Origin of the sequence: Dickeya sp. MK7, assembly GCF_000406305.1 — a bacterium.
GTDB classification, from domain to species: Bacteria; Pseudomonadota; Gammaproteobacteria; order Enterobacterales; family Enterobacteriaceae; genus Dickeya; species Dickeya fangzhongdai.
Genome location: NZ_CM001984.1, coordinates 1,196,921 through 1,254,591, shown reverse-complemented (window position 1 = coordinate 1,254,591; position 57,671 = coordinate 1,196,921). Strand labels below are relative to the sequence as shown.

Below are 57,671 nucleotides of genomic sequence, written 5' to 3'. Positions count from 1 at the left end.
GCTGCGCAAAACCGATAACCCGCCAGAGCAGCAGAAAACGGTTCAGGCGCTGATCGCCGAAACCAGCGGCGCCATCCGTCTGATGGAAAACATCGCCCTGCAGGCGCGACTGGAAACGGTGGAATGGCATCTGGTCCATGACTCGTTTTCACCGCTGACGCTGATTGACGATTTGATGCTGGAATTGCTGCCGCGTATCCAGCAAAAAGGGTTGAAGCTGTTCAATCATTACAAGCTCGACCCGCGCCAGACCTATCTGGGCGACAGCGAATTGCTGAAGAAAACCTTGTCGCTGCTGCTGGACTACTCCATCACCAATACCGACTACGGCAAGATCACCCTGTCCTGCGAGCCTTCGGCGCATACCCCCGAGCAGTTGCTGATCCGCATTAGCGATACCGGCACCGATATTTCCGGTATGGAGCGGGACAATCTGGTGCATCCGTTCGCTACCACGCCGCTATCCGATCGCTTCCGGCACAATTCCGGATTAACCCTATTTCTATGCAATCAACTCTGCAACAAACTAGGGGGTCAACTGCAAATCAACAGTCGACCAGGACTCGGCACCCAGTACGTGCTGACCTTGAAAATGCAGCCGGACCCGCTGCCTGCGGAAGAAGATGAGAAATTATTGGACGACATCACGCTACTCCTGAACATTACCTCGGATGAGGTACGTACCATTGTTAGCCGTATGGTGAGCAACTGGGGCGCGGATGTCGTGGTATATGACGAACGACTGGTGAGTCAGGATGCGGAAATCACGATTACCGACGATCCCAGCCGGATGGCCGACGATACCTTGCTGGTGACCAGCGACGATACGCTGCTGGTGCCGCTGGGGCATCGCCGCCTGCGTACCAACTACAATGTCAGCCAGTTACTGCTGGAAGGTCTGCTGAAACTGATCGAACAGCAACTGGATACTTCTCCGGACGATCCCCTGCCTGAAGAGCAGGACGATATCGGCTTCTATGTCCGTCAGTTACGCAACAGTGACTACTATTCCTTGTTTGTTGATACAGTACCGGAGGATTTAAAGAGACTATATACTGAGACCCAAGATGGCGATTTTTTGTCACTTGCGCAAACAGCACACCGCCTGAAAGGTGTCTTTGCCATGCTGAATCTTCATCCCGGCAAGCAGTTATGTGAAGCGCTGGAAAAGCTTATTACCACCCAGGATCGCGCGCAGATAGAAGCCAACCTTCAGCAGATCGAAGGTTTTGTCACAGCATTGCTGCAGCCCGGTGGCCAACAATATGAGTAAAAAACAATGAGCAATCTAAACGTAATTATTGCAGACGATCATCCTATTGTTTTGTTTGGCATTAAAAAGTCGCTGGAACAAATCGAATGGGTTAACGTCGTGGGTGAATTCGAAGACTCGACAGCCCTGATTAACAATCTTCCCAAACTTGACGCCAATGTTCTGATCACCGATCTATCCATGCCGGGGGATAAATACGGCGACGGCATTACCCTGATCAAATACATCAAGCGCCATTTCCCGCACCTGTCGATCATTGTACTGACCATGAACAATAATCCGGCCATTCTCAGCGCAGTGCTGGAGCTGGATATTGAAGGGATTGTCCTGAAACAGGGCGCGCCAACCGACCTGCCCAAAGCGCTGGCCGCGTTGCAGAAAGGCAAAAAATTCACGCCGGAAAGCGTCAGCAAGGTGCTGGAAAAAATCAGCGCCAGCGGTTACGGCGACAAGCGCTTGTCCCCCAAAGAAAGCGAGGTTTTACGCCTGTTTGCCGAAGGGTTCCTGGTTACTGAAATCGCCAGAAAACTCAATCGCAGCATCAAAACCATCAGCAGTCAGAAGAAATCGGCCATGACCAAACTGGGTGTGGACAACGATATCGCCCTGCTGAACTACCTCTCCTCGGTCGGCGTGTCGCCGTCTGACAAAGAGTGATTCACCTACCGGCGAGCGGGTGACCTGCTCGCCGGCCTTCCCCCAAGCCGGCCTGAGTTACGACTGAACCGGCTTGTTCTGCCTGACCAGATTACTGTAATACGACAGCGACTGCTGCAACGTATCCAGCGTCACCGGTTTAGACAGACAATTATCCATACCGGCCTGCAGACAGCGCTGCCGTTCTTCCGCCAGCGCATTGGCGGTGACGCCGATTACCGGCAACGTCTGCCCCATTTCCCGCAGCCGCTGGGTAAAACGGTAACCGTCCATATTCGGCATGTTGACGTCGGTAAGGATAATATCCACCGGATTCTTCGCCAGCACATCCAGCGCGTCCAGCCCGTCATTGGCCGTAATGACCTGATACCCCAGCGAACCGAGTTGATCGGCCAGCAAACGGCGGTTAATCGGATGGTCATCCACCACCAAAAGGCGAATATCGCTGTTTTCGGTACGATTGTAACTGACGGACGGCAGGGACAGCGCCGCCGCGGACAATTCATCCTCACCCCGATAAATACGTTGCAGCAACACCGGCAATTCGTGCAGCGCGGCCGTACTGTACAGCCAGTACCCCGCCCGAACCTCCTGTGCGGCGCCAGCCTGCATACCGCTAATCTCCACGCAGGCGTGCGCATTTGGCAGCGTATCCGGCACATGATCACAAATCATCACGTCATCTTTACCGACGAGCTGCCCTTCTTCGTACCGCTGCGCATCCAGACCGCAGGCATTCAGCAAGCCCAGCAGATAGCGCTCCATCAGCGCATTACGAATCTGTAACCAGCAGGTTTTCCCCTGTAAATCTGGCACCTGCAACGTCTGCGGGTAGTGAGCGCGGTAAAGCGGAATGCGAATGCCGAACTCACTGCCAAGCCCCGGTTCGGATTCAATGGTGATGTCCCCATCCATCAGGCTAACCAGCTTTTCACAAATCGCCAGCCCCAGCCCGGTACCCTGAAAGTGGCGTTGAACCCCGGTCCCGGCCTGAAAGAAGGGGTCAAATAATTTCATCACCGCACGGGTATCGATACCGACGCCGGTATCCCGTACCTTGAACACCAGGTAACCGTCATCGCAACACGCCACCTGGAACACAATACAGCCGGTGTCGGTAAACTTGATGGCGTTACTGAGCAAGTTGCTCAACACCTGCTGCAACCGCACCGCATCCCCCATCAACCGCAAGGGTACGTTAGGATCGATATAGCAATACAGCACCAGCCGTTTTTTCACCACCAGCGGCAGATAATTACTCACGATATGGTTTATCACCTCACGCGGCGCAAACTCGCTGGGCTCGATCTTCAGCTGTTCCGACTCGATCTTGGAGAAATCAAGAATATCGCTGATGATCTTCAGCAGCAGCGCCGAGGAGTTTTGCATCGCCGTCACCAGCCGGTTGGCATCCGATGGCAGCGATTTCGTTTGCAGCAAATCCAGATTACCGATGATGCCATACAGCGGCGTGCGTAATTCATGGCTGACGGTCGCCAGGAACATCGACTTGGACTGGCTGGCCTGCTCGGCGGCGTTGGCCATCTCCTGCAACGACTCTTCCATGCGCACACGGGCGCTGACGTCGAGCAGCACGCAGATGGCCACGTTTTCGTTACGGTAGCGCGAGTGCACAAAACTGATTTGCAGATGGTGATTGCGCCCGGTCACCACATCCAGCGATTTGGATTGCTGCTCGCAGATGATGCGCACAATGCGCACCCGGTCTTCATACGTCAGCAGGCTGAGGTAATTATGCGCCAGTTCGTTGCTGATAATATTGGTGCCGTCGCTGATCCTCAGAATGCAGATGCCTACCGGCGCCGACGCCACGATCTTGCGGTTAAACTGTTCGTTCTCTTCCAACTGAAACGCGTTGCGCTCCGCCGGCCGAAAAATTTTGCGCTCAAACAGTCTGGTCAATAAAAACAGACAGATAGCCGATGCCAGATTCAACAACGCAATATTGATGATCAGCGTATTGAGAGACATCAGAATCACTTCCAGCGGCAGCGAATACACCACGGTCATCGACGTAGGCGGCAGCGCCTTCTTCATCAACAAGGCGCCGTAGCCATCGCTGTAGCCAAAGTAGTTGTTCGAGTCCGGGTAATGGCTAAGGCTATTGCCGGACTGGCTGTCGGTAAACTGCAGCAGAACCCGGTCATTCTGATCCAGTAATCTGACGCTGAACGGCAGGTCGCCATTCAACATGAAATCATCCAGCCGAATACTCTGTTCGATCCCCATCATGGTCACCAGATGGTTATCCACATACACCGGCGTCAGCGCGTACAGATACCCCGCATCCGGCGTCGGGCCGGGCGTCACCCAAAACAGGCTCTCCTCGCGGCGATTCCCCGCCCGATTGGATTTCTGATTCTGCAACCGTTCCTGCACGCTCTTCATCAGGCTATCGCTATCCAGCGACTGATTGCGAATGCCAAAATCGACAATGCACTGCTGACTGCTGTCGACAAAAAAGATGCGGTTAAGGTCATAAACCGACGAGAAATCATCATGCCACTGTTCAAAAAAGCTAGTCAGCGACTGCAATTGAGCGGGGTTCTTCTCATACTGTTCGCCACAGTCAAAGGTGGACGACAGCGGATAAATAGAGAACGGCGTCTTTTTGGCGGCACCGCCGCGTTCCCGTGGCGCGACAGGCGCACCGAATCGGTTAGCGGCAATGTACCGCAGCTCGCGCGCCACATCGGTGGTATGGCGAATATATCCCAGCGATTGTTCGAAATTGAGGGAGAAAATCTGTCGCAGATGCGATTCCCGTTGATTCAGTTCCTTATTCACGTAAAAAACCGAAATCAGTGCGCCCAGAATCCACAGCGTGGTCGCCAGCGCCCGGAACATATACCGGGAGACTTTAAGGGTGGTCTGAAAAGAAGCGATAACTTTCAAAGGCATACCGTAAAGGTTGTCAGCACGGGAAAATCAGGTCGGGATCAGTCGATACAGTACCGATCCTGCATAAAAAAAGCCAGCGCGTCGGGCGCTGGCTCTGGAAGGTCATCATCGGCGGATGAAGGGGTTATTCATCGTCTGCCGGCGTATCGTCATCGTTCTCCGGTTCATCGATGTCCTCTTCCGGCAGTTCGCCGTCAACCGGCACCACGCTGTCGAGTTCATCGTCTTCCACCGGCTCAGCCACACGCTGCAGGCCAACCACTCGCTCGTCCTCAGCGGTACGAATCAGCGTCACGCCCTGAGTATTACGACCAACGATGCTGACCTCGGATACACGAGTACGCACCAGCGTACCGGCATCGGTGATCATCATGATCTGATCGGCGGAATCGACCTGCACCGCGCCGACCACCTTACCGTTGCGCTCGCTCACCTTGATGGAGATAACGCCTTTGGTGGCACGGGATTTCACCGGATACTCGGTGACGGCGGTACGCTTGCCGAAGCCATTCTGCGTCACAGTCAGAATATCGCCTTCGCCGCGCGGCACAATCAGCGACACCACCAGATCGTCGTCCTGCAGGTTGATGCCGCGCACCCCGGTAGCGGTACGTCCCATAGTACGTACAGCCGATTCGGAGAAACGCACCACCTTGCCTTCGGCGGAGAACAGCATCACTTCATTGCTGCCGTCGGTCAGGTCGACGCCAATCAGCTCGTCGCCGTCGTTAAGATTAACGGCGATGATACCGGCGCTGCGCGGACGGCTAAACTCAGTCAGCGCGGTCTTCTTCACCGTACCGCTGGCCGTGGCCATGAACACGTTCATGCCCTCTTCGTACTCGCGCACCGGCAGAATGGCGGTAATGCGTTCATCCTGCTCCAACGGCAGCAGGTTGATGATCGGACGACCGCGGGCGCCGCGGCTCGCTTCCGGCAACTGATACACTTTCAGCCAGTAGAGACGGCCACGGCTGGAGAAGCACAGGATGGTGTCGTGGGTATTCGCCACCAGCAGCCGATCAATAAAGTCCTCTTCCTTGATGCGGGCGGCGGATTTGCCTTTGCCGCCACGACGCTGAGCTTCATAGTCGCTCAGCGGCTGATACTTGACGTAACCCTGATGCGACAAGGTCACCACCACGTTCTCTTCGGAAATCAGATCTTCGATATTGATGTCGGCGCTGTTATGGGTGATCTCGGTACGACGCGCGTCGTTGTACTGCTCGCGGATCGCCTCCAGCTCTTCGCGGATCACTTCCATCAGACGTTCAGGACTGCGCAGGATGAACAGCAGTTCGGCGATCTGCTCCAGCAGTTCCTTGTATTCATCCAGCAGTTTTTCATGTTCCAGACCGGTCAGTTTCTGCAGACGCAGATCCAGAATCGCCTGCGCCTGCTGTTCGGTCAGGTGATATTTACCCTCGTGGATGCCGAACTCCGGCTCCAGCCATTCCGGACGCGCAGCGTCATCGCCGGCGCGCTCCAGCATGGCGGCCACGCTGCCCAGCGCCCACGCCTGCGCCACCAGCGCGTTTTTGGCTTCGGCCGGGGTAGAAGCATGGCGGATCAGCTCGATGATCGGGTCGATATTAGCCAGCGCAATCGCCAGACCTTCCAGGATATGGGCGCGTTCGCGCGCTTTGCGCAGTTCGAAAATGGTACGACGCGTCACCACTTCGCGGCGGTGACGGACAAATGCCGCCAGAATTTCCTTGAGGGTCATCAGCTTCGGCTGGCCCTGATGCAGCGCCACCATGTTGATGCCGAACGACACCTGCATCTGAGTCTGGGAGTACAGATGGTTGAGCACCACCTCGCCTACGGCATCGCGCTTGATTTCAATCACGATGCGCATGCCGTCCTTGTCGGACTCGTCACGCAGCGCGCTGATGCCTTCAATGCGCTTCTCTTTTACCAGCTCGGCGATCTTTTCAATCAGTCGCGCCTTGTTCACCTGATAAGGGATTTCATGCACGATGATGGTTTCACGGCCGGATTTGGCGTCCGCCTCCACTTCGGCGCGGGCGCGGATATACACTTTGCCGCGGCCGGTGCGGTAGGCTTCTTCAATGCCGCGCTTGCCGTTGATGATGGCGGCGGTCGGGAAGTCCGGCCCCGGAATATGGGTCATCAGCCCTTCGACGCTGATGTTTTCATCATCGATATAGGCCAGACAGCCGTTAATCACTTCCGTCAGGTTATGGGGCGGAATGTTGGTCGCCATCCCCACCGCGATCCCGGAAGAACCGTTGACCAGCAGGTTGGGGATACGGGTGGGCATCACGTCCGGGATCTGCTCTGTGCCGTCGTAGTTAGGCACAAAATCCACCGTCTCTTTATCCAGATCGGAAAGCAGTTCGTGGGCGATTTTCGACATGCGCACTTCGGTATAACGCATCGCCGCGGCGGAGTCGCCGTCGATGGAACCGAAGTTGCCCTGGCCGTCCACCAGCATGTACCGCAGCGAGAACGGCTGAGCCATACGCACGATAGTGTCGTAAACCGCGCTATCACCATGCGGGTGATATTTACCGATAACGTCCCCGACCACACGGGCCGATTTTTTATAAGGCTTGTTCCAGTCGTTACCCAGCACACTCATCGCGTACAGCACGCGGCGGTGTACCGGCTTAAGACCATCGCGAACGTCCGGTAACGCACGCCCGACGATGACGGACATGGCGTAATCCAGATATGAACTTTTCAGCTCTTCCTCGATGTTGACCGGTGTAATTTCTCTGGCTAGGTCGCTCATGGAGCCGCTATCCCTCTATTCACATCTACCCGATTTTAAAAGGTGGAAAATCATATCATAAACCGGGGTTTCAGGGGAAACTTCGCGCCGGTTTCCTGACGTTTCTTTCATGAGGCGTCTCGCATTTTGTTACTGCAATGTTACCGCCATCACAAGGTACGGAAACCACGACGCTATCGTTAGCGACTACAACAACCGCCTTCCGCTCGTTATACTCGCCCCAGTCAATATTGATGAAAGGTGATCACTCTGCATGAACACAGACGCCATGAACACAGACACCATGAATACAGACGCCACAAATGCAGGCGCCGCTAATCCTGATGCGCTGAAAACATCCGCACCGACCCAGAACGTCGACCACGATGAAATCGCCAAATTTGAAGCCGTCGCCTCGCGCTGGTGGGATCTGGAAGGCGAATTCAAACCGTTGCACCGCATCAACCCGCTGCGTCTGAATTACATTCTTGAACGCGCCGGCGGCATTTTCGGCAAGCAGGTGCTGGATGTCGGCTGCGGCGGCGGCATTCTGGCCGAAAGCATGGCGCGGGAAGGCGCGCGCGTCACCGGGCTGGATATGGGCGGCGAACCATTACAGGTAGCCCGGCTGCACGCGCTGGAAAGCGGTGTTCAGGTCAGTTACGTGCAGGAGACGGTGGAAGCCCACGCAGACGCCCATGCCGGCGCTTACGACGTGGTGACCTGCATGGAGATGCTGGAACATGTGCCGGACCCGCGCTCAGTGGTGCTGGCCTGCGCCCGGCTGGTCAAACCCGGCGGCCATGTCTTTTTCTCCACCATTAACCGCAACGCCAAAGCCTGGCTGATGCTGATTGTCGGCGCCGAGTACCTGACCAACATGGTGCCGCGCGGCACGCACGACATCAAAAAGTTCATCCGCCCGGCGGAACTGCTGGACTGGGTGGATCAGACGCCGCTGCGTGAACGCCATATGCTCGGCCTGCACTATAACCCGCTGCTGGACAGCTTCCGACTCGGCGCGAATGTCGACGTCAACTATATGATCCACACCACACGATGACCCACACCACAAGATGATCCATACCACACGCCTTGGCTGAATCTGTCAGGCGCAGGTCGGAACATTCCGGTTTCCCAATACCCCGGCCGGTGGATAAAACCACCGGCTTTTTTATCGCCAGAGAATAAGTTTTCAGGCATAAACCACGCCGTATCCGCTCCCTGACGACATATCAATCTCAGATAATTCTTAATTACTTGTCTGAAACACGGTTTTGATCAGGCAGATAGTTTTGCCACCGGATAAGAAACCGGCGGTTGATCAATTTTTTATTTTTTCTCCCCTCGCGGTTGACAAAAAAGGAAGCCGCGCAGTGGCTGGGATTTAGCGCGCTTGTAACATTTATTCCCTATGTTATCCACAAGAGGAAGCCGTTTTGCTCACTTGCAATGCGGAAATTTTCACATTATCTTGTTATCAAAAACCGCCCCACCCCCTATATATAGTGTTTACTTCTGACAGAAAACACTATTTTTTTATTTGCGTTTTTTGTAAATAAAAAGGCGGGTGAGCCAAGCAAAACAAAATACGTGTCAAAAAAACAGGTGCTACGCCACATGAACCAGAGTCTACTTGTTACCAAACGCGATGGCAGTAAAGAACGCATCAACCTGGACAAAATCCACCGGGTAATCACCTGGGCAGCAGAAGGGTTACACAATGTCTCGGTTTCTCAGGTAGAACTACGTTCCCACATCCAGTTCTACGACGGCATCAAGACCGCCGATATCCACGAAACCATCATCAAGGCCGCCGCCGACCTGATCTCCCGCGAAAGCCCGGACTACCAGTATCTGGCCGCGCGTCTGGCCATCTTCCATCTGCGCAAAAAAGCCTACGGCCAGTTTGAACCGCCGAAGTTGTACGACCACGTAGTGAAAATGGTCGAAATGGGAAAATACGATCGCCATTTGCTGGAAGACTACACGGAAGACGAATTTGCTCAGATGGACGCTTTCATCGATCACTGGCGTGACATGAATTTCTCCTACGCGGCGGTAAAACAGCTGGAAGGGAAATATCTGGTACAAAACCGCGTGACCGGTGACATCTACGAAAGCGCCCAGTTCCTGTATATTCTGGTCGCCGCCTGCCTGTTCTCCGGCTACCCGCGCGAAACCCGTCTGGACTATGTAAAACGCTTCTATGACGCGGTATCGACGTTCAAAATTTCGCTGCCGACGCCGATCATGTCCGGCGTGCGCACCCCGACCCGCCAGTTCAGCTCCTGCGTGCTGATCGAGTGCGGCGACAGCCTGGATTCCATCAACGCCACCTCCAGCGCGATCGTGAAATACGTCTCCCAGCGTGCTGGCATCGGCATCAACGCCGGCCGTATTCGAGCGCTGGGCAGCCCGATCCGCGGCGGTGAAGCGTTCCACACCGGCTGTATTCCGTTCTACAAACATTTCCAGACCGCGGTGAAATCCTGCTCGCAGGGCGGGGTGCGCGGCGGTGCGGCCACACTGTTCTACCCGCTGTGGCATCTGGAAGTGGAAAGCCTGCTGGTGCTGAAAAACAACCGCGGCGTAGAAGGCAACCGCGTGCGTCACCTCGACTACGGCGTGCAGCTCAACAAGCTGATGTACCAGCGTCTGGTCAAAGGCGAAGACATCACGCTGTTCAGCCCGTCCGACGTGCCGGGGTTGTACGACGCCTTCTTCAACAATCAGGATGAATTCGAGCGCCTGTACGTGAAATACGAGCAGGACGACAGCATTCGCAAGAAGCAGCTCAAGGCGGCGGAACTGTTCTCGCTGATGATGCAGGAACGCGCCTCCACCGGCCGTATCTATATTCAGAACGTCGACCACTGCAACACGCACAGCCCGTTTGATCCGCAGGTCGCGCCGGTGCGCCAGTCCAACCTGTGTCTGGAAATCGCGCTGCCGACCAAACCGTTGGAAGATGTCAACGATGAAAGCGGCGAAATCGCGCTCTGTACGTTGTCGGCTTTCAACCTGGGCGCCATCAGTTCGCTGCACGAGCTGGAAGAACTGGCGACATTGGCGGTACGCGCGCTGGATGCCCTGCTCGACTATCAGGACTACCCGATTCCAGCCGCCAAACGCGGCGCGATGGGCCGTCGCACGCTGGGCATCGGCGTGATCAACTTCGCCTACTATCTGGCGAAACACGGCGTACGCTACTCCGACGGCAGCGCCAACAACCTGACGCACCGCACCTTCGAAGCGATTCAGTACTACCTGCTGAAAGCCTCGAACCAGCTGGCGCGCGAACAAGGCGCCTGCCCGTGGTTTAACGAAACCACGTATTCGCAGGGCATTTTGCCGATCGACAGCTACAAGCGCGATCTGGACAGTATTTGCAGCGAACCACTGCATCATGACTGGGAAACGCTGCGCAAAGACATCCAGACCTATGGCCTGCGCAACTCCACGCTGTCGGCGCTGATGCCGTCTGAAACCTCGTCGCAGATTTCCAATGCCACCAACGGCATTGAGCCGCCGCGCGGCCATATCAGCGTCAAAGCGTCGAAAGACGGTATCCTGCGTCAGGTCGTGCCGGAGTACGAAACGCTGAAAGACGCCTACGAGCTGCTGTGGGACATGCCGTCCAACGACGGTTATCTGCAGCTGGTGGGTCTGATGCAGAAATTCGTCGATCAGGCGATTTCCTCCAACACCAACTACGATCCGGCGCGTTTCCCGTCAGGAAAAGTGCCGATGACCCAGTTGCTGAAAGATCTGCTCACGGCGTATAAGTTCGGGTTGAAAACCCTCTATTACCAAAACACCCGCGACGGCGCCGAAGACGCTCAGGATGACCTGCTCGACACCGCGCCGCAGGATGACGGCTGCGAAAGCGGCGCGTGCAAGATCTAAGTACGACGCCGGGGAAATCCGCGACAGCGGGTTTCCCCGGCATGACGATATTCCTAATCCTGTCGCCGCTGCCCTGCCGATAGCGCCTGGCGCAGCGACGACGCAACCCGCTCGGGTTGCCAAAAGTTTAACAGCGCCGCCTTACGGGTCGCGCTGTTGGCTTGTTTGGAGAAATCATGGCCTATACCACTTTTTCACAGAATAAAAACGATCAACTGCTGGAACCGATGTTTTTCGGCCAGCCGGTTAACGTGGCGCGTTACGATCAGCAAAAATATGAAATTTTCGAAAAGCTGATCGAAAAACAGCTTTCGTTCTTCTGGCGCCCGGAAGAGGTGGACGTCTCCCGCGATCGTATCGACTATCAGGCGCTGCCGGAGCACGAAAAACACATTTTTATCAGCAATCTGAAATACCAGACGCTGCTGGACTCCATTCAGGGACGCAGCCCGAACGTGGCGTTGCTGCCGCTCATCTCCATCCCGGAGCTGGAAACCTGGGTGGAAACCTGGGCGTTCTCGGAAACTATCCACTCCCGTTCCTATACCCACATTATCCGCAACATCGTCAACGATCCGTCGATTGTGTTTGACGACATCGTTACCAATGAGGAAATCCTCAAACGGGCGAAGGACATTTCCGGGTTCTACGATGAGCTGATTGAACTGACCAGCTACTACCATTTGCTGGGAGAAGGCACCCATCAGGTCAACGGCAAAACCGTGGACGTCAACGTGTATGAGTTGAAGAAAAAACTCTACCTGTGCCTGATGAGCGTCAACGCGCTGGAAGCCATCCGTTTCTACGTCAGCTTCGCCTGCTCCTTCGCCTTCGCCGAACGCGAGCTGATGGAAGGCAACGCCAAGATCATCAAGCTGATCGCTCGTGACGAAGCGCTGCACCTCACCGGCACCCAGCATATGCTTAACCTGATGCGCGCCGGCCAGGACGACCCGGAAATGGCGCAAATCGCCGAAGAGTGTCAGCAGGCATGTTACGACCTGTTCGTACTGGCCGCTCAGCAAGAAAAAGAGTGGGCGGAATACCTGTTCCGCGACGGCTCGATGATTGGCCTGAACAAGGACATCCTGTGCCAGTATGTGGAGTACATCACCAATATCCGTATGCAGGCGGTTGGCCTGCCGCTGCCGTTTGAAACCCGCACCAACCCGATTCCCTGGATTAACGCCTGGCTGGTATCGGACAACGTGCAGGTGGCGCCGCAGGAAGTGGAAGTCAGCTCCTATCTGGTCGGCCAGATTGACTCGGAAATCAACACCGACGACCTCAGCGACTTCCAGCTGTAACCACGATGACCGCCTCCACCGTGACGCTGCGCCTCTCCGGGGCGCAGTTGCTCTGCTCCGATGAACACACCTCCTTACTGGAAGTGCTCGAATCCCAGCGGGTGCCGGTCGAATATCAGTGTCGTTCCGGCTATTGCGGCGCCTGCCGGTTGCGGCTGACCAAAGGCAAGGTCGCCTACCGGGAAACGCCGCTGGCCTGCCTGCAACGGGGCGAAATCCTGCCCTGCTGCTGTATGCCGCTGGACGATATCGAACTGGATATGTAACCGTACGTCATACCATTGCAGCCCGCTTTTCGTGCGGGTTCGCATAATCCCTTGTTCGCCCGCAACTTTGCTACGCCGGTTACGTCATCCTGCGTTACACTCTCCACAGGAAAAAACCACGGAGAGCAACGCACATGCTGACATTTATCCCGGTTCTGATTGTCGTCGCGCTGGTCCTTGTCTGGTCCGGCATCAAAATCGTGCCTCAGGGTTACCAGTGGACGGTGGAACGTTTTGGCCGCTATACCCGCACTCTGATGCCCGGCCTGAATCTGGTGGTGCCGTTCATGGACCGCATTGGCCGTAAGATCAACATGATGGAACAAGTGCTGGAAATTCCCTCGCAGGAAATCATCTCCAAGGACAACGCCAACGTCACCATTGATGCGGTTTGCTTTATCCAGGTGGTGGACGCTCCACGCGCCGCCTATGAGGTTAGCAATCTCGAACTGGCCATCATCAACCTGACCATGACCAACATTCGTACCGTACTCGGTTCGATGGAACTGGACGAAATGTTGTCCCAACGCGACAGCATCAACACCCGGCTGCTGCATATCGTGGATGAAGCCACCAACCCGTGGGGCATCAAGGTCACCCGTATTGAAATCCGCGACGTGCGCCCCCCCGCCGAACTGATCGCCTCAATGAACGCCCAGATGAAAGCGGAACGTACCAAGCGCGCGGATATTCTGGAAGCGGAAGGAGTCAGGCAGGCGGCCATTCTGAAAGCCGAAGGGGAAAAACAGGCGCAGATTCTCAAGGCCGAAGGGGAACGGCAATCCGCCTTCCTTGAAGCCGAAGCCCGCGAACGCGCCGCCGAGGCCGAGGCCCGCGCCACCCAGATGGTGTCCGAAGCGATTGCCGCCGGCAACATTCAGGCTATCAACTACTTTGTGGCGCAGAAATACACCGACGCGCTGCAAACCATTGGCAGCGCCAACAACAGCAAAGTCATCATGATGCCGCTGGACGCCAGCAACCTGATGGGCACCATCGGCGGCATCAGCGAACTGATTAAAGAAAGCCAGGCGGACCGGAGAAAATAATCATGATGGCGCTGCTGGTGCTGGAAAATGCCCACTGGTTCTGGCTGTCGCTCGGTGGGCTGCTGCTGGCGGCTGAAATGCTGGGCGCCGGCGGTTATCTTTTGTGGAGCGGCATCGCCGCGCTGCTTACCGGGATTCTCGCCTGGTTGCTGCCGCTGGACTGGACATGGCAATGCATCGCCTTCGCCGTGCTGACGGTGGCGGCGGCGCTGCTGTGGTGGCAATGGCTACGTCGGCGCATCGAAAAGCAACCGCCTCCGGTGCTCAACCAACGCGGCCAACAACTGATTGGCCTGCATACTACGCTGACCGAACCGCTGGTTAACGGCTTCGGTCGGGTAAGCATCGGCGACAGCAGTTGGCGGGTACAGGCGGAACAGGATTTGCCCGTCGGTACCGTGGTGGAGATTATCGCCGTGGAAGGCATTACGCTGCGAGTGCGGCCGCATACCTGATACGTCGCAAAGCGCATTCCGTCGAGACGGCGACGTTGCCGCTATCCGATGACATAACCGCTAATAACGACTAATGCTTGCCATGCTCTCCTGACGATGCATGGCAGCAGCCCGCCAGTTGAGTAATGATCGGGCATTCGGCGCTGCTGTCGCCGGGGCAGGACTCCGCCAGCGTCAGCAAACGCAGACGCATCGCCTTGAGTTCTTCGATCTGCTGTTCAATATCGTCCACTTTCTGCAATGTGCGCGCCTTAACGTCGGCGCTGTGCCGCAGCGGGTCATTGAACAACGTCACCAGTTCGCGGCACTCCTCCAGCGTGAACCCCACCTGACGCGCCTGACGCAACAAGGTCAGCTCCTCAATATGGTGGAGATCATAACTGCGGTAACCATTTTCACATCGCAGTGGCGCCGTCATCAGCCCCTTTTCTTCATAGAAACGGATGGTCTTGCTGGTCAGCCCGGTTTTTTTCGCCACATCGCTGATATTCATGATTCCCCCTTGACCCTTCCCTTACTGGAAGGTTTACGCTTCAGGTAGTGCTTAGAACTAATCAAAATCACGCTTGCGGTCAATGCCTTTGACGTTCGGCTGTGATCACTGAGGAATATTATTATGTCGCAAACCATACTGCTTTCATTGCAGGGATTATCCTGCGAACACTGTGTCGGAAGAGTAAAAAAAGCCCTGGAATCCCGCCCGGACGTGGAACAGGCCGATGTATCGCTAAAATACGCCAACGTCACTGGTGAAGCCGATAGCCAGTCGCTGGTAGCGACAATCGAAGCCGCGGGTTACGAAGCCAGCCCGGCGACCACGCCAACTGTCACCTTGCAGCTCTCCGGTCTCAACTGTCAGCATTGCGTCGCGTCAACCCGCAAAGCGCTGGAAGCGGTGCCGGGCGTAGCGGCGACGGACGTTACCCTGCAACAGGCGGCGGTTTATGGCGATGCCGAACCGCAGGCGCTGGTACAGGCGATAGAACAAGCCGGTTTTCATGCAACGCTGGCGCAGGAGAAACCCCTCCCAAAATCTGAGCCGCTGACACCCCACGCCTCCTCGCCGGACAGGCTGTCAGCGGCTTTCGACTCGGTTCCGGCAAACACCGTTCGTGATGACAACGTCGCCCATGATGGCAACCGTGTTCATAACGACGACGATATTCATGACAACAACAGTATTCATGACAACAACAGTATTCATGATAACGACAGCGTCCAGTTGCTGTTGAGCGGCATGAGCTGCGCCAGTTGCGTCAGCCGGGTACAGCAGGCGCTGCAAAGCGTCCCCGGCGTCACGCAGGCGCGCGTCAATCTGGCTGAGCGCAGCGCGCTGGTCAGCGGCAACACGCCGCATCAGGCGCTGATCGATGCCGTACAGAATGCGGGCTACGGCGCGGAAATCATTCTTGATGAAGCCGAGCGGCGCGCCCGGCAGGAGCAAACGTCTCGTCAGGCCATCCGGCGTTTTCGCTGGCAGGCTGCACTGGGGCTGGCGCTCGGTATCCCGCTGATGGTCTGGGGCATGATCGGCGATAACATGATGCTTACCGACGACAACCGCTCCGGGTGGCTGCTGGTCGGCGGGCTGACGCTGGCGGTCATGATCGTCGCCGGTGGGCATTTCTATCGCAATGCCTGGCGTAGCCTGATGAACGGCAGCGCGACTATGGATACGCTGGTGGCGCTCGGCACCGGCGCAGCCTGGCTTTACTCCATTACCGTCAACCTGTGGCCGACGTGGTTCCCGATGGAAGCGCGTCATCTTTATTACGAAGCCAGCGCCATGATTATCGGCCTGATCAATCTCGGCCACGCGCTGGAACAACGCGCCCGTCAGCGCTCTTCTCAGGCGCTGGAGCGTTTGCTGGATTTGACGCCGCCGACTGCGCGGCTGGTAACACCGCAAGGCGACCGCGTCATCCCACTGGCAGAGGTACAAACCGGTATGACGCTGCGCCTGACCACCGGCGACCGTATTCCGGTAGACGGCCTGCTGGAACACGGGGAACTGTGGATTGACGAAGCCATGCTCACCGGCGAGCCGATCCCGCAACAGAAAGCGGCCGGCGACAAGGTGCACGCCGGAACTCAGGTGCAGGACGGCAGCGCCACGTTGCGTGCAGGCGCGATCGGCAACCAGACCACGCTGGCGCGCATCATTCATCTGGTGCGTCAGGCGCAGAGCAGCAAACCGGCGATAGGCCAGTTGGCCGACCGGATTTCCGCCGTCTTTGTACCGGTCGTGGTGGCGATAGCGCTGCTGAGCGGCGCCATCTGGTACGTTGTCGGCCCGGCGCCCCATATCGTGTACACGCTGGTGATTGTCACCACGGTGCTGATCATCGCCTGCCCTTGTGCGCTGGGGCTGGCGACGCCGATGTCGATTATCTCCGGCGTCGGACGAGCCGCGGAACTGGGCGTACTGGTGCGGGACGCCGATGCGCTGCAGCAGGCCAGCCAGCTTGACGTGCTGGTGTTCGACAAAACCGGCACGCTGACGGAAGGCAAACCGCGCGTGGTGGCGATCCATACCTTTGGCGATATCAGCGAATCGCAGGCGCTGCGCTGGGCTGCGTCGCTGGAACAGGGAGCCAGTCACCCGCTGGCGCAGGCGATTGTTCTGCGGGCTGATGGCGTAGAACGGGGCGACGTCACGCAATTCCGCACTCTGCCCGGCCTGGGCGTCAGCGGTCAGGTCGACGGCGTGCCGCTGTTGCTCGGCAATCCGGCCTTGCTGGCGCAGAGCCAGATTCCGCTGGCTAACGGCGAGAACTCGCCGCGCGACTGGCTGGAGAAACAGTCGGCGCTCGGCATGACGCCGGTACTGTTGGTGGCGAACGGTCAGGTGGCGGCGCTGTTTTCAGTGCAGGACACTCTGCGTCAGGACAGCGTCAGCGCATTACAACGGCTGCATCGCCAGGGCTACCAGTTGGTAATGCTGACCGGCGATAATCCGGCGACGGCTCAGGCCATCGCCCTCGAAGCCGGCATCGACCAGGTCATCGCCGGGGTACTGCCGGACGGCAAAGCGGACGCCATTCGCCATCTGCAATCGCTGGGAAAACGGGTTGCCATGATTGGCGATGGCATCAACGACGCGCCGGCGCTGGCGCAGGCCGACGTGGGGATCGCCATGGGCGGCGGCAGCGATATCGCGGTGGAAACCGCCGCCATGACGCTGATGCGCCACAGTTTGCACGGCGTCGCCGATGCGCTGGCGCTTTCCCGGGCCACGTTGGGCAACATGAAGCAGAACCTGTTGGGGGCCTTTGTCTACAACACGCTCGGCATTCCGATTGCCGCCGGCGTGCTCTACCCGTTGACCGGAACCCTGCTAAGCCCGGTGGTGGCGGGAGCGGCCATGGCGCTCTCATCCATTACCGTGGTGAGCAACGCCAACCGGCTGCTGCGTTTCACCCCCGCCGACGCACCAGCCAGACGCGACTGAGTCGAGCTGTCGACCACGGCGCGCTGTTCTCTCCCGAACATCGCGCCGCTTTCCACCATATGCGTCCCGTAGCGCGCAGCGAACGCATGCCGAATTAGCGATACAACTTGCCGGCTGAACCGTTTAGCATAGAGACCTGACGACGCGAAAGCGCACGTCCTGCAACAGCGCGACGCCTGATTGCAGGATAACGTTCTGAGTCGCCACTACCGGAGACGTCGATATGAAACGGCTGATACGCCAGATTGCAACGTTCCTCGGCCTTCTCTCGCCCGCGGGTTACCGTTACCCGGCGTTGGACGTCGAGATCGTCAACCAACGCCAGTTCCATTTGGTGGGCAGTATTCACATGGGCACAGTGGATATGTTTCCTCTGCCGTCTGAATTGCTGGCACGGCTGGAGCAGGCGACGGCGCTGATCGTAGAGGCCGACATTTCCGGCAGCGATTCGCCGTTTGATCCGGTGGGCACCGAACCGCCGCTGGCGGAGCGCCTGGATAGCGCCACGCTGCAGCGTTTGCAACGGTTATGCCGTGAATTGTCGTTCAACTACGACAGCCTCGACCGGGTACCGGCCTGGCAGGCGGCGCTGATGTTACAGGCGCGTCAGGCCATGATGCTGGGCCTGCGTCCGGATTACGGTATTGATTACCAGTTGATTAACGCCGCCCGGGACAAAGGGGTGAAGATCATCGAGCTGGAAGGCCAGCAGGCGCAGATCGACATGCTGCTGCAACTGCCGCAGGGCGGCCTGCCGTTGCTGGAAGACACCCTGACCCACTGGCATACCAATGCGCGTCTGTTACAAACGATGGTCAGTTGGTGGCTCAGCCATAAACCGACCTGGGCGGATAACGTGCCGCCCACTTTCAGCAACGAAATCACGGAAATGCTGATGAATCACCGGAATCAGCGCTGGCAACAGCAACTGGCCGCGCTGCCGCAGGGGAATTATGTGGTGTCTGTCGGCGCACTGCATTTATACGGTGAAAACAACCTGCCCGACTTGTTACAAGCCTATACGGCTACCTTTTGAAGCAAGGACAGTACATTATGACGCCCGCAGTAAAACTGCTTGAGAAGCAAAAAGTCGCTTTTACGCTTCACAGCTACCATCACGACGCTGATGAAACCAACTTCGGCGAAGAAGCCGCCCGCAAACTGGGGCTGGATAAACAACAGGTTTACAAAACCCTGCTGGTGTCGCTCAACGGCGATGCCAAACAGCTGGCGGTAGCGGTCACCCCGGTCGCCAGTCAGTTGGATCTGAAAAAAGTGGCCAAGGCGCTGGCCGCCAAAAAAGCCGATATGGCGGATCCGCAAATCGCCCAGCGAGTAACGGGCTATCTGGTGGGCGGCATCAGCCCGCTGGGGCAGAAGAAACTGCTGCCCACCGTGATCGACGACGGGGCGCAGCAATTCGATACTATTTTTATCTCCGGCGGCAAGCGGGGATTGGACCTCGAACTGGCGGCCGCCGACCTGGCCCGGTTGCTAAAAGCGCAGTTTGCCGATATCGCCAAGCGTGATTGACCGTAAAAATGAAGACGGCGGCAGAGGGTTCCACGGCCAGTGTTGCCCTCTGCCGCCGCTTCATAACCGTCCTTCCCTGGGGAGTGCGATCGCTTCCCGGCGCGTTACCGGGTGACGTTCGCCCCTTTATCCAGCAGCAGCGCATCCCCTTGTTTTACGTTCAGGGTCAACCCTTTGGTGGCCAGTTCCGCGTTGCGCACCCGCAGCCCTTTTTCAGCGTCAATCCGCACCTGTTCAAAATGGAAACCGCTCAACGGCGCTTCCGGTACGCCGATAATGTACCCGGCGGCCTTGCTACGGCCGGTTGATTCCAGATCGACGATAGTGACCTGGCTGAAATGCGGCGTTTTCACCTTGTCGAACGGCTGGGCCGGCTCGGTATCCGGCGGATAAATCTGTTCGCCCAGCGTAAACCCGCCCGCCTGCAGCAATTTATCCACCTCGGCCTGTACGATAGGCGCCGCCTGATAGTAACCGGAGAACACCAGCGGTACTTCGACATCCATCATCCGGGTATGACGGTAGGTGACGTTCTTCACCTCACCGCCTTTGCCGCGCAGCGACTTGATGCGAATGCCGTACATCGAACCTTCAAAGCGGTTATTTTCCACCAGCACATTGTTGACGCCGCCGGAGGTTTCGCTACCGATAGAAATGCCGCGTCCCTGCTTTAACACGTTGTTGGCAATATAAATATTGTCTACCACGCCATTCGGGAAACGGCTGTCCGGTTTTTCCGCCTTGATGGCGATATGGTCATCGTTACAGTCGATGACGTTGTTGGTGATGCGGATATTCTGGCTATCGATCGGGTCGATGGCGTCCGTGTTGGGCGCATGCCAGGGCGCAATAATGTTGGTGCCGTTCACCGTGACATCATGGGCATAGCGCATCACCACATGGAAGCTGGGAGAGTTGGTCAGGGTCACGCCGTCAATCAGTACCTGACTGGAACGGGTCACGTAAATCAGTCGTGGACGGTCGGTGCCGCCTTTCTTGCCGGTGGCGCGAATCGCCGCGCGCCAGCGTTCCCACCACACCGCACCTTGTCCATCAATGGTGCCTTCGCCGGTAATGGCGACGTTCTGCGCATCGGCAATACTGATAAACGGCAGCCAGCCATTTTCCGCTTCGGCGTAGCGGGTGCTATCGGTGGCGCGGTAGGCATTTTCTCCGGTCGATGCCACCAGCGTGGCGTTCTTTTCCAGATGCAGGCGGACATTGCTTTTCAGGAACAGCGGCTCCACCAGATAGTTGCCCGCCGGCACCAGCACGGTGCCGCCGCCGGCGGCGGCGCATTCATCAATCGCCTTCTGAAAAGATTCCGTATTCAGCGCAATCTGCAAGCGATGCCCCTCGGCACCATAGCGGGTCACGTTACAGACCCGGTCCGGAAACGCTACCTTTTCAGCCGCCTGAGCCGCCACGCTTGCCAGTGCGCAGGACGCCAGCAGCGAAAACGCCACACCTTTATGCATAATCACCCCATAAGTAAAACAACGTTTCATTTATAGGAAATGTATCATCGTTAGCTTCCCAAAACGGTTGTGGCGATCACGATTTGGTTTGCGAAACAAGGTTTTGGGGATCTGCCCAGTTTTATTGGCAAATAATCGGGGAATTGAACAACAGAGTAAAAGCGGCGCTGAATCAGATTGAGAACGTCACGTATGGGGCTCTTTGTATTATTGAGCGCGGCATCAGGAAATGGCGGCCTCTGAGCTATCCAGAACACCGCACCCCATCCGCCGCCTGTTTTATTAAATTTACCCGCTACCCCGTATGACCAATCCTCAAGGTGTCGCGGCTATGGTCAGAGCCGTCAGTATTAAAATAAGCGACAGACTCTTTCAACCGCTGCGTCTGTAGTTCCAGTTCATTTGCCGCGGCTACCGCCTGTTTAACCAGGGCTGTATTCTGCTGGGTGATCGAATCAATCTGAACAATCGACTCATTGATATAGCTAATGCCTTTTCCTTGCTCGCTCGTCGCCGTAGAGATTTCCACCATGATATCAGCGACATGCTGCACGGCACTGACCACCTCTTTGATGCTGCCGTCAGCCACTTTGATTTTCGCCGAGCCGCTACTGACGCGGGAAACCGATTCTTCTATCAGGCTTTTTATCTCTCTGGCCGCCTCTGCACTACGCAGGGCAAGGCTGCGCACCTCGCCAGCCACGACGGCGAAACCGCGCCCCTGTTCACCGGCACGCGCGGCTTCCACCGCCGCGTTCAGGGCAAGAATATTGGTTTGAAAGGCAATATTATTCACCACCTCGGTGATGTTGGCGATTTTGTCGGAGCTTTCAGAAATACCATTCATCGTGTCGTTAACTTCCTGCATCACCGCACCTCCCCGGGAGGCTATCTCAAGTGCGGAATGCGCCAGCTGACGGGCCTGCTCGGTATTGTCAGCATTCTGTTTAACGGTGGAGGTAATTTCCTCCATGCTCGCCGATGTTTTCTCCAGAGAAGTAGCCTGCCGTTCCGTGTGTGACGACAACTCCACGTTACCGGCAATAATTTCACCGGTACTGGCATTGATAGCCTCTGCTCCGGAACGGATATCTTCGATAACGTTGATTAGCTGTTCCCGCATCAAGCCCATCTCATGCAGCAGGCTGATTTTGTCGCCAGGTAATGTAGTGACCGGATAAGATAAATTACCTGCTGCAATGCGTGCGGCCACTTCTGCGGCGTAAGTGGGTTCGCCGCCAAGAATGCGCAAGATGCTACGGTTTATATAGTAAGCAAAAAATAAAAGCACAGCGCTGATTAATACAAAGACAATCACATTCTGATATAAAGAATAAATAAACGCCTCATCAATATCATCGACATAAAGACCGGTGGTAATTATCCAGTCCCAGGGGGCGTAGGGTGAATTATAGGCCACTTTAGGTTGTGCAACGGTGGAGCCGGGGCGAGGAAAAGCGTAAGCAGTATAAGCAGACTGGTTGTCTCTTGTTACCGTAACCATCTCTCTGAAAAGGTAGACGCCATTCGCGTCTTTAAAATCTTCGCCCTGCCCAATGAGTTTTTCATTTATTGGGTGCATTAAGACCCGGGCCTGGGAATTGAGTATTGTGAAATATCCTGAATCACCATAGCGCAGGTCTTTTATGGCTTTCATTGCGCGCTGCTGTGCTTCACTCTGAGTAATCAATCCATTGCTGGCTTGTTCGGCATTGGTTTTTACTACCCCCAACGCCAGTTGCGTAACATGCATTAGCTCACTTTTTCTTAGCGATAACTGATCCTGTTTGATTTTTACCGAACCATAAAGTAGCGTTCCTGCCAGACACAGCAAACTAATAATAAGCGGAAACCAAAGCCTCCTGGCGAGGGATATCTTCATCGGTTGATCACCTTTCATGAGATTATGTTATCAATTTTTTATGCCATACCCACCGCTTATGACACTATTTCGAATAAAATCAGCAATGCATTACTTTTTAAATAGCAGAAAATACAAATCTTCCTTATATGCTTTTTAAGCATAAAAAAGATTATCCATTAATAAATCTGGTTTACTCTCTACCCATGTAAACCAAGTCCGGCATAGTACAGTGAAGAAAAGACGCATCCTCCTTAGAGCCTATCCCAATAGGTGTCATTGACGCAGCCAGTTTGGACTCGGACAGCGCGAAGACAATATGCAACGCATATTGAACGGACAACGTCATTGTCCGGCCCAACGGGCGAGCGCAGCGAGTAAACCGGAGTACGTGAGGATTTCGCGCACTGCTCAGGTCCAAAATGGCAAGTAAAATAGCCCTATTGGGATAGGCTATTAGCCATCATGCGCCAACAATATCACAGGGTTAAAGCCGTACTCTCACAGAATGTTATAAAACTGATGCCGACGTCACTGATTTGTAAAAAAACAGGTCAATGCGCTGTGCGCCGTCAATATCAGCAGGTCTTTTCTTCGTTAATAGCGAAAATCTATCGGCTGATTTAAGCATATTTATGAATATTGTTTTTTGGATAAAACCATTCAAAAAGTAGGATTATTTGATTCTCATTACCTCCCGGAAAATAGACATGTCCAAACTTGAGATTCAGGCAACCAGCGCTTCATTTACGCCAGCTCGCGTTCTCCGGACCGAGTCAGAAAACGACGCCTTCGGAATTGAGCTTAAAAAAGCACAGGCAGAGGAACACATCCCTTCCAGGGGTGAAACTAAGCTCAGGGCACAATCACAGCCGTCCGCTGCGGCACAGGAACTCATGGAGTGGCTTGCGATGTCCCCGGAAGAAAGGTTGTTTTTTTCCGTACTGTCCTCAATGGGAATATCCAAAGAACAGTATGAAGCTATGCCTCCGGAGCAACAGATGGAGCTAGACCGCAAGGTACAGGAGCGCATAAAAGAAATGGCAAAAGAAGGCTGTTCTCCATCAGCGCTCCAGGCATGATTTCCTGGCCCATCCTGAAGCGGCGGTATCCACTCTCAATAGCAGAATGGAAACCCGTGATGATGCGCTTCATGCACAGGGCCTGACGCACAATTTGAAAACCAATGCCTCGCGAAGAGCGGTGTTCATGCCTGCGGGTAAGATAGCAACGTGGCGACACCCCGTGTTCGATGGCGGAAACGGCGATATAGCGCCCACACCAGAAAATACCAATAGAGCGCTATTTGCAGACTAATATAACTCGTCATCTACCGGTATATCGGTGTGCCGAGTAGGAAAACGATAAGTCCGAGTCGATAATTAAAACTAAAGCTATTAATTAAATTACCTGGGAGCGAATTAGTTTGCTTTTTGTATCAGCAACGTCGCCTGACCAATATTATCATTACAATTATCGTCGCTGATATAGGCTATAAACGGTGAGCCAGATGAATCCACAACAATCGGATTGCTGGTAACAGAGACGCCCCAACGAGCGTTTTTAAATCCACCTTGCACCATGACTGCATCAATAATACAGCTATTACCAGAAGAGCGATTACAATTCATACTATTAGACACAAGAGATAAAACATATCTCCCTGGCTCTAAAGAAAACTTAGCTGACGTACCTGCCAGGGTATCAAGAGCAGGCGCTGTCAGACAATTCCGTTGAGGATCAATAGTTATGCTTGTCGCCGCTTCACTGACAAAAGGAAGACATGCCAGCATGAATATGCCAATAGAGGTATTGCGCATGATTAAATCTCCTGAAAATTTTTGATAAATTAATGCAATTCCATTTCATTGAAAAAAACAATTTACTTTATAAAAACTCACCCATAACGGTGGTATTTCATACTAATCCATGCAATCAAAAAATGTCAATATTCAGCATCTTGCTTAACCACATTAAAAAACAGGCCGACAGATTCCAATTATTTAAACCGGCACCGGAAGATTACTCTAAATTAAGTACCCTTAGCCCATGTTGTCTTTTATCAAACAATATTCCCTTCGGAATTCAGCTACAAAATAGTTATTATTCACGAATCACAACACCATCGGATAATATCGTCAATTAATAATTACCACGCAATGTTTCTGGATGACCATTATTCTTTACGAAACGCCGTCTGATAAAGTGGCTGTAATATCGTTGATGTTCTATTACGTGAACAAGAGTGAAGTATTCATGTACAAGGCTATATCGCAAAAGTTTTTTAGCCGAGAAAAAAGCGGTTCCCACTCTCAAAAAACAGAGCAGAAACCGCCATATGCATCAATTATTTATAAACAATCTCGCCTTTCGGCTCGTAATCTGCCGCCTGCAATGGAGAGTGTTTTTCGACGTACTGACGCAACACTTCCGCGTCCACAAAGCCGGTATTGACGTAGCTCGGCAGGTCGCTCAGTTTCGGGTAACCGTCACCGCCGGTGGCGTTAAAGCTCAGGGTGGAAATGCGGTAGATCTTGTCCGCCTGCAGCGGTTCGCCCTTGATCTTCACGTTCTTCACGCCGGTGCCGTCCGCTTCCAGGCTGACATTCAGGAACTGAGCATACGCGCCGGAATCCACCTTCTTATTGGCGACCACCGCCAGGTATTTTTCCACCTCGCTGCCTTTCAGGTCGGCATATACCAGCGTGTTGCCGAACGGTTGTACCTTGAGCAGGGTCTTGTAGGTGATGTCGCCGGATTCAATCGAATCCCGCACGCCGCCGCCGCTCATGACCCCGAAATCCGCTTTGGCCCGCTCCAGTTGGGCAGACAACAGCACCCGCGACAGGTTGGTTTGCACGAAACGAACCTTGTTGCGGTCGCCTTCCAGTCGACCATTCACGCTGCCCACTTTCACATCCAGCTGCGCTTTGCCCTTCTCCTGGAACGGCGTCAGCAGTTTCATCATGTCCGGGTTCTGGCTGATTTCCTGGGTGTAGTACACGCGCTCGCTGCTGCCGTCGGCCTTCTCGACTTTCTTCTTCAGGTTGACTGGAATCAACTGGTAGTGAGCCAGCTTCAGCTCGCCGTTGCGGAAAGTAAAATCGGCGCGGCCCACGTACTTGCCCCACTCATGCGCCTGCACAATCCAGGTGCCGTTCTGGCGATCCGGCGCGCAGGGGGTGCCGGGCACATAATCCACCTGTTTTTTATTCTCGCTGGCCATGCACACCGGGTCCTGCGAATGGCCGCCGACGATCATGTCGAGATATCCCGCAGGCAGGCTGCGCGCCATTTCTACATCGCCCGGCGCGTTAGAGCCGTGATCGCCGTTATCGTAGTGCCCCATGTGGGTAGCGGCGATGATGACATCCGGCTTCTCTTTTTTGCGCAGTTGTTCCACGACCTTTTTCGCTTCATCGGCCGGTTTGCGAAACTCGATGTCGTGGAAATACTCCGGATTGCCGATTTTGGCGGTGTCGTCAGTCGTCAGGCCGATAACGGCAATCTTGATTCCCTGACGGTCAAACAGCGAGTAAGGCTTGAACAACCGCTTTTTGGTGCTTTTCTGGTAGATGTTGGCGGAAAGCAGCGGGAAATGCGCCCATTTTTCCTGCTGGCGCAATACCGTGAGCGGGTTGTCGAATTCATGGTTACCGATAGCCATCGCGTCATAACCCACCAGGTTCATGCCGCGGAAGTCCGGCTCGGCGTCCTGCAGGTCGGATTCCGGCACCCCGGTGTTGATATCGCCGCCCGACAGCAGCAGTACGCTGCCCCCTTTGCCCGCCACTTCCTGACGAATCTGGTCCACCAGCGTTTTCTGCGCCGCCAGACCGTATTCGCCGTAGTCGTTATGCCAGAAATGACCGTGGTGGTCATTGGTGTGCAAAATCGTGATGTTGTAGGTTTTATCTTTTTCCCATGCCAGTGCATAAGGCGACGACAGCGCCAGCGTTACCGCCATCAGGCATCCCAGATTTTTGACAGAAAAATGCATAACCGCTCCCCGTAATAAAAATTCCTTATAGAATTGTTACATTAAACCTGTTGTGACGCGCACAAATTAACACAAATCAGCGCAGGATGGTTGACGTTATGATGAACCTGAGATGCCTCGCGTTATCGCAGAACAGCCATACTATTATTCTGATAATCCGTAACTTGAATCATGGCAGAAATACCGGTGGATGCGGCCGGCGGGATTTCTCCGCAAACAGAGATTGAATTAGCCCTATATATCAACGATAAAAGCAATAATTTAACTGAAAATATGTGTTACACTATTTAAATAGATGAAAAACACCATTTTATGTCTCACTCTGCCCGTCTTCCTGACGGTTTTCCCCCTCTGACGTTGAATAGTGCCATCGGTATACGGATAGGGAACGGTTTGGGCCGGCAGGGTACATAAGCATTCAGGAGCCGCAACCTACTGACGGCTCAGGAATATCCGCTCATTCTCGTTACGCATGGCAAAGGAGTCGGAATGCATGATAATACCACCCCCTTAATCTCCACGATGGCCGTCGGTCTGGTGCTGGCTTTTCTGCTCGGCATCCTGGCCAACCGACTGCGTATTTCCCCGCTGGTCGGGTATCTGGTCGCCGGCGTGTTGGTCGGTCCTTTTACGCCGGGTTTTGTCGCCGATACCCAACTGGCGCCGGAAATTGCCGAACTGGGCGTGATTTTGCTGATGTTCGGCGTTGGGCTGCATTTTTCGCTACGGGATTTGATGGCGGTAAAGTCGATCGCCATTCCCGGCGCGGTGGCGCAAATCATGATGGCGACCCTGCTCGGCGCTGGATTGTCGGCGCTGCTGGGATGGAGCCTGCCGGAGGGGTTGGTATTTGGTTTGTGTCTGTCCACCGCCAGTACCGTGGTGCTGCTGCGCGCGCTGGAAGAACGCCAGTTGATCGACAGTCAACGCGGGCAAATTGCCATTGGCTGGTTGATTGTCGAAGATCTGGCGATGGTGCTGACGCTGGTGCTGCTGCCGGCCTTCGCCGACATGCTGAAAACCGATACCACCAATACCAGTAAGCTGCTGCAGGACCTGGCGATTACGCTGGGCAAAGTAGTGGCGTTCATTACGCTGATGGTGGTGGTGGGCCGACGCGTGGTGCCGTGGGTGCTGGCGAAAAGCGCCAGTACCGGTTCACGCGAGCTGTTTACGCTGTCGGTGCTGGCAATGGCGCTCGGCATCGCGTTCGGCGCGGTCAAACTGTTTGACGTCTCGTTTGCGCTGGGGGCGTTTTTCGCCGGCATGGTGCTGAACGAGTCGGAGCTAAGCCAGCGCGCCGCGCACGACACCCTGCCGCTGCGCGATGCATTCGCGGTGCTGTTCTTCGTTTCCGTCGGCATGCTGTTCGACCCGATGATCCTGGTGAGCGAACCGCTGGCGGTGCTGAGCACACTGCTGATTATCGTGGTTGGCAAGTCGATGGCCGCCTTTGTGCTGGTGCACATGTTCGGGCATTCCAAACGCACGGCGCTGACTATTTCCGTCAGTCTGGCGCAGATTGGCGAGTTCGCCTTTATTCTGGCCGGTCTTGGCATTTCGCTTGGCATGTTGTCGGAAAACGGCCGCAATCTGGTGCTGGCCGGCGCAATTTTGTCGATCATGCTCAACCCGCTGCTGTTCGCCCTGCTGGAACGCTATCTGGCCAAGCACGAAACCATTGAAGAGCAGATCGTCGAAGAAGCAATCGAAGAGGAAAAACAGATCCCGGTTGACCTGTGCAATCATGCGTTGCTGGTGGGTTATGGGCGTGTAGGCAGTCTGATCGGCGCCCGGTTGTATCAGGCTGGCGTACCGATGGTGGTGATTGAAACCTCGCGTGCGCGCGTCGATGCGCTGCGGGAACAAGGCATCAAAACGGTGCTGGGCAACGCCACGCGGCCCGATATCATGGACATCGCCCGTCTTGACTGCGCCAGTTGGCTGTTGCTGACCATCCCCAACGGCTACGAAGCCGGGGAAATTGTGGCGGCGGCGAGAGCGCGTCGCCCGGACCTGAAAATCATCGCCCGGGCTCACTATGACGATGAAGTCGCTTACATCACCGATCACGGCGCCGATCACGTGGTCATGGGCGAACGGGAAATCGCCGAAACCATGATCACCATGCTGAACGTCGACGAGATCGTCGCCGCCAAAGCGTGCCCGCTCTAAACCGTCCCCCGTCAGGCGCCGTTGGCGCCTGACGTCACGTCGCGTACCGCCATCGATGAGCGCCTTACGCCGGCGCGTTCACCAACTGCGCCAGCAACGCAATGTGCTGCGGGTCGTCGTTCAGCGCCGGGATATAATGGAAAGACTCCCCGCCGGCATGCAGGAAAATCTCCCGATTCTGTTCTTTGATCTCTTCCAGCGTTTCCAGGCAGTCGGCGGCAAAACCGGGGCAGATGACCTGAACCCGCTTCACCCCCTGCTTCGGCAGCGCCTGCATGGTTTCATCGGTGTAGGGCGTCAGCCAGACTTCACGGCCGAAACGAGACTGGAAGGTCATCATCACCTGTTCCGCCGGCAAGCCGAGCGCGTCAGTCAACGCCTGAGCCGTCGCGGCGCAGCGTTCAGGATAATCATCGCCTTCATCAGCATAGCGCTGCGGAATGCCGTGGAATGAAATAACCAGCTTATCCGGCACGCCATGCTCCGCAAATGACTGTTCGACGCGGTGCTTCAGCGCCGCGATATACGCCGGATGATCGGCATAATCACGGATAAAACGAATGCCCGGCACCTGACGCCGGGTACTCAGCAACTTCGCCAGACCATCCCACACGGCGGCGGTGGTGGAGCAGGAATACTGCGGGTACATCGGCAACACCGTCACTTCGGTGACGCCCTGCGCCAGCAGCGCATCCAGCGCGGACTGCAAACTCGGCGAACCATAGCTCATGCCCAACTCCACCGGCATATCCGGCAAACTCGCCGCCAGCGCCTGCTGCTGCCGGCGGCTGTAAACCAGCAGCGGCGATCCCGCCTCCATCCACACCGACTGGTAGAGCTTCGCCACCCGCGGTGAACGGGTCGGCAGAATAATGCCGCGCAGGATGGCGCACCACAGCAGCCGGTTCAGATCCACGACGCGTTTATCACTCAGGAATTCGGCCAGATAACGTTTTACCGCCTGCGGCGTCGGTGCATCCGGCGTGCCCAGATTCACCATCAACACACCGCGTTTTTCTTTTTTCATCAACGTTTTCCTCTGCTGCCGCTTCGGCATCATCGTTTGGACGGGAACGGAGTGTCATTGTAGCGGAAACGCCGCTGTGAAAAACCGGCTGGCAGCGTGGTTAACGCCGATACCAGCAATTGTCGGGAGCAATATAAAGAGAAGAAAACAGCGGGAGAATGCGGGAAGAAGCGCCATCAGCCATGATGGCGCATCCGAAAGACGGAATCAGCCGAGGATACGGGCCAGCTCTGCGCTGACTTCGCTGACCTGGCGGGTGCCGTCAATCTTGTGGTAACGGGTGTGGTTAGCCGCGGCTTCCTGCTGATAGTAATTCACCAGCGGCGCGGTCTGCTGATGGTATTCCACCAGACGTTTGCGTACGGTGTCTTCCTGATCATCTTTACGGATGGTCAGCTCTTCACCCGTTACGTCATCTTTGCCTTCCACTTTAGGCGGATTGAACTTCACGTGATACACACGACCGGAAGCCGCATGCACGCGACGGCCGATAATGCGCTCGACGATCAGCTCGTCAGGCACGTCGAACTCAATCACATGATCGACATTAATGCCGGCTTCTTTCATCGCGTCAGCCTGAGGAATGGTACGCGGGAAACCATCCAGCAGGAAACCATTGCGGCAGTCATCTTGTGCGATGCGCTCTTTGACCAGGGCAATCACCAGTTCGTCTGTCACCAGTTTACCCGCATCCATGATTTCTTTTGCCTGCTTGCCCAGTTCACTACCGGCCTTTACCGCCGCACGCAGCATATCGCCGGTGGAAATTTGCGGAATGCCATACTTCTCCATAATGAACTGAGCCTGAGTACCTTTGCCTGCGCCCGGAGCGCCCAGCAGAATAATACGCATTGCGTAATTCCCCTTGCTATGTAGTTTTTTTAAAAAAAATTTGAAAAACGCTAAACCATACCATTCCGGAAGAGCTTCCTCAAGGAACGGGCTCGGTTCAGCGGGCGCGGTACTACTGAAATCTGTGATGGCGTATGACTTTTCAGCCGACTCTGAGAGTGTAGACGACGAATTGGCAACCTGGGAGTTACCAACCGTTAACATTAGGGCAAATATATGCAGAAGCGGTATAAAAAACGCCCCGGCAAGCCGGAGCGTTCAGTCTCATCATGATAAGCAGAATCAGGCAGTCAGCAGTTGGTTCATTCGACGGATAAACTGGTTAGGATCTTCCAGCGTACCGCGCTCGGCAAACAGCGCCTGATCCAACAGCAGCTCTACCCACTCGCCGAACTGCGCGTCATCCTGCGTATCGGCGGCGCGTTTTACCAGCGCATGTTCCGGGTTCAGTTCGAAAATGTACTTCACTTCCGGCGCCTGCTGGCCCGCAGCGGCAAACAACTTCGCCATCTGGGTGCTCATATCGTTGGCGTCAGTGGTGACAATCGCCGGCGTGTCGGTCAGGCGGTGCGTCAGGCGCACCTCTTTCACGCGCTCGCCCAGCAGCGTCTTGACGCGATCGACAAACGGCTCCAGCGCCTTCTCCGCTTCTTTCTGCGACTCGTCAGCCTCATCCGCCAGTTTGTCCAGCGACTCGTCGGCCTTGCTGACCGACTGGAAGGACTTACCGTCGAACTCGGTCAGGTAGCTCATCATCCATTCGTCGATGCGATCGGAGAGCAGCAGCACTTCGATGCCTTTCTTGCGGAACAGCTCCAGATGCGGGCTGCTCTTGGCGGCGGCGTAGCTGTCGGCGGTGATGTAATAGATCTTGTCCTGACCTTCCACCATGCGGCCGATGTAGTCATCCAGCGACACGCTCTGCTCATCGCTGTCGTTATGGGTGGTGGCGAAACGCAGCAATTTGGCGATGGTTTCACGGTTGCCGCTATCTTCCGCCGGCCCTTCCTTCAGCACCAGGCCGAACTGGCGCCAGAAAGTCTGGTATTTTTCGCTATCGTCTTTAGCCAGTTTTTCCAGCATCTGCAGCACGCGTTTGGTCAACGCGGTACGCAGGCTCTGCGTGACACGGTTGTCCTGCAGAATTTCACGGGAGACGTTGAGCGGCAGGTCGTTGGAGTCGATCAGACCGCGGACAAAACGCAGGTAGGTCGGCATGAACTGTTCGGCATCGTCCATAATGAACACGCGCTGCACGTACAGTTTCAGACCATGTTTGTGATCGCGGTTCCACATGTCCCACGGCGCCTGGGAAGGAATGTACAGCAGGCTGGTGTATTCCTGCTTCCCTTCCACCCGGTTGTGGCTCCAGCTCAGTGGGTCGGTAAAGTCATGGGCGATGTGCTTGTAAAACTCGTGGTACTCGTCGTCGCTGATCTCAGACTTGCTGCGGGTCCACAGCGCCTGGGCTTTGTTGATCTTCTCCCAGGTGACGGTCTCTTCCCCGCCCTCTTCCTCGCTTTCAGTACGGGATTCGATTTCCACCGGCAACGCGATGTGATCGGAATACTTGCTGATCACCGAGCGCACGCGCCAGTTGTCGAGGAACTCATCCTCACCTTCGCGCAGGTGCAGGGTGATTTCGGTGCCGCGTTCCGCTCTGGCGATATCGGCGATGGTGTATTCGCCTTCACCGGCGGATTCCCAGAACACGCCCTGATCGGCGCTGGCGCCCGCCACACGGGTTTTCACCGTCACCTTATCGGCAACGATAAACGCGGAATAGAAACCGACCCCGAACTGGCCGATCAACTGGCTGTCTTTCGCCTGATCGGAACCGAGAGACTCCAGAAATGCCTTGGTGCCGGATTTGGCAATGGTACCCAGGTTGTCAATCACGTCATCGCGGCTCATGCCGATGCCGTTATCGCTAATGGTCAGGGTCCGCTGTTCTTTATTGATCGATACCCGAACGCGCAACTCGCCGTCGCCTTCATACAGATCCGGCGTCGACAGCGCGCGAAAGCGCAATTTATCCGCCGCATCGGATGCGTTGGAGATCAATTCGCGCAGGAACACTTCTTTATTGGAATACAGCGAATGGATCATCAGGTGCAGCAGTTGCTTCACTTCGGACTGGAAGCCGCGGGTCTCTTGGCCTTTCATACTCATTATTACTTCCCTCAATACGTATTTATTCAGGCTGATTCAACGGAGGATAAGCAACAGATGGGGATAACCCGATAGGGTTTCAAGGGGGGAACTGTAATTGACCACACCGGCTATTTGTCTACAGCGACAATTTGTCTACACCGACACGTTGACCGCACCAACAATTTGACGACATAAGCAATTTGCCGACATAAACAATTTGGCGACATAAACAATGTCAGCGAGATGTCGGCCGCCGACAGGCGGCCGCAGAAATCAGAACCGGATGGGGTGTCGCCCGGCCAGCGAGTGAGACAGCGTGGTGCCGTCCACCATTTCCAGCTCGCCGCCCACCGGCACGCCGTGAGCGATACGGCTGGCCATTACCCCATGTTCGGCGCACAGCTCGGCGATGTAATTGGCCGTTGCATCGCCTTCCACCGTCGGGTTGGTCGCCAGAATCACTTCACTGATGGTTTCCGTCGCCAGACGCTCTTCCAGTCGATCCAGCCCGATATCGCCGGGACCGATGCCGTCCAGCGGCGACAGGTGGCCCATCAGCACAAAATAACGGCCGGCGAACTGCCCGGTCTGCTCGATGGCATGAATATCCGCCGGGCTCTCCACCACACAAATCTGGCCGTTCTGCTGACGACGCGGATTGGCGCAGATGGTGCAGACCTCCTGCTCGGTAAAGGTCCGGCAATCGGCGCAGTGGCCGATCTCCGACATCGCGCGGGTGAGCGCCTGCGCCAGACGCATACCGCCGCTGCGATCGCGCTGCAACAGATGAAACGCCATACGCTGCGCCGATTTTGGCCCCACGCCGGGTAAACAGCGCAGCGCCTCCATCAGCGATTCAAGAAGCGGGCTGGTTTGCATCAGAACGGCATCTTGAAGCCGGGCGGCAGCGGAATACCGCTGGAAACCGACGCCATTTTTTCCTGCTGGACTTCGGCGATACGACGCGCCGCATCATTGAAGGCCGCCGCAATCAGGTCTTCCAGCATCTCTTTGTCGTCTTCCATCAGACTGGGGTCGATTTCAACACGACGGCAGTTGTGGGCGCCATTAATGGTCACCTTCACCAGCCCGGCGCCCGATTCCCCGGTCACTTCCAGGTTGGCGATCTCTTCCTGCGCCTTCTGCATTTTTTCCTGCATCTGCTGAGCTTGCTTCATCAGATTGCCTAAACCGCCTTTACCAAACATATCGTTCTCTCTACCACTTCGGGCTGCCGGCAGGCAGCGGGTTAAACGGGGCGGATACTCTCTTCGTCCAGTTCCGCATCAAAGAAACGCCGTAGCGTTTGAATATTATTATCAGCCATGATGGACTGGCGCGCCTGCGCCAGCTTCTCTTCATAAATGGCCTGACGCCACTCCAGCGGCGTACGGACCGCGGGCGTATCGTCTTCGGTGACAGTCAGGCTGATCGGACGCCCGTAGTGCGTCGCCAGCGCTTCCGACAGCGCTTTCTGCGCCGCCGCCGAATTCAGATGACGCTGGGAAGAGCGCAAGTGCAGGTGAATCGCGCCCTCCTCCGGCATCTCTTTAAACGCATTAAGCGCCAACTGTTGTACCAGCTTAGGCAACGTCAGACGATCGATTTCCGCCGCCCAGGCATCGCGTTCGATGGCTTCCACCGCCAGCCTTGCGGCCAGCTCCGGCGTCTTTTCATATTCCAGCGCCGAGCGTAGCGCCTTGGGCGTGGTCACCGGCGCCGTTTCAACCGGCTCGGCTTTCTTCTGCGCCCGCCAGCGATAAGCCTCCTGCTTTTTCTGCTCTTCCTGCGCCACGGCTTTGGCCGCCATTTGCTGCTGACCACGCTCGGTCACCGAAGCCAGCCGCTCCAGCGCCGAGTTTACCGGCCGCGTTTTTCCTGACGCCGCCGGTTCAGTCTTTTTTGTCGGGGTATTTCCCTGTCGGCTCAGCAACTGGCTGCGCGCCTGCAACAACTGTGCGGTCGCATCCGGCAAATTGCTGTCCGGAGTTGGTGGTGCCGCAGGTTCGCTACCCGCAGCAGGAGCTGGTCTGGCCGCCGGTGCATCGCCGGATGCGGCAGGCACCGCGCTGGATCTAACCGATGGCGGCACACGCGCCGGTTCGATGGGTAACGGCGCACTCGCCGCAGGCGTCGCGGATGGCGCGCTGACCGGTACCGGTTCGGCGATCGTCTGGCTGGGATGAAACGCCAGCGCCCGCAACAGGGTCATTTCCACGCCCATGCGGCGATCCGGCGCGTACGGCAATTCCTTGCGCCCCACCAGCAGCGTCTGATAGTAGAGCTGCACCTCGGCAGGCGGGATCACCCGCGCCAGTTCACGCAACCGGGGCGCGACCTGATTGTATTCTTCACCCAATGCGGAAGGCAGCAACTGCAGCATAGCAATCCGGTGCAGCAGCGTCAGGGTTTCCACCAGCAGCGCTTCCCAATCGACGCCGCGCGACGCCGCCTGCCCCATCAGCGCCATGACACCGGCGCCATCGCCTTTCACCAGCGCTTCAATCAACGCCAGCGGCTGCTCATCATCCAGCGTGCCCAGCATCTGGCTGACGGCGGCGGCGGTGACCTGCCCTTGCCCCATGGCGATAGCCTGATCGGTCAGGCTCAGCGCATCGCGCAGGCTGCCATCGGCGGCGCGGGCCAGCAATTGCAGCGCGCGCGGTTCCGAGGCCAGTTGTTCCTGCTCCAGCACCTGGTGCAAATGCTGACGAATCTGCTCGGCATCAAGCGCTTTGAGATGAAACTGCAAGCAGCGGGACAGAATCGTCACCGGCAATTTTTGCGGATCGGTGGTCGCCAGCAGGAATTTCACATGCGGCGGCGGCTCTTCCAGCGTTTTCAGCAACGCGTTGAAGCTGTGGCGGGAGAGCATGTGCACTTCGTCGATCAGGTAGACCTTGAAGCGGCCGCGGGCCGGAGCGTATTGCACGTTATCCAGCAGGTCGCGGGTATCTTCCACTTTGGTGCGGGATGCCGCGTCAATCTCGATCAGGTCGACGAATCGTCCCTGTTCGATTTCCCGGCAGGTATCGCACTGGCCGCAGGGCGTAGCCGTGATCCCGGTTTCGCAATTCAGCCCTTTCGCCAGTAAACGGGCGATAGTCGTCTTGCCTACGCCCCGGGTACCGGAAAACAGGTAAGCATGATGGATACGGCCTAACGAAAGACCATTGGCTAACGCCGTCAGGACATGTTCCTGTCCTACCACGTCAGCAAAGGTTTGGGGACGCCACTTACGGGCAAGAACCTGATAGCTCATCAATACCGCAGCAGTTGAGTTATTGAGGAGGTGATGCTAACACAGTCTCGCCGCCATCGGCGAGACTGCCGTCATCAATGGCCGGGGAAATCGACCAGGCTGTAGCAGGCGATGCCCATGCTTTCGAGGCGCTGCTGTCCACCCAGGTCAAAGAGATTGATGATGAAAGCGGCGTCGGCAACCTGGCCGCCGAGACGACGAATCAGTTTAACGGTCGCTTCGATCGTACCGCCGGTCGCCAGCAGATCGTCCACCACCAGCACCTTGTCGCTGGCGGTAATGGAATCGGCGTGAATCTCCAGCGTATCGCTGCCGTATTCCAGTTCATAGCTTTCGCTCAGCGTCGCGCGCGGCAATTTACCCGGCTTGCGCACCGGAACGAATCCGACGCCCAACGCCAGCGCCACCGGCGCGCCAAACAGGAAACCACGCGCTTCGGTACCGACCACTTTGGTAATGCCGGCGTCCTGATAGCGTTTAACCAGCATGTCGATGCTCGCCGAATAGGCCTGCGGATTCTCCAGCAGGCTGGTCACATCACGAAACAGTATGCCCGGCTTGGGGTAATCCGGAATACTCTTGATACTGTTTTTAATCAATTCTGGCTGCTGAGTTGCGGTCATAATGTTGTGCCTGATAAAACCTTATATTCACTGAACACCGCCACGGCCCTTCGTCATGCCGCCCGCAGGCGTTGGCGATAAAAAATACGGTGGCGGCTCGCGCACGAAAACGCTCAAATCTAGTCAAACTGACCGGCAAATGCAACCGGCCCGCGCAGATCCGCCTGTTTTTATCGCAGGCTATTGCTTCGGATCAATAACCGGTAAACGCAGCATAAAGGTTAGCAACGCGACCAGAATCACCAGCAGCAGGCCCCTGACCCAGTTAATATCCACCAGCCACAATGACAAGGCAAAAGTCGCGATAATCACCAGCACCGCCTTGGTTTTGACGCCCGGCGGCAGCGCGCGATGCTGCTGCCAGTGGCGCAAATAGCCGCCGAACCAGGAGCGGTACAGCAGCCAATAGTGGAAGCGCGGCGAGGAGCGGGCAAAACACCAGGCGGCCAACAGCAGAAACGGCGTGGTCGGCAACAACGGCAACACTACGCCCAACGCCGCCAGCACTACCGCCAGCCATCCCACGGTTATCAGCACCACTCGATACATCTTGCCTCCATTGCATTTCCACACGAACGTTCATTTCCAGATAGGTCACCCGGGCCGCAGCAGACCCGATCGCAATCCGCAGGAATCGTTGTATCATACCGCCACGTTAACTCAATCCGTCCGCCGTAATGTTTGATCATTCCATTCTCGACCCCATTCATGCCTTCCTGACCGCCGCTACGCCAGATGAGTGGATCGACGAAGCGCGCAAACCGGAAAATCTGCCGGTATTGCTGCGCGATCATCTGTTATGCGAACTGAAAGCCGCCCAGAGCGCGCTGTTTCTGATCCGTCGTTACGCGGTGGATCAGGAGAGCCGGCATCAATTGCAGGACTGGATTGCCCCGTACGAGCATTTCGCTTTCCGACAAGTGGGCGACATGCAGATGCTGACAGCAGGCGGGCAAATTACCCGTCAGATTACCGCCCGCGCCGGCTGCCACTATAGTCAGGACATGATCGATAAAATGGTGATGTTGATCCGCGAAGAACTGCACCATTTCTATCAGGTGCTGGAAGTCATGGCGCAAAAGGGCATTCCTTACCAGAACGTGCCCGCCAGCCGCTACGCCCGCGGCATGACGCAACACATGAAATCTCATGAGCCGGATGCGCTGGTGGACAAACTGATTATCGGCGCCTTTATCGAAGCGCGCTCCTGCGAGCGCTTCGCCAGACTGGCGCCGCATCTGGAAGAAGACCTGCGCAAATTCTACATTTCATTGCTGCGTTCCGAGGCCCGCCACTATCAGGATTATCTGGCGCTGGCGGAACAGATCGCCGGTAAGGATATTACCGCGCGCGTCGCCTTTTTTGCGCAAACAGAAGCACAGCTGATCACCAGCCCGGACAACGATTTCAAATTCCACAGCGGCAAACCGGCGTTCAGCACCCACTGAACCGGCCCGTGATTCCACATACCGCGGCTTACGGATGCCGCGGTCGACCGACGGAGGAAACGCCATGGAAACACAGGCACTGCTGGCCGTGCTGGCGCGCCAGATTGATACGCTGGCGCGGGATGTCGAGCCGATTGCCGCGCGACAGGCGCCCCGGTCGCGTTTTGATCGCCAGTTATTCAGTTGTTACGGCACCCGGCTGGGCGATTATCTCGACGAGATCCGCCATAACTACCAACATCTGCAGCAATATGTACAGGAACAGCGCCTGGATCGGGTGGCGTTCATGGCGGAAAAACTGCTGACGCAAATGACGGCGCTGCAACGGGAACTGGCAACCCAACCGCTGCGGGAGCAGGAGCCCGCGACGCCGGCGCCGCAGGACCGGTACCAGAAACTGGCGGAATATCAGGGCTATGAACGTCGACTGCTGGCGATGATTCAGGATCGGGAAAGCTTGCTGGCGACCCAGAGCCAACTCAGCGAGCAGCAACGCCTGCAACGCGAGCTGGCGGCGCTGGAAGGCCGACTGGCCCGTTGCCGTCAGGCGCTGTCGCGGCTGGAGCGTCAGATTGAACGCCAGGAGCAGGGGTTTTGACCTTTCGTGATCTTCGTTCACTATTCTCTGCTATGTTTTAGAAAAAACAGAACAGGATCGGAGTGAGGTAGAAAAATCATGTCGCTGGAAAATGAAACGCCAGAAGTCAAACTGGCGGTCGATCTCATTATGCTGTTGGAAGACAACCAAATAGCGCCGAAGGTAGTGCTGGCGGCGCTGGAAATCGTACGTCGGGACTACCAGTTGAAGGCCGACGCCCCACCCCACCAGACGCCCGCCTGACGCCGGAGCAGGCGTTCCCGCTCCGACGCATATTCCCGACAACGTTATTTAGCGGGTTTCCATCGCATCCTGCGGCGGTGTTAGTACGCGGGACACTTCCTGTATCTCGTTGCCCTGTGCGTTATGCAGGTGTACTTCCAACTGGTTGAAGGCGATGTCGATATTATTTTCGCGGCACAGACGATCGATGGTGCGGTTCAGTTCATCGACGGTGTAGCTGCGATCCCGCAGTTCCCGCACGTACAAACGCAGTTCATGATCCAGCGAGCTTGGGCCGAACGACAGGAAAAACACCTGCGGTTCCGGGTCGGTCATCACGCGTGGATTATCGCGCGCCGCCTGCAGCAGCACCTCTTTCACCTTGTCCAGATCGGAACCGTAGGCGACGCCGATACGAATCAGTACACGCGTGATGGTGTCCGACAGCGACCAGTTGATCAGACGTTCGGTAACAAACGCCTTGTTGGGAATGATGACTTCCTTGCGGTCAAAATCGGTAATCGTAGTGGCGCGGATACGGATCTTGCTGACCGAACCGGAGAACGTGCCGATGGTGATGGTGTCGCCAATACGCACCGGCCGTTCGAACAGGATAATCAGGCCGGACACGAAGTTGGCGAAAATCTCCTGCAAACCAAAGCCCAACCCCACCGATAACGCCGCCACCAGCCACTGCAACTTGTCCCAGGAAACCCCGAGCGAGCTCAGCGACGTGACCGCACCGACGGCGGTAATCAGATAGGTCAGCACGGTGGTAATGGCGTAAGACGTGCCTTGCCGCAGTTGCAGGCGCGACAGCACCAGCACTTCCAGCAGACCTGGCAGGTTGCGGGTCATCACATAGGCCACGCCGCCAATCACCATCGCCACCAGCAGGTTGCCTAGCGTAACCGGCTGCAATACGGCGCCGCTGGCATTCGTGGTGCTGTAATGCCACAGCGTGATGCTGTCCAGATAAGAGAACACGGTCACCAGATCGGCCCAGATCCAGTAAAACGCGCCGGAGAACGCCAGGAACAGCACCATGGTGGTCAGGCGCAAAGATTGCTGGCTGATCTGCTCCAGCGCCAGCGGCGCTTCCGGCACCGGCTCGCTGCCTTCCGCCCCTTCTTTGACCAGATTCTGGCGTCGCGCCACCGCGCGGCGATACGCCAGACGGCGGGCCGCGACGCTTAAGCCACGAATAGTAGCGAAATAGACGATATTCCAGACGATCAACAGATACAGGCTGTCAATCCAGCGGCTGGCCAGTCGCAGCGTGGTATAGAAAAACCCGTTCAGCATCAGCCCAATCAGAAACAGCGGCATGGCGGCCATCATGGTCACCACGATCAACTGCACCGTGTGACGCTCCTTTTCCCGCCAGCAATCGCGGCATACCGGGAACACCAGAATGGTCAGCAACAGCAGGTTACAGACGATAATGATCTGCCCGATGACGTCATCCACCAGGTACAGCGGCGCTTTCTCGCCCACCACCGACCAGAACATCAGCGGCAGCAACGCGCCGCCAAGTCGCAACGTCTGACGCCGGTAATGCGCGCAGCGGTACGCTGGAATATTGAAGTGACGCTCGCTCAGGCTGCCCGGCTTGAGACTAAACCAGGCGGTGGCGAACACCATCCAGAACAACGCCAGATTTTCGCTAAGCAGCCAGGCGAAGCTGCTGATCTGGCTATCCGTCCGCTTCAGCCATAGCCCCAGCGACAAAATCACCAGCACGCCCGGCAACGTACGCAAAATCAACAGCAGAATGGCTTTCGGCGTATGCAACTGGCTGTCACGCTTGAGCAGCCCCACATCGTCCGCCAGCTTACTCATATAGCTATCGATGCTTTTTCGCCGCCACAACAACAGGCAGACCATTATCAGCGCCGGGATGATCAGCAACAGCGAATTCATGATCCCCTGGCCCAGCGGTACGCCTTTCAGGTTGAAATGCAGATTTTTTATCTGCTGTTTCAATGTCGACGGCAGATCCTTCAGCCAGTTCCAGTCCATCGGTTTATTGCTGCTGACCCAGAAGATTTGCTGAGTCAGCGTACGCTGCAGCGAGTCATTCACGCTCATCAATTGCTGGCGGCTGATTTGCAGGTTAATCGCCAGCATCAGCTGATTGCCAAGCTGCTTGTTGAGCTGGTCGAGCAGTTCGCGGCGCATGTCCAAAATCTGCTCCAGCGCGTCGGTGACTTCAGCGTCCACCGTGGCATTGCTGTGAACGACCAGTTGCTGGATATATTCATCGCCACGAAACAACACATCGCGTTGCTGGTTGATATCAAACTGTTCCAGCCGCAGATCGGCGATTTGGGTGCTGATGTTGCCCATCGCATCGGCCGACGGCAGATTTTGCTGTTGTTGATAAAGGATACGCGACAGCAGCAGACTGCCTTTCAGCACCGTAATCTGTTCTTTCAGGTTGCGTTCCGACTGCGTGGCGCGATCCAGCCAGTTTTTTACCTGAATGCTCTCCTGAACCAGCGTATTGCCTGCTTCGGTCGCTTTGATCAAACGTTGGCTGAGCTGACGATTGGTATCCATCTCCGCTTTGACCAGCGGGTTCTCCTGAATACGCTGCAACTCATCCGAATTCTGCGCTTCCTTGGCGGTTTTCTCCGACAGGTTGAGACGTTTGTTGTTGATGACGCCCTGCAACGTCTGCACCATGTGTTCCAGCTGACCAATCTGTGCGGCGGTGTAATCCCGCTGCTTCTGCAGCAGATCCTGCATGGTGGTGTTCACTTCCAGACTTTTGCGCTGCTGCTCCATTTGCAGCCCGACCAGCGCCTGCTCCGCCTGCAGTAAAATCTGCTGACTCGGCCGTAGCGGCTCCTGCGACGGGTCAAGCCCACTGAGCTGGGTGCGCAGTTGCTGGCTGCGTTGCGAGGCGGCATATAACGCGCTCTGCACCCGCTCCGGCTGGGTCTGCAACGAAATCAGCTGGCTATTGTAGGTAGAGAGGTTTTCCTGCGCCGACTGCAAATCATCCAGCGTTTCATTCAGGCGGGCTTCCAGCTGTTTTAGCGACAGCGACTCCAGCGATGGCTGAGACACCGGCGCAGCGCTCCCCAGCGACACCAGATCTTCATTCACCTGCTTCAGTTTGGCTGGCGCCTGCACCGCCTGCTGCTTCAACTGGCTGGTTTCCTGCCTAACCCGGTCGATAGAGTCCAGCACATCCAGCGTTTGGGTTAAATCCTGCTGGGTCAGCTTGTCTACCGAAGTCAGACTTTTTTGTTTGTTGAGGGTATCAAGCCGATTCTGAATCTCATTCCGGGTCGGCAAATCGTTACCGGCGGCAAGCGCCGACCACTGCGGCATCAACCCGAGCAGAAACGCCCAGATATACGGCAGGCTACGGCGAACAGAATCATAAAGGAAAGAACGGAAAAGAACGGTAAACGAACCAGAAACGGCGAAACAGCGACTCATGATGCATCATCGGTTTTACAGAGATGGCGCAGTTTATCACGTCTGCCGGAAGACAAGGTATGTCAGGCTACATTTATGCATATCAGGCTTCGGAGCTACCGGTCTGACGTAAGGCCAGACTGCCGCGCAGCATATCGATCAGCCCATCGACCAGATACGGCGCTTCGTTTTTCAGGTCGAAGCTTGTCGGCATAAACAGCCAGTTTTCCATGATACCCGACAGATAAGCGCGCATGGCGACCGCTGCGCGTCGGGGATTCACGTCCATCGGCAACATCCCCTGCCGAATGCAGTTCATCAGCGAGGCTTCTATTTTGTAGTAGCAGTCGAAATACAGATCCTTACGGCCATTAAATGTCGGCAACATTTCACCGACAAACTCGCATTTATGGAATATGATCTCCATCATTGAGCGCCACTCGATATCTGACTCGGTCAATCTCAGTATATAAATCAGCAACTCTCTGAGCACATGCAGTGGATCGTCAGGAAATTTTGCCTGATACTCAGTTTCGAAATCAGAAACTTTGGCTTCTGATCGCGCCCATATCTCATCAAAAAGTTCAGCTTTGTTTTTAAAGTGCCAGTAAATAGCACCGCGGGTCACGCCGGCGGCAGTCGCAATATCGGACAATGATGTTGAGGAAACGCCATGCTCGGAAAACAGACGCAGCGCTGCGTCCATAATCTGAAGTTTGGTCTCATGAGCCTGTTGTTTGGTTTTTCGTGCCATAGCGCCGACTTTCAAGGGAAGCGAGATTTACATACATTCACGGATGTATGTAACATAGCACGAGCCTGAATTTATCGCAGCAATGGGTTTAAAAGCTTGTGATCCATTGGTCAATTAAAAATCGGATACTTGGGGTTTATCTATGAATAAAAACAGAAGGCTTACGCCTCTGGCGGCTATGCTGATGCTTTCTGGCGGCCTCGTACTCACAGGATGTGACAACAAGGCTTCTCAAGAAGGGGCCCATCAGGGAGGCGCACCGGAAGTCGGCATCGTTACGATAAAATCACAAACTCTGAATATCATCACCGAGCTGCCGGGACGCACAAGCGCCTATCGTATTGCCGAAGTACGCCCTCAGGTGAACGGTATTATTCTGAAGCGCAACTTTGTGGAAGGCAGCGACGTCAAGGCAGGCACATCGCTGTATCAGATCGATCCGGCCACGTATCAGGCCCAGTACAACAACGCCAAGGCCGCGCTGGTCCAGGCTCAGGCTAACGCGGAAATCGCGCGGTTGACCGTTAACCGCTACAAACCGCTGCTCGGCACCAACTACGTCAGCAAGCAGGATTACGATCAGGCTGTTGCCACCGCACGCCAGACCGAGGCGGCGGTTGCCGCGGCTAAAGCCAGCCTCGACAACGCGCAAATTAGCCTGAACTATACCCGCGTAACGGCCCCGATTACCGGTCGTGTCGGTAAATCCACCGTGACGGAAGGCGCGCTGGTGTCCAATGCGCAGACGACAGCGCTGACGACTATCCAGCAGTTGGATCCAATTTATGTGGACGTCACCCAGTCCACCAACGATTTCCTGCGCCTGAAAAAGGAACTGGAAAACGGCACCCTGCAACAGACCAATGGCAAAGCCAACGTTCAGCTGACGCTGGATAACGGCACCCATTATAACCAGCAAGGGACTCTGGAATTCTCCGACGTCACCGTGGATGAAACCACCGGTTCCATCACTTTACGCGCCGTGTTCCCGAATCCGGATCACAATCTGCTGCCGGGGATGTTTGTCCGCGCGCAGATGGATTCCGGCGTCACTCCCAACGCGATTCTGGTGCCTCAACAGGGCGTGAGCCGTACACCGCGCGGCGACGCTACCGTGATGCTGGTCGGCGAAGGCGACAAAGTGGAAGTCCATCCGATCACCACCGGTCAGGCCATCGGCGACAAATGGCTGGTGACGTCGGGCGTCAAACCGGGTGATCGTATCATCTTGACAGGCCTGCAGAAAATCAGACCGGGCATGCAGGTAAAAGCGCAGGAAGTGGCCGCAGGTAATGCGCAACAGCAGCAACCGCAGTCCCAACCCGCCAAGTCTTAACAGGAGCCGGTAATCCATGGCCAAGTTTTTCATAGATCGCCCGATTTTTGCCTGGGTCATCGCCATTATGGTGATGCTCACCGGGACACTGGCAATCCTGAAGTTGCCTATTGCGCAGTACCCAACCATTGCGCCGCCCGCGGTTCAGATTACCGCCAACTACCCGGGCGCGGATGCGAAAACCCTGCAGGATACCGTAACGCAGGTAATCGAACAGAACATGAACGGGATCGACAAGTTACTGTATATGTCTTCCAACAGTGACTCGTCAGGCACCGTGCAGATTACACTGACGTTCGATGCCGATGCCAACCCGGACATTGCTCAGGTGCAGGTACAGAATAAACTGCAACTGGCGATGCCGTTGCTGCCGCAGGAAGTGCAGCAGCAAGGCGTTAGCGTGCAGAAATCCAGCAGCAGCTTCCTGATGGTACTCGGTTTCGTCAGCGACGATAACAACATGACCCAGCAGGACATCGCGGACTTCGTCGGCGCCAGTATCAAAGACCCGATCAGCCGCGTACGCGGGGTGGGTGATACCCAGTTGTTCGGCGCCCAGTACGCCATGCGTATCTGGCTCGACCCGGACAAACTGAACAATTACCAGCTCACTACCAGCGACGTGGTCTCGGCGATTCAGGTGCAGAACAACCAAATCGCCGCCGGTCAGCTTGGCGGCACGCCGCCGGTTCCCGGTCAGAAGCTGAATGCGTCAATTATTGCGCAGACGCGGCTGAATTCGCCGGAACAGTTCGGCAATATTCTGCTCAAAGTGAATCAGGACGGTTCACAGGTTCGCCTGAATAACGTTGCCCGTATCGAACTCGGCGGCGAAAGCTACAGCGTCATCGCCCGCTATAACGGTCGTCCGGCCGCCGGTCTGGGTATTAAACTCGCTACCGGCGCCAACGCGCTTGATACGGCTTCAGCGGTAAAAGCGGAAATCACCAAATTACAGTCGAATTTCCCTGCCGGGCTGAAAGTGGTTTATCCGTATGACACCACGCCGTTCGTAAAAATCTCCATTTACGAGGTGGTGAAAACCCTGCTTGAAGCCATCGTGCTGGTATTCGTGGTGATGTACCTGTTCTTGCAGAACTTCCGCGCCACGCTGATTCCCACCATCGCCGTACCGGTGGTGCTGCTGGGAACCTTCTCCATACTGTCCGCCTTCGGCTATTCGATTAACACCCTGACCATGTTCGCCATGGTGCTAGCCATCGGCCTATTGGTGGACGATGCCATCGTCGTGGTGGAAAACGTGGAACGCGTGATGGCGGAAGAAGGGTTATCGCCCAAGGAAGCCACCCGCAAATCCATGGGGCAGATTCAGGGCGCGCTGGTCGGTATCGCGCTGGTGCTGTCCGCAGTATTCGTACCGATGGCGTTTTCCGGCGGCTCGACCGGCGCCATCTACCGCCAGTTCTCCGTCACCATCGTGTCCTCCATGGTGTTGTCGGTGCTGGTGGCGTTGATCCTGACGCCGGCACTGTGTGCAACCATCCTGAAACCGATTGCCAACCATGGCGAGAAAAAAGGTTTCTTCGGCTGGTTCAATCGTCTTTTCGATAAGAGCACCAATCACTACACCAACAGTGTCGCCAACATCCTGCGCAGCACTGGCCGTTATGTGGTGGTGTACCTGATTGTCGTGGCTGGATTGGGTCTGATGTTTACCCGTCTGCCAAGCTCCTTCCTGCCGCAGGAAGACCAGGGCGTATTACTGACAATGGTGCAGTTGCCGGTGGGCGCAACCCAGGAAAGCACGCAGAAAGTGCTTGATCAGGTTAACGATTACTACCTGCAACACGAAAAAGACAACGTGAACTCGGTGTTTACCGTTAACGGCTTCGGTTTCGCCGGTCGCGGACAGAACATGGGTATCGCCTTCGCCAGCCTGAAAGACTGGGATGAACGAAGTGGTGCAGCCAACAAGGTCGACGCAATTATTGGTCGCGCTTTTGGCGCCTTCTCGCAAATCAAGGAAGCGATGGTCATCCCGTTCAACATACCGGCGATCGTCGAGCTGGGTACCGCCAGTGGTTTTGACTTTGAACTGATCGATCAGAACAACCTCGGCCACGATAAGCTGATGGCCGCCCGTAACCAGTTGCTGGGAATGATCGCCCAACATCCTGACACGCTGGTGCGTGTTCGTCCCAACGGGATGGAAGACATGCCGCAATACCGGCTTGATATCGATCAGGAAAAAGCGGAATCGCTCGGGGTATCGATTGCCACCATCAACGCCACGCTGTCCACCGCGTTGGGGGGAACCTACGTCAATGACTTTATCGACCGCGGTAGGGTGAAAAAGGTGTATGTTCAGGCGGAAGCCAAATTCCGTATGCTGCCCAATGATATCCAGAAATGGTATGTCCGCGGCACCTCCGGTCAGATGGTCCCCTTCTCAGCTTTCGCTTCCGAGCGTTGGGAATACGGTTCGCCGCGTCTGGAGCGTTACAACGGCCTGCCGGCAGTAGAATTGGTGGGTGAAGCCGCTCCCGGCAAGAGTACCGGTGAAGCCATGGCGCTGATGGAAGAACTGGCGTCACAATTACCACCGGGAATCGGATTCGACTGGACCGGTATGTCCTATCAGGAACGACTGGCCGGTAACCAGGCGCCGGCGCTGATCATTATCTCCGCCATCGTGGTGTTCCTGTGTCTGGCTGCGTTGTATGAAAGCTGGTCGATTCCATTCTCCGTTATGCTGGTTGTACCGCTGGGTGTATTTGGTGCGGTGATGGCCGCCGGCCTGCGCGGACTGGAAAACGATGTTTACTTTAAGGTCGGCCTGCTGACAACCATCGGTTTGTCCGCCAAGAACGCCATTCTGATCGTCGAGTTCGCCAAGGACCTGATGGAGAAAGAAGGGAAAGGTCTGGTGGAAGCGACCCTGGATGCTGTACGTATGCGTCTGCGCCCCATTCTGATGACATCGCTGGCGTTCATTCTGGGCGTAGTACCGCTGGTAATCAGTACCGGCGCAGGCTCCGGCGCACAGAACGCGGTCGGTACCGGCGTAATGGGCGGGATGATCACCGCTACCGTACTGGCTATCTACTTCGTGCCGGTGTTCTTTGTGGTGGTGCGCCGCCGCTTCGGCAAGAAAAAAGAAGCGGACGACTCCCATCACGAGCACTCCCAGACCAGTCACTAACACATTCTATTGCTTCTCAAAGGCCGCTTATGCGGCCTTTTCCTTTTCAGGTTCAGGCCAGCATTCCCCTATCCCCCAGCCCTGCGATTTCCCTGCAAATCGTAACGTTGATCATCACGCCAAAAAAGCGCAGAATATAGATATGTTATAACATAACAAATGAGGCTGTCATGAAAGCGGGTATCCATCCCAACTACCGCACTGTGCTGTTCCACGATACCAGTGAGAATGTATTTTATAAAATCGGCTCTACGATCAAAACCGATCGAACCTATGAGTACGAAGGCGAAGTCTATCCTTACGTCACTATCGACGTTTCTTCCGCCTCTCATCCTTATTACACCGGCAAGCAGAAAGAATACGCCAAAGAAGGTAGCGCAGCGCGTTTCCAACAGCGTTTCGGCCGTTTTCTGAAATCGTAATCTGGGGAATTATCCATGCAGGTATTAAGTTCTCTTCGCAGCGCCAAAACGCGTCACAAAGACTGTATCGTGGTCAAACGTCGCGGACGCGTCTATGTCATCTGTAAGAGCAACCCACGTTTCAACGCGGTACAGGGCAGGAAAAAGAAAAAACGCTAATTATTATTTGCTCAAAAACTATCGGAAGGTGTGCTCATCACCACACCTTCTGTCATTGCCCCTTCATCAATCCCCTTAAAAAACAAAAAGATAAAATAATTATCTTTTCATTCCATCAAAATCTTTACAAATAAAGACAAGCCAGAAAAATTAATTAACACTGTGATTCTTGCTAACAACGAAAAAAATTAAATATACTTGTTCCAGTGGCCGATAAATATATCACGGCTCACCGGAAGCAGCCCGCACCGATAGCAGTAATCGTCATAAAATTGGTTCGACCACACCGTAAACGTTGGCTTTTTTGCTATAATGAATTCAGAATGATTGTTGACAGTGACGTCGAGTCATTCTCTGGCATTCACCGTGTTACCCCTGTTCGTCTTAAGATTAAGGGAAATTGAGGCATACTGAGGGGCATTCTATCTTCTGCACTTCATCACACCACCTGTCTGGCCGAGTGGTGGCCCTAAGTGACACTGAATCGTAGCTTACGGAGGGATAGAAATGGATGAGTACACACCTCAACATTATGATATTGCCCAACTCAGATTCTTGTGTGAAAATCTGCACGACGAAAGTATCGCGACATTAGGTGACAGCAGTCATGGCTGGGTGAATGATCCGACCTCTGCGGTCAACCTTCAACTAAACGAACTTATCGAGCATATTGCGGCATTTGTTGTTACCTACAAAATAAAATACCCGCATGAAGCGGCGTTATGTGAACGGGTTGAGAAATATCTGGACGACACTTATATTCTTTTCAGCAATTACGGTATAAATGACTCCGAGTTGCAGAAATGGAAAAAATCCAAGTCACAATTATTCAGAATGTTCTCAGAAAAGAGCATCTGTACGGTAGTAAAAACTTAAGCAATAATTTGTCTCATACTTAATTTAAATCCAGGAAAATTAACAAGGTCACTATGAAAAAAATCGACTATTTAATGCGTTTGCGTAAATGCACAACCATCGACACGCTTGAGCGTGTTATAGAAAAAAACAAGTACGAGCTTTCCAACGATGAGCTTGAAATGTTCTATTCAGCTGCAGACCACCGCCTGGCAGAGCTGACGATGAATAAGCTTTACGACAAAGTACCAACTGCTGTGTGGAAATACGTTCGTTAAGCATTAAAAACAGCAGTTTAAATACATAAAGACACTGTGCCGATATTCTGTCGGCCTTTGTTTTTTTATGAACTGTAAAGAATAACACCCCCTTTGTAACAAGAAGTATCACGCATTACTTAAATTTCTCTTTATTAATTCATTCACTCTCCCCAGAATTAAATCGAACCTTTCTGATTAAAAACCTTTTCACCGAATTTATCGTATAAAAAACGTTGTACCTTTTATTGATAAAACATCAGGCGGGGATATTAGAAATAATGTTGAAGCCAGAGGGAGAGAGATAAAATGGTGGAGGCCCCGCCAGCTACATCCCGGCACACACGTCGCCTGCTGCGGCTGCTTCCTTCCGGACCTGACCGGGTCCACAGGTTAGTGTTGCGGGAGAACCAACGGGGCCTCCATTGACAGCTCCACAATTGTGGAGCGGAGGGCATTATCGGTGATGAACTGGGCAATTGCAAGTTACCGCCGCCTAACCGCTGTTTTCTTACCCATCGCCAGCTTTTATACTGCTGATACCGTTCATTCTCTACCGGTTTCAACATATTGGATCCCGCCATGATTACCGAAGCGGACAATTTTCGTCAGCGAGTCATCCACGTTATCGCCGCCATTCCTTACGGCTGCGTCGTTACCTATGGCGATGTCGCTCGTCTTGCCGGCTCGGCCCGAGCCGCACGGCAGGTAGGCGGTATACTGCGGGGGCTCCCCGCCGGCAGCCAGCTACCCTGGTATCGGGTGATTAATCGAAAAGGAGAGATTTCGCTTACCGGCCCGGATTTTCAGCGGCAAAAATCGGCCCTTCAATCTGAAGGGGTGATACTGGATTTGGAAGGGAAGATTGATCTGGAGAGATTTCGCTGGCGGTACGTGCAGGATGTCCTGTAAGCAGGCACCGCCAGCGTGATTAACAATATTAATAGGATTGTGATGACGAATCTGAAACACCCTCATCGGACGCTGCCGGTGCATTCGGCGTCAGAAACCCGCCGGACTTCGCCGGCACCGGTACAGTCGGAACCGGTATCAGTGTCAGATCGGCATTATTCACCCCATTGCTGACCACCGGCATCACATGCTCGGTAATCAATGTCACCCGGTGGTTAATGGCAACGGCGGCACTGAGCAGGATACGGGCGTCCGGCCGGATTTCCGCCGGGTTATAAGGCAGCACAAACCGGAATGGCGCCTGCTGCCCTTCCGTGCGGATAACCCGCTGAGAGATCACTTTTGAAGGTGCATCCGGAATCGACGCATCGGACACGGTCACCGTCAGCACCGAATCCGGCGGCAACGCGATTTTTTGGCGAATATTGACTGTGCCGGTCACAGCGGGCATGCCGCTAACAGGTTGAGAAAGAGTCTGAATCTGCCCCGTTGCCGGCGCAGTCGCTTCAGGAGCAACACCATGGTTATTCACACACCCGGAGAGCGCGATCGATACCGTAATACCACCAAAGATATGCCATAATCTCATAGGTAAGTCTCCTTAATTATTTTATCAGGATGACGGTCAGAAAAACCGCCACCTGTTAAGAAGTATGAACCAACCGGCATAACAATTATGGTGGAAAATTCCGATAGTTATCGTGTAATCACATTAACATCCCGGAACCTGCCAATATCTTCATGTCTGAATTCGATGGAAAGCGTTCTTTTAGCGCACGACGAGCCATTCGCGTAATCACGATTAACCCAAATGCAGAACTATTAACCCAAAGGCAGAGCTATGAGCCAGGCATTACAAAATCTTCTCGAGTTGTTAAATCTGGAAAAACTGGAAGAAGGCCTGTTCCGCGGCCAGAGTCAGGATCTGGGGTTACGCCAGGTATTCGGCGGTCAGGTGGTCGGTCAGGCGCTATCGGCCGCTAAACAGACCGTGCCGGCTGACCGCTTCATTCATTCGTTTCACAGCTACTTCCTGCTTCCCGGCGACAGTCAGAAACCGATTATCTACGATGTGGAGACATTGCGGGACGGCAACAGTTTTAGCGCCAGACGCGTCAGCGCTATTCAGAACGGCCGTTCGATTTTTTACATGACCGCTTCTTTCCAGACACGGGAAAGCGGCTTTGAGCACCAGAGCGACATGCCGCAGGTGACGCCGCCCGACGACTTGCCGTCAGAGCAGGACATCGCCCGTAGTATGGAACATCTGATTCCGCCGGTTATGCGCCAGGTTTTTACCAATGACAGGCCGATAGAGATTCGCCCGATAAAATTTCATAACCCGTTGAAAGGTGAAGCCGCTCCGCCAGTTAGACAGGTGTGGTGCCGGGCCAACGGCACCATGCCGGATGACGAGCGAACCCACCAATATCTGCTTGGTTATACCTCCGATTGCCATTTTCTGCTCACGGCGCTGCAACCGCATGGCGTGGGGTTTCTGGAACGAGGAATGCAAGTCGCAACCATTGACCACGCGATGTGGTTCCACCGGCCGTTCCGGCTGGATGACTGGTTGCTTTACTCTGTCGAGAGCCCCTCGGCTTCCGGCGCCCGCGGGTTTGTTCGCGGCCAGTTCTATACCCGTGAAGGGGTGCTGGTGGCATCCAGCGTGCAGGAAGGCGTCATCCGGCGTCACGGTCAATAGCCCAGCGTCAGACGTAAAAAAACCACCTTTTTCAAGGTGGTTTTTTGTTTGGTATATGACGGTAACCGTTATTATCCGCTACCGAACTGGAATTACTGGTTGTATGCGTTTTCGCCGTGGCTGTTGACGTCCAGACCTTCACGCTCTTGTTCTTCCGGTACACGCAGACCGACTGCAATGTCTGCAACCTTGAAGGAGATAAACGCGGCGACGCCGGACCACACGATAGCGACGATCACGCTAAACAGCTGTACCCATACCTGATGAGCCATGGTCACACCCTGCGCATAACCGGTACCACCCAGCGACGCGGCGGTGAACACACCGGTCAGCAGACATCCGACGATGCCGCATACGCCGTGCACCCCGAACACATCGCACGGATCGTCGACGCGCAGCCATTTTTTCAGTACGGTCACACCCCACAGGCCAGCAAAACCACCGGCAAAGCCGATAATCATCGCGCCGCCGATACCCACAGTGCCTGCGGCCGGCGTGATGGCAACCAGACCGGCGATACAGCCAGAACAGGCGCCCAGCAGAGACGGTTTACCGCGACTAATCCACTCGCCAACGACCCAGGCCAGAATCGCAGCGGCTGTTGCCACCACGGTGGTCAGGAACGCCAGACCCGCGATGTTGTTGGCGGCAGCGGCAGAACCGGCGTTGAAACCGAACCAGCCGATATACAGGATAGCGGTGCCCAGGAATACCATCGGCAGATTATGCGGCTTGAAAGCCTCTTTGCCGAAACCGACACGTTTGCCCAACAGCAACGCGCCAACCAGACCAGCCACAGCGGCGTTGATGTGTACAACGGTGCCGCCAGCGAAGTCCAGCGCGCCGTCTGCCGCCAGATAACCGCCGCCCCATACCATGTGGGTCATCGGCAGATAAGACAAGGTGAACCACAGTGCGGAGAAGATCAGTACGGCAGAGAAACGAATACGCTCACCCAGCGCACCAATCACCAGCCCCACGGTAATGCAGGCAAAGGACGCCTGATAAGCCACATGGATAAACTGGTAGAAAGTACCGCTGACAGAGTTGATATCAATGCCATTCAGCATGAAATTGGTCAGGCTGCCGAAGAACGGGCTGCCTGTACTGAATGCCACGCTGTAGCCATAAATCACCCACAGAATGCAGACCAGCGCAAAAGCCACCATAATCTGAGTCAGCATGGACAGCACGTTTTTGCTACGAATCAGGCCGCCGTAAAACAGCGCCAATCCAGGAATCGTCATGAACAGCACCAATGCGGTACAAATCATCATGAACGCATTGTCCGCTTTGTCCGCCACAGGCGCCGGCGTATCCGCCATGACCCATGCAGGAAGCATGGCAGCCGCCCCTAAACCTAATGACAAGGAAAGTTTCTTCATTTTCTCTTCATCCCTATTTAATAAGGCTAAATCAGGTAATTGTTATAGTGCGGCTTCGTCAGTTTCGCCGGTGCGGATACGGATGACACGCTGCAGTTCCGCGACAAAGATTTTGCCATCGCCAATCTTACCGGTGTAGGCGGCTTTACTGATGACATCGATAACTTCATCCAACTGGTCGTCGGCGATCGCGATGTCAATTTTCACTTTTGGCAAAAAGTTAACGCTGTACTCCGCGCCACGATACAGTTCCGCATGCCCTTTCTGACGCCCAAACCCTTTCACCTCAGTGACGGTGAGCCCCTGGATGCCTACAGAAGACAATGCTTCGCGTACGTCTTCCAGCTTGAACGGTTTAATTACCACAGTAACCAGTTTCATCCTCATCCCCCTAACCATGTAAGTTCAGGCCTGCGCCCGTCACTCTCAAATATGTCCACGAATCACTTAAAGCAAATCGTGTGCCATAAATGTTGAGCCGAAGCAAAAGCGATAAAACGCGACCCGTTAGGGACAGAACGGAAGATGACTGTATGAAGTATGGACAATGAACAGGAAAAACAGGAGCGCGCGACGCACAAAAATAGTGCATCGCGCTTGGTTTCAGTGCAGCGCACTGCACAACAAGGCGGGCTCTGCCAAATTATGGTGCGAAACGCTGCACTGCGTTGGCAGTCATGGTGCCTGAGATATCAGTTCGGAAGAATCGTGCGGTTGCGAAAAGGCCAACTCTCGGCTCGCCTGCTGCAACTGGTACATCTGGTAATAACGCCCTTCCTTCGTCAGCAACTGTTCGTGCGTTCCCTGCTCCACCGTTTTACCGTGGTGCAGCACCAGAATGTTGTCCGCCTCGACAATGGTTGACAGGCGATGTGCGATCACCACCAGCGTGGTATGAGAACGCACCAATCGCAATGCCCGCTGGATAGCCTGCTCGGTACCGGAATCGATATTGGCGGTCGCTTCATCCAGAATCAGAATTCTGGGAGCCGCCACCAGCACTCTGGCCAGCGCCAGCAACTGTTTTTGCCCAACCGACAGGTTGTTCCCTTGCTCGCCGATACGAGTATGAAGACCTTCCGGCATGTCTCGCACCAGCGGCGCCAGTTGCACCGCTTCCAGCACCTGCCAGACGTTGTCCTCACTGATGTCGCGCCCCAGCGTGACATTGGCGTACATAGAGTCAGCCAGCACTACCGGGTCCTGTTGCACCATTGCCACATGCTGACGCAGCACCTGATGCGACAACGTCGGCAACGGACGAGCATCCAGACGGATTTCCCCGCTATCCGGCACGTAATACCCCATTAACAGGCTTGCCAGCGTACTCTTACCACTGCCGGTATGCCCAACCAACGCGACAAATCCGCGATCCGGCACGTGCAGCTCGATGTCATGCAGCACCGGTTTGCCTTTATGGTAGGAAAACGTCATCTGATTGATATCGATACGCCCGCTCTCCAGCGCACGAACATCGTCACCATAACGCTGGCGGGCGCCGTCCATCAGCTCAAAAATACGCTCTCCCGCGACGACAGCCTGCTGCAACATTGACTGCTGGGTGGTGAGTTCAATCAGCGGCTCATTCAGACGCCCCAGATAGTTGATAAAGGCATACAGCACCCCCACCCCGACGGAACCGACCGAACTGAACCCAAACTGCAGTAACAGACCGCACATCACCAATGCCGAAAACAGGCTCAACAGCGGGCGCAACAGGAAACCGTCCAGCCGTAGCGTCTGCATGCGCGCATCATAATGCGACCAACTGGCGTCACTCAGCTTTTTGCCAAACCGTATCTGCTGGCGAAACTGCTGGATAACGCTCATGCCGCTGATGGACTCGTTGAAACCATCGTTGATGTCCGCCAGGTAACTGCGCATCCGCCGGACAATCGGCGTGCTGTAGCGTTGATAAATCACCATGACAATCGCGACCGCAGGAAAAATGGTCAGCGCCACCAGCGCCATGCGCCAGTCCAGACTGAACATGGCTATCAACATCGCCCCAATCAGTGCCGCGCTGCGCAACACGCTGCCCACTACCATCACATACAGATCGCGAACCACTTCCGTATCGTTGGTCACGCGTGAGATCAATTGCCCGACCGGTTGGGTATCGAACACCGCTAACGGTTGACGCAACGCCGCATCCATCACATCAATGCGCAGCTGTTGCACGACGCCAACCGCCACCCGGTTGAACATCAGCGCCTGAACATAATGCAATAGCGCCGCAATCCCCTGCAGCACGATATACCCTGCCGCCAACCCGGCCGCCATCATCAGCGGAAATTCGCCTTTGCTCACCAGATGGTCAATGAAATAGCTGACCAGTACCGGCCCCGCTACTTCCGCGCCCGCCGCCACCCACAGCAGCAAAACTCCGGCCCCTACCGTTTTTTTCCACGGCAGACCGTAAGCCAGCAACCGTTTCAGCGTCGGCCATAATGCCCGGGAATTACTCATGCGGTCGCTCCTCATGGGGTGAATCATCCAGCGCGGCTTCCAGTTGTTGATAACGATACATATCGCGATACCAGCCGGCCTGCTGCGACAGTTGCCCATGATCGCCGCATTGCGCGACATGCCCTTGCTGCAACACCAGAATTTCATCGGCATCCACCAGCGCCGACAAACGATGCGCGCTGATAATTAGCGTTCGCCTCTGCCCCCACTGACGCAAATTACTCAAAATCTGGTGCTCCGTGCGACCATCCACCGCAGACAACGCATCATCCAGCACCAGCACTTCAGCTTCCAACAGCAGCGCACGGGCAATGGCGATGCGCTGTTTCTGGCCGCCGGACAGCATCACCCCCCGTTCGCCGACTTCGGTCTGATACCCCTGCGGCAAGCGAAGAATATCGTCATGCACATTTGCCAGCCGCGCCGCTTCTTCAATCTGTTGTTGGGAAGCATCAGGGCGCCCCAGCGCAATATTGTTGGCTACCGAGTCCGAAAACAGGAACGGCGTCTGGCCGACTACTGCAAATCGGCTTCGCAGCTCATCCAGTCGAATCTGGTTTAATGGCTGTTGGTGATAGGTAATCTGCCCTTGTTCGACATCAAAATAACGCAGCAGCAATGCCAGCAGCGTACTCTTGCCGGAACCGGTCGGGCCGCAAAGCCCCAGGGTTTTCCCCGGCGCCAGCGTAAAACGGACATCATTGAGCACCGACGCCGAATGCCCCGGGTAATGGAAGGCGGTAATCTCCGCAACCAGCGTTCCCGGCTGGGCAGGCAGCGCCTGAGAGCCATCCACCACCACCGGAGCCTCAGACAAGAGCTGACGGATGCGGCTATAGGCGGCGCTGCCGCGCTCAACAATATTAAACATCCAGGCCAGCGCCAGCATCGGCCAAATCATCAGGCCAAGGTACATCACAAAACTGGTCAACGACCCCAACGTCATAGAACCATTAATCACCATCCAACTGCCGCCCCCTACCGCCAGCAGGTTGCAGAAGGCCACCGCGATATAAATCGTCGGGTCGAAACGCGCATCCACCCGCGCCACTCGCATGTTTTTCTGACCGGCGTCGGCGGCGACCCGGGCGAAACTGCCTGACTGGTGATCTTCCAGACCAAACGCTTTAATCATGCGGATACTGGTGAGGCTCTCCTGGGCATGGTCATTGAGCGAGGAGAATGCCGCCTGCGCGTCTTTGAAACGCTGATGCAACTGCGTACCATAACGTTTGATGATCACCGCCATCAGCGGCATCGGCGCCAGCGCTATTAGCGTCAGTTGCCAACTGAGTTGGGTACACATCACCACCAGTACCGCGCACCCCATCACCAGCGAATCCACCAGCGTCAACACCCCTTCCCCGGCGGCGAAGACCACCCGGTCCACGTCATTGGTCGCGCGAGCGATCAGGTCTCCGGTGCGATGGCGAAGGTAAAAAGCAGGATGCTGTCGGCTCAGTTGGCGATAGAAATCTTCACGCAGCTCAACGGCCAGTTGATAGGCTGCGCCAAATAGCCAGATGCGCCAGAAATAGCGCAACAGATAGGTCAATAACGCAA

The 57,671-nt window shown here is 55.5% G+C and carries 46 protein-coding genes, 1 other RNA gene and 1 other annotated feature (1 of these 48 cut by a window edge); of the genes, 24 read left to right on the top strand and 23 right to left on the bottom strand.

Annotated features, from left to right (window positions below; all coding sequences use genetic code 11):
* Positions 1-1,273, top strand: the end of a protein-coding gene (rcsD, locus tag DXXMK7_RS05610) for a phosphotransferase RcsD (RefSeq protein ID WP_038918227.1). It extends 1,397 nt beyond the left edge of the window; 1,273 of the gene's 2,670 nt are visible here — the last part of the coding sequence; its start codon lies beyond the left edge, outside the window; it ends in the stop codon at positions 1,271-1,273.
* Positions 1,274-1,279: 6 nt separating this feature from the next.
* Positions 1,280-1,930, top strand: a complete 651-nt coding sequence (gene rcsB, locus DXXMK7_RS05605; RefSeq protein ID WP_013316908.1) for a response regulator transcription factor RcsB — start codon at positions 1,280-1,282, stop codon at positions 1,928-1,930.
* A 57-nt stretch (positions 1,931-1,987) separates the two neighbouring features.
* Here rcsB and rcsC read toward each other — a convergent pair whose 3' ends face one another.
* Together rcsC and gyrA are read right to left on the bottom strand one after the other, a co-directional pair.
* Positions 1,988-4,852 carry a two-component system sensor histidine kinase RcsC gene (rcsC, locus tag DXXMK7_RS05600; protein WP_071605176.1) on the bottom strand — a complete coding sequence of 955 codons (2,865 nt, stop codon included), beginning with the start codon at positions 4,850-4,852 and terminating at the stop codon, positions 1,988-1,990.
* Between the two features lie 124 nt (positions 4,853-4,976).
* Positions 4,977-7,610, bottom strand: coding sequence for a DNA topoisomerase (ATP-hydrolyzing) subunit A (gene gyrA / locus DXXMK7_RS05595; RefSeq protein WP_038918225.1), 2,634 nt, complete (start codon positions 7,608-7,610; stop codon positions 4,977-4,979).
* Positions 7,611-7,893: 283 nt separating this feature from the next.
* Here gyrA and ubiG point away from each other — a divergent pair, with 283 nt between their 5' ends.
* From ubiG to DXXMK7_RS05565, 6 genes are all read left to right on the top strand, one after another.
* On the top strand, positions 7,894-8,652 hold the full coding sequence (ubiG, locus tag DXXMK7_RS05590) for a bifunctional 2-polyprenyl-6-hydroxyphenol methylase/3-demethylubiquinol 3-O-methyltransferase UbiG (protein ID WP_071605175.1): 759 nt from the start codon (positions 7,894-7,896) through the stop codon (positions 8,650-8,652).
* Between the two features lie 557 nt (positions 8,653-9,209).
* Positions 9,210-11,498, top strand: a complete 2,289-nt coding sequence (nrdA, locus tag DXXMK7_RS05585; RefSeq protein ID WP_038918223.1) for a class 1a ribonucleoside-diphosphate reductase subunit alpha — start codon at positions 9,210-9,212, stop codon at positions 11,496-11,498.
* Positions 11,499-11,674: 176 nt separating this feature from the next.
* Entirely contained in the window at positions 11,675-12,805 is a 1,131-nt protein-coding gene (gene nrdB, locus DXXMK7_RS05580) for a class Ia ribonucleoside-diphosphate reductase subunit beta (RefSeq protein ID WP_038661112.1), read from the top strand.
* Positions 12,806-12,810: 5 nt separating this feature from the next.
* Positions 12,811-13,071, top strand: coding sequence for a class I ribonucleotide reductase maintenance protein YfaE (yfaE, locus tag DXXMK7_RS05575; RefSeq protein ID WP_038661115.1), 261 nt, complete (start codon positions 12,811-12,813; stop codon positions 13,069-13,071).
* Between the two features lie 134 nt (positions 13,072-13,205).
* Complete coding sequence (locus DXXMK7_RS05570) at positions 13,206-14,120, top strand: SPFH domain-containing protein (RefSeq protein WP_038918222.1); 915 nt, start codon at positions 13,206-13,208, stop codon at positions 14,118-14,120.
* 5 nt (positions 14,121-14,125) lie between these two features.
* Positions 14,126-14,575 (top strand): NfeD family protein, encoded by a 450-nt coding sequence (locus tag DXXMK7_RS05565; protein WP_188726094.1) that lies wholly within the window; start codon positions 14,126-14,128, stop codon positions 14,573-14,575.
* Positions 14,576-14,645: 70 nt separating this feature from the next.
* Here the strand turns inward: DXXMK7_RS05565 and cueR are convergent, their stop codons facing one another.
* Entirely contained in the window at positions 14,646-15,068 is a 423-nt protein-coding gene (gene cueR, locus DXXMK7_RS05560; RefSeq protein WP_038918220.1) for a Cu(I)-responsive transcriptional regulator, read from the bottom strand.
* A gap of 123 nt (positions 15,069-15,191) precedes the next feature.
* Between cueR and copA the strand changes: the two genes are divergently transcribed.
* The 3 genes from copA (at position 15,192) to ybaK (ending at position 19,559) form a co-directional block, all read left to right on the top strand.
* A complete protein-coding gene (gene copA / locus DXXMK7_RS05555) occupies positions 15,192-18,026 on the top strand; it encodes a copper-exporting P-type ATPase CopA (RefSeq protein WP_038918219.1) in 2,835 nt (944 codons plus the stop codon).
* A 223-nt stretch (positions 18,027-18,249) separates the two neighbouring features.
* Positions 18,250-19,062 (top strand): TraB/GumN family protein, encoded by an 813-nt coding sequence (locus DXXMK7_RS05550; RefSeq protein WP_038918218.1) that lies wholly within the window; start codon positions 18,250-18,252, stop codon positions 19,060-19,062.
* Between the two features lie 17 nt (positions 19,063-19,079).
* Complete coding sequence (gene ybaK, locus DXXMK7_RS05545; protein ID WP_038918217.1) at positions 19,080-19,559, top strand: Cys-tRNA(Pro)/Cys-tRNA(Cys) deacylase YbaK; 480 nt, start codon at positions 19,080-19,082, stop codon at positions 19,557-19,559.
* 104 nt (positions 19,560-19,663) lie between these two features.
* On the opposite strand, the gene DXXMK7_RS05540 is transcribed toward ybaK, so the two are convergent.
* Together DXXMK7_RS05540 and DXXMK7_RS05535 are read right to left on the bottom strand one after the other, a co-directional pair.
* Positions 19,664-21,037 (bottom strand): glycoside hydrolase family 28 protein, encoded by a 1,374-nt coding sequence (locus DXXMK7_RS05540; RefSeq protein ID WP_038918216.1) that lies wholly within the window; start codon positions 21,035-21,037, stop codon positions 19,664-19,666.
* Between the two features lie 295 nt (positions 21,038-21,332).
* On the bottom strand, positions 21,333-22,919 hold the full coding sequence (locus DXXMK7_RS05535; protein ID WP_038918215.1) for a methyl-accepting chemotaxis protein: 1,587 nt from the start codon (positions 22,917-22,919) through the stop codon (positions 21,333-21,335).
* A gap of 689 nt (positions 22,920-23,608) precedes the next feature.
* Here DXXMK7_RS05535 and DXXMK7_RS05530 point away from each other — a divergent pair.
* Positions 23,609-23,980, top strand: coding sequence for a hypothetical protein (locus DXXMK7_RS05530; RefSeq protein ID WP_049842513.1), 372 nt, complete (start codon positions 23,609-23,611; stop codon positions 23,978-23,980).
* Between the two features lie 339 nt (positions 23,981-24,319).
* Here the strand turns inward: DXXMK7_RS05530 and DXXMK7_RS21685 are convergent, their stop codons facing one another.
* Both DXXMK7_RS21685 and ushA read right to left on the bottom strand, forming a co-directional pair.
* Entirely contained in the window at positions 24,320-24,718 is a 399-nt protein-coding gene (locus DXXMK7_RS21685) for a hypothetical protein (protein WP_071605174.1), read from the bottom strand.
* A gap of 527 nt (positions 24,719-25,245) precedes the next feature.
* Entirely contained in the window at positions 25,246-26,898 is a 1,653-nt protein-coding gene (ushA, locus tag DXXMK7_RS05525) for a bifunctional UDP-sugar hydrolase/5'-nucleotidase UshA (protein ID WP_038918213.1), read from the bottom strand.
* A gap of 489 nt (positions 26,899-27,387) precedes the next feature.
* On the opposite strand from ushA, the gene ybaL reads away from it, so the two are divergent.
* Complete coding sequence (ybaL, locus tag DXXMK7_RS05520; protein ID WP_038918212.1) at positions 27,388-29,073, top strand: YbaL family putative K(+) efflux transporter; 1,686 nt, start codon at positions 27,388-27,390, stop codon at positions 29,071-29,073.
* A 64-nt stretch (positions 29,074-29,137) separates the two neighbouring features.
* On the opposite strand, the gene hemH is transcribed toward ybaL, so the two are convergent.
* From hemH to DXXMK7_RS05480, 8 genes are all read right to left on the bottom strand, one after another.
* Positions 29,138-30,100 carry a ferrochelatase gene (gene hemH / locus DXXMK7_RS05515; protein ID WP_038918211.1) on the bottom strand — a complete coding sequence of 321 codons (963 nt, stop codon included), beginning with the start codon at positions 30,098-30,100 and terminating at the stop codon, positions 29,138-29,140.
* A 207-nt stretch (positions 30,101-30,307) separates the two neighbouring features.
* Positions 30,308-30,952 (bottom strand): adenylate kinase, encoded by a 645-nt coding sequence (gene adk, locus DXXMK7_RS05510; protein ID WP_038661156.1) that lies wholly within the window; start codon positions 30,950-30,952, stop codon positions 30,308-30,310.
* Positions 30,953-31,234: 282 nt separating this feature from the next.
* Positions 31,235-33,118 carry a molecular chaperone HtpG gene (htpG, locus tag DXXMK7_RS05505; protein WP_162942966.1) on the bottom strand — a complete coding sequence of 628 codons (1,884 nt, stop codon included), beginning with the start codon at positions 33,116-33,118 and terminating at the stop codon, positions 31,235-31,237.
* 261 nt (positions 33,119-33,379) lie between these two features.
* A complete protein-coding gene (gene recR / locus DXXMK7_RS05500) occupies positions 33,380-33,985 on the bottom strand; it encodes a recombination mediator RecR (protein WP_038661158.1) in 606 nt (201 codons plus the stop codon).
* A complete protein-coding gene (locus DXXMK7_RS05495) occupies positions 33,985-34,314 on the bottom strand; it encodes a YbaB/EbfC family nucleoid-associated protein (RefSeq protein ID WP_016942050.1) in 330 nt (109 codons plus the stop codon). The genes recR and DXXMK7_RS05495 overlap by 1 nt, the downstream gene beginning before the upstream one ends.
* Before the next feature lie 41 nt (positions 34,315-34,355).
* Positions 34,356-36,368: a DNA polymerase III subunit gamma/tau gene (gene dnaX / locus DXXMK7_RS05490; protein WP_038918208.1), complete on the bottom strand. Its 2,013-nt coding sequence runs from the start codon at positions 36,366-36,368 to the stop codon at positions 34,356-34,358.
* Positions 34,965-35,029: a sequence feature (DnaX frameshifting element), on the bottom strand. (Overlaps the previous gene by 65 nt.)
* Positions 36,369-36,442: 74 nt before the next feature.
* Entirely contained in the window at positions 36,443-36,991 is a 549-nt protein-coding gene (gene apt, locus DXXMK7_RS05485; RefSeq protein WP_038661165.1) for an adenine phosphoribosyltransferase, read from the bottom strand.
* 180 nt (positions 36,992-37,171) lie between these two features.
* The gene (locus DXXMK7_RS05480; RefSeq protein WP_033570174.1) at positions 37,172-37,540 is read right to left on the bottom strand and encodes a DUF454 family protein; all 369 of its coding nucleotides are present in this window, start codon (positions 37,538-37,540) and stop codon (positions 37,172-37,174) included.
* Between the two features lie 128 nt (positions 37,541-37,668).
* On the opposite strand from DXXMK7_RS05480, the gene DXXMK7_RS05475 reads away from it, so the two are divergent.
* The 3 genes from DXXMK7_RS05475 (at position 37,669) to rsmS (ending at position 39,280) form a co-directional block, all read left to right on the top strand.
* A complete protein-coding gene (locus DXXMK7_RS05475) occupies positions 37,669-38,439 on the top strand; it encodes a tRNA-(ms[2]io[6]A)-hydroxylase (RefSeq protein ID WP_038918207.1) in 771 nt (256 codons plus the stop codon).
* A gap of 64 nt (positions 38,440-38,503) precedes the next feature.
* Positions 38,504-39,037 carry a primosomal replication protein PriC gene (gene priC, locus DXXMK7_RS05470; RefSeq protein ID WP_038918206.1) on the top strand — a complete coding sequence of 178 codons (534 nt, stop codon included), beginning with the start codon at positions 38,504-38,506 and terminating at the stop codon, positions 39,035-39,037.
* Between the two features lie 78 nt (positions 39,038-39,115).
* Entirely contained in the window at positions 39,116-39,280 is a 165-nt protein-coding gene (gene rsmS / locus DXXMK7_RS21680; RefSeq protein ID WP_071605173.1) for a pleiotropic regulatory protein RsmS, read from the top strand.
* A 48-nt stretch (positions 39,281-39,328) separates the two neighbouring features.
* On the opposite strand, the gene mscK is transcribed toward rsmS, so the two are convergent.
* Together mscK and acrR are read right to left on the bottom strand one after the other, a co-directional pair.
* Entirely contained in the window at positions 39,329-42,712 is a 3,384-nt protein-coding gene (gene mscK / locus DXXMK7_RS05465) for a mechanosensitive channel MscK (protein WP_038918205.1), read from the bottom strand.
* 82 nt (positions 42,713-42,794) lie between these two features.
* Entirely contained in the window at positions 42,795-43,445 is a 651-nt protein-coding gene (gene acrR, locus DXXMK7_RS05460; RefSeq protein ID WP_038918203.1) for a multidrug efflux transporter transcriptional repressor AcrR, read from the bottom strand.
* Between the two features lie 142 nt (positions 43,446-43,587).
* Between acrR and DXXMK7_RS05455 the strand changes: the two genes are divergently transcribed.
* The 6 genes from DXXMK7_RS05455 to DXXMK7_RS05430 all read left to right on the top strand — a co-directional run bounded on the left by DXXMK7_RS05455 (position 43,588) and on the right by DXXMK7_RS05430 (position 49,658).
* Entirely contained in the window at positions 43,588-44,781 is a 1,194-nt protein-coding gene (locus DXXMK7_RS05455) for an efflux RND transporter periplasmic adaptor subunit (RefSeq protein WP_038918202.1), read from the top strand.
* Between the two features lie 16 nt (positions 44,782-44,797).
* Positions 44,798-47,944: an efflux RND transporter permease subunit gene (locus tag DXXMK7_RS05450; RefSeq protein WP_038918200.1), complete on the top strand. Its 3,147-nt coding sequence runs from the start codon at positions 44,798-44,800 to the stop codon at positions 47,942-47,944.
* Positions 47,945-48,114: 170 nt separating this feature from the next.
* Positions 48,115-48,366, top strand: coding sequence for a type B 50S ribosomal protein L31 (locus DXXMK7_RS05445; RefSeq protein ID WP_038661187.1), 252 nt, complete (start codon positions 48,115-48,117; stop codon positions 48,364-48,366).
* Between the two features lie 15 nt (positions 48,367-48,381).
* A complete protein-coding gene (gene ykgO, locus DXXMK7_RS05440) occupies positions 48,382-48,525 on the top strand; it encodes a type B 50S ribosomal protein L36 (RefSeq protein WP_013316871.1) in 144 nt (47 codons plus the stop codon).
* A 507-nt stretch (positions 48,526-49,032) separates the two neighbouring features.
* Positions 49,033-49,401, top strand: coding sequence for an Hha toxicity modulator TomB (gene tomB / locus DXXMK7_RS05435; protein ID WP_038918199.1), 369 nt, complete (start codon positions 49,033-49,035; stop codon positions 49,399-49,401).
* Between the two features lie 53 nt (positions 49,402-49,454).
* Positions 49,455-49,658, top strand: coding sequence for an HHA domain-containing protein (locus DXXMK7_RS05430; RefSeq protein WP_009114000.1), 204 nt, complete (start codon positions 49,455-49,457; stop codon positions 49,656-49,658).
* A 298-nt stretch (positions 49,659-49,956) separates the two neighbouring features.
* On the opposite strand, the gene ffs is transcribed toward DXXMK7_RS05430, so the two are convergent.
* Positions 49,957-50,053, bottom strand: an RNA gene (gene ffs, locus DXXMK7_RS21675) — signal recognition particle sRNA small type.
* Between the two features lie 166 nt (positions 50,054-50,219).
* Here ffs and DXXMK7_RS05425 point away from each other — a divergent pair.
* Positions 50,220-50,549 (top strand): MGMT family protein, encoded by a 330-nt coding sequence (locus DXXMK7_RS05425; protein WP_038918197.1) that lies wholly within the window; start codon positions 50,220-50,222, stop codon positions 50,547-50,549.
* A gap of 28 nt (positions 50,550-50,577) precedes the next feature.
* Here DXXMK7_RS05425 and DXXMK7_RS05420 read toward each other — a convergent pair whose 3' ends face one another.
* The gene (locus DXXMK7_RS05420; protein ID WP_038918196.1) at positions 50,578-51,138 is read right to left on the bottom strand and encodes a YbaY family lipoprotein; all 561 of its coding nucleotides are present in this window, start codon (positions 51,136-51,138) and stop codon (positions 50,578-50,580) included.
* A gap of 252 nt (positions 51,139-51,390) precedes the next feature.
* Here DXXMK7_RS05420 and tesB point away from each other — a divergent pair, with 252 nt between their 5' ends.
* Positions 51,391-52,254, top strand: coding sequence for an acyl-CoA thioesterase II (gene tesB / locus DXXMK7_RS05415; RefSeq protein ID WP_038918195.1), 864 nt, complete (start codon positions 51,391-51,393; stop codon positions 52,252-52,254).
* A 92-nt stretch (positions 52,255-52,346) separates the two neighbouring features.
* Here the strand turns inward: tesB and amtB are convergent, their stop codons facing one another.
* The 4 genes from amtB to DXXMK7_RS05395 form a co-directional block, all read right to left on the bottom strand.
* Positions 52,347-53,639: an ammonium transporter AmtB gene (gene amtB / locus DXXMK7_RS05410; protein ID WP_038661206.1), complete on the bottom strand. Its 1,293-nt coding sequence runs from the start codon at positions 53,637-53,639 to the stop codon at positions 52,347-52,349.
* Between the two features lie 42 nt (positions 53,640-53,681).
* Positions 53,682-54,020 carry a P-II family nitrogen regulator gene (glnK, locus tag DXXMK7_RS05405; protein ID WP_002208627.1) on the bottom strand — a complete coding sequence of 113 codons (339 nt, stop codon included), beginning with the start codon at positions 54,018-54,020 and terminating at the stop codon, positions 53,682-53,684.
* 294 nt (positions 54,021-54,314) lie between these two features.
* A complete protein-coding gene (locus tag DXXMK7_RS05400) occupies positions 54,315-56,108 on the bottom strand; it encodes a SmdB family multidrug efflux ABC transporter permease/ATP-binding protein (protein WP_038918194.1) in 1,794 nt (597 codons plus the stop codon).
* Positions 56,101-57,671, bottom strand: a 1,571-nt coding sequence (locus tag DXXMK7_RS05395) for a SmdA family multidrug ABC transporter permease/ATP-binding protein (protein WP_038918193.1), incomplete at its 5' end; no start/stop codon positions are given. The genes DXXMK7_RS05395 and DXXMK7_RS05400, both read right to left, overlap by 8 nt.

What these genes read in the sequence shown, in the direction of transcription:
- recR (WP_038661158.1), bottom strand. Translation starts at nt 33,985, where the DNA reads ATGCAAACCAGCCCGCTTCTTGAATCGCTGATGGAGGCGCTGCGCTGT.
- ushA (WP_038918213.1), bottom strand. Translation starts at nt 26,898, where the DNA reads ATGCATTTTTCTGTCAAAAATCTGGGATGCCTGATGGCGGTAACGCTG.
- ybaL (WP_038918212.1), top strand. Translation starts at nt 27,388, where the DNA reads ATGCATGATAATACCACCCCCTTAATCTCCACGATGGCCGTCGGTCTG.
- amtB (WP_038661206.1), bottom strand. Translation starts at nt 53,639, where the DNA reads ATGAAGAAACTTTCCTTGTCATTAGGTTTAGGGGCGGCTGCCATGCTT.
- DXXMK7_RS21685 (WP_071605174.1), bottom strand. Translation starts at nt 24,718, where the DNA reads ATGCGCAATACCTCTATTGGCATATTCATGCTGGCATGTCTTCCTTTT.
- rsmS (WP_071605173.1), top strand. Translation starts at nt 39,116, where the DNA reads ATGTCGCTGGAAAATGAAACGCCAGAAGTCAAACTGGCGGTCGATCTC.
- ykgO (WP_013316871.1), top strand. Translation starts at nt 48,382, where the DNA reads ATGCAGGTATTAAGTTCTCTTCGCAGCGCCAAAACGCGTCACAAAGAC.
- dnaX (WP_038918208.1), bottom strand. Translation starts at nt 36,368, where the DNA reads ATGAGCTATCAGGTTCTTGCCCGTAAGTGGCGTCCCCAAACCTTTGCT.
- hemH (WP_038918211.1), bottom strand. Translation starts at nt 30,100, where the DNA reads ATGAAAAAAGAAAAACGCGGTGTGTTGATGGTGAATCTGGGCACGCCG.
- DXXMK7_RS05445 (WP_038661187.1), top strand. Translation starts at nt 48,115, where the DNA reads ATGAAAGCGGGTATCCATCCCAACTACCGCACTGTGCTGTTCCACGAT.
- DXXMK7_RS05425 (WP_038918197.1), top strand. Translation starts at nt 50,220, where the DNA reads ATGATTACCGAAGCGGACAATTTTCGTCAGCGAGTCATCCACGTTATC.
- DXXMK7_RS05420 (WP_038918196.1), bottom strand. Translation starts at nt 51,138, where the DNA reads ATGAGATTATGGCATATCTTTGGTGGTATTACGGTATCGATCGCGCTC.
- tesB (WP_038918195.1), top strand. Translation starts at nt 51,391, where the DNA reads ATGAGCCAGGCATTACAAAATCTTCTCGAGTTGTTAAATCTGGAAAAA.
- tomB (WP_038918199.1), top strand. Translation starts at nt 49,033, where the DNA reads ATGGATGAGTACACACCTCAACATTATGATATTGCCCAACTCAGATTC.
- DXXMK7_RS05475 (WP_038918207.1), top strand. Translation starts at nt 37,669, where the DNA reads ATGTTTGATCATTCCATTCTCGACCCCATTCATGCCTTCCTGACCGCC.
- nrdA (WP_038918223.1), top strand. Translation starts at nt 9,210, where the DNA reads ATGAACCAGAGTCTACTTGTTACCAAACGCGATGGCAGTAAAGAACGC.
- copA (WP_038918219.1), top strand. Translation starts at nt 15,192, where the DNA reads ATGTCGCAAACCATACTGCTTTCATTGCAGGGATTATCCTGCGAACAC.
- DXXMK7_RS05530 (WP_049842513.1), top strand. Translation starts at nt 23,609, where the DNA reads ATGTCCAAACTTGAGATTCAGGCAACCAGCGCTTCATTTACGCCAGCT.
- apt (WP_038661165.1), bottom strand. Translation starts at nt 36,991, where the DNA reads ATGACCGCAACTCAGCAGCCAGAATTGATTAAAAACAGTATCAAGAGT.
- cueR (WP_038918220.1), bottom strand. Translation starts at nt 15,068, where the DNA reads ATGAATATCAGCGATGTGGCGAAAAAAACCGGGCTGACCAGCAAGACC.
- adk (WP_038661156.1), bottom strand. Translation starts at nt 30,952, where the DNA reads ATGCGTATTATTCTGCTGGGCGCTCCGGGCGCAGGCAAAGGTACTCAG.
- glnK (WP_002208627.1), bottom strand. Translation starts at nt 54,020, where the DNA reads ATGAAACTGGTTACTGTGGTAATTAAACCGTTCAAGCTGGAAGACGTA.
- DXXMK7_RS05570 (WP_038918222.1), top strand. Translation starts at nt 13,206, where the DNA reads ATGCTGACATTTATCCCGGTTCTGATTGTCGTCGCGCTGGTCCTTGTC.
- rcsB (WP_013316908.1), top strand. Translation starts at nt 1,280, where the DNA reads ATGAGCAATCTAAACGTAATTATTGCAGACGATCATCCTATTGTTTTG.
- DXXMK7_RS05495 (WP_016942050.1), bottom strand. Translation starts at nt 34,314, where the DNA reads ATGTTTGGTAAAGGCGGTTTAGGCAATCTGATGAAGCAAGCTCAGCAG.
- mscK (WP_038918205.1), bottom strand. Translation starts at nt 42,712, where the DNA reads ATGAGTCGCTGTTTCGCCGTTTCTGGTTCGTTTACCGTTCTTTTCCGT.
- DXXMK7_RS05565 (WP_188726094.1), top strand. Translation starts at nt 14,126, where the DNA reads ATGGCGCTGCTGGTGCTGGAAAATGCCCACTGGTTCTGGCTGTCGCTC.
- ybaK (WP_038918217.1), top strand. Translation starts at nt 19,080, where the DNA reads ATGACGCCCGCAGTAAAACTGCTTGAGAAGCAAAAAGTCGCTTTTACG.
- nrdB (WP_038661112.1), top strand. Translation starts at nt 11,675, where the DNA reads ATGGCCTATACCACTTTTTCACAGAATAAAAACGATCAACTGCTGGAA.
- priC (WP_038918206.1), top strand. Translation starts at nt 38,504, where the DNA reads ATGGAAACACAGGCACTGCTGGCCGTGCTGGCGCGCCAGATTGATACG.
- DXXMK7_RS05550 (WP_038918218.1), top strand. Translation starts at nt 18,250, where the DNA reads ATGAAACGGCTGATACGCCAGATTGCAACGTTCCTCGGCCTTCTCTCG.
- DXXMK7_RS05400 (WP_038918194.1), bottom strand. Translation starts at nt 56,108, where the DNA reads ATGAGTAATTCCCGGGCATTATGGCCGACGCTGAAACGGTTGCTGGCT.
- DXXMK7_RS05535 (WP_038918215.1), bottom strand. Translation starts at nt 22,919, where the DNA reads ATGAAGATATCCCTCGCCAGGAGGCTTTGGTTTCCGCTTATTATTAGT.
- yfaE (WP_038661115.1), top strand. Translation starts at nt 12,811, where the DNA reads ATGACCGCCTCCACCGTGACGCTGCGCCTCTCCGGGGCGCAGTTGCTC.
- htpG (WP_162942966.1), bottom strand. Translation starts at nt 33,118, where the DNA reads ATGAAAGGCCAAGAGACCCGCGGCTTCCAGTCCGAAGTGAAGCAACTG.
- ubiG (WP_071605175.1), top strand. Translation starts at nt 7,894, where the DNA reads ATGAATACAGACGCCACAAATGCAGGCGCCGCTAATCCTGATGCGCTG.
- gyrA (WP_038918225.1), bottom strand. Translation starts at nt 7,610, where the DNA reads ATGAGCGACCTAGCCAGAGAAATTACACCGGTCAACATCGAGGAAGAG.
- DXXMK7_RS05540 (WP_038918216.1), bottom strand. Translation starts at nt 21,037, where the DNA reads ATGCATAAAGGTGTGGCGTTTTCGCTGCTGGCGTCCTGCGCACTGGCA.
- DXXMK7_RS05480 (WP_033570174.1), bottom strand. Translation starts at nt 37,540, where the DNA reads ATGTATCGAGTGGTGCTGATAACCGTGGGATGGCTGGCGGTAGTGCTG.
- DXXMK7_RS05455 (WP_038918202.1), top strand. Translation starts at nt 43,588, where the DNA reads ATGAATAAAAACAGAAGGCTTACGCCTCTGGCGGCTATGCTGATGCTT.
- rcsC (WP_071605176.1), bottom strand. Translation starts at nt 4,852, where the DNA reads ATGCCTTTGAAAGTTATCGCTTCTTTTCAGACCACCCTTAAAGTCTCC.
- DXXMK7_RS05430 (WP_009114000.1), top strand. Translation starts at nt 49,455, where the DNA reads ATGAAAAAAATCGACTATTTAATGCGTTTGCGTAAATGCACAACCATC.
- acrR (WP_038918203.1), bottom strand. Translation starts at nt 43,445, where the DNA reads ATGGCACGAAAAACCAAACAACAGGCTCATGAGACCAAACTTCAGATT.
- DXXMK7_RS05450 (WP_038918200.1), top strand. Translation starts at nt 44,798, where the DNA reads ATGGCCAAGTTTTTCATAGATCGCCCGATTTTTGCCTGGGTCATCGCC.